56 protein-coding genes and 1 riboswitch are annotated in these 55,610 nt (G+C 63.7%); of the genes, 41 read left to right on the top strand and 15 right to left on the bottom strand.

The genetic code is table 11. The features are described 5' to 3' along the window. Positions 1-155: 155 nt before the first annotated feature. Positions 156-431 (bottom strand): accessory factor UbiK family protein, encoded by a 276-nt coding sequence (locus BM222_RS18730; RefSeq protein ID WP_092230120.1) that lies wholly within the window; start codon positions 429-431, stop codon positions 156-158. Positions 432-625: 194 nt separating this feature from the next. On the opposite strand from BM222_RS18730, the gene BM222_RS18725 reads away from it, so the two are divergent. The 8 genes from BM222_RS18725 to BM222_RS18690 all read left to right on the top strand — a co-directional run bounded on the left by BM222_RS18725 (position 626) and on the right by BM222_RS18690 (position 8,252). Then, positions 626-1,363, top strand: a complete 738-nt coding sequence (locus BM222_RS18725) for a dienelactone hydrolase family protein (protein WP_092230118.1) — start codon at positions 626-628, stop codon at positions 1,361-1,363. 8 nt (positions 1,364-1,371) lie between these two features. Beyond that, on the top strand, positions 1,372-2,214 hold the full coding sequence (lgt, locus tag BM222_RS18720) for a prolipoprotein diacylglyceryl transferase (protein WP_092230116.1): 843 nt from the start codon (positions 1,372-1,374) through the stop codon (positions 2,212-2,214). Positions 2,215-2,232: 18 nt separating this feature from the next. After that, positions 2,233-3,354, top strand: a complete 1,122-nt coding sequence (locus BM222_RS18715; protein WP_092230114.1) for a class I SAM-dependent methyltransferase — start codon at positions 2,233-2,235, stop codon at positions 3,352-3,354. Beyond that, positions 3,351-4,118, top strand: coding sequence for a peptidoglycan editing factor PgeF (gene pgeF, locus BM222_RS18710; protein ID WP_092230112.1), 768 nt, complete (start codon positions 3,351-3,353; stop codon positions 4,116-4,118). Before BM222_RS18715 ends, pgeF begins: the two co-directional genes overlap by 4 nt. A 118-nt stretch (positions 4,119-4,236) precedes the next feature. Beyond that, on the top strand, positions 4,237-4,857 hold the full coding sequence (locus BM222_RS18705; RefSeq protein ID WP_092230110.1) for a hypothetical protein: 621 nt from the start codon (positions 4,237-4,239) through the stop codon (positions 4,855-4,857). 194 nt (positions 4,858-5,051) lie between these two features. Further along, positions 5,052-6,005, top strand: coding sequence for a ribose-phosphate pyrophosphokinase (locus BM222_RS18700; protein ID WP_057741970.1), 954 nt, complete (start codon positions 5,052-5,054; stop codon positions 6,003-6,005). Positions 6,006-6,192: 187 nt separating this feature from the next. Further along, a complete protein-coding gene (locus BM222_RS18695) occupies positions 6,193-7,221 on the top strand; it encodes a putative zinc-binding metallopeptidase (RefSeq protein WP_092230108.1) in 1,029 nt (342 codons plus the stop codon). After that, complete coding sequence (locus BM222_RS18690; RefSeq protein WP_177243312.1) at positions 7,218-8,252, top strand: D-alanine--D-alanine ligase family protein; 1,035 nt, start codon at positions 7,218-7,220, stop codon at positions 8,250-8,252. The genes BM222_RS18695 and BM222_RS18690 overlap by 4 nt, the downstream gene beginning before the upstream one ends. 43 nt (positions 8,253-8,295) lie before the next feature. Here BM222_RS18690 and BM222_RS18685 read toward each other — a convergent pair whose 3' ends face one another. Next, positions 8,296-8,865 carry a 6,7-dimethyl-8-ribityllumazine synthase gene (locus tag BM222_RS18685; RefSeq protein WP_092230207.1) on the bottom strand — a complete coding sequence of 190 codons (570 nt, stop codon included), beginning with the start codon at positions 8,863-8,865 and terminating at the stop codon, positions 8,296-8,298. A 74-nt stretch (positions 8,866-8,939) separates the two neighbouring features. Next, positions 8,940-9,098, bottom strand: a riboswitch (FMN riboswitch). 414 nt (positions 9,099-9,512) lie between these two features. Between BM222_RS18685 and BM222_RS18680 the strand changes: the two genes are divergently transcribed. Together BM222_RS18680 and proC are read left to right on the top strand one after the other, a co-directional pair. Further along, a complete protein-coding gene (locus BM222_RS18680) occupies positions 9,513-10,013 on the top strand; it encodes a type III secretion system chaperone family protein (protein ID WP_092230105.1) in 501 nt (166 codons plus the stop codon). A 193-nt stretch (positions 10,014-10,206) separates the two neighbouring features. Then, positions 10,207-11,031, top strand: coding sequence for a pyrroline-5-carboxylate reductase (gene proC / locus BM222_RS18675; RefSeq protein WP_092230205.1), 825 nt, complete (start codon positions 10,207-10,209; stop codon positions 11,029-11,031). Between the two features lie 3 nt (positions 11,032-11,034). Here the strand turns inward: proC and BM222_RS18670 are convergent, their stop codons facing one another. The 4 genes from BM222_RS18670 to BM222_RS18655 form a co-directional block, all read right to left on the bottom strand. Continuing rightward, a complete protein-coding gene (locus BM222_RS18670; protein WP_092230104.1) occupies positions 11,035-11,427 on the bottom strand; it encodes a thioesterase family protein in 393 nt (130 codons plus the stop codon). A 110-nt stretch (positions 11,428-11,537) separates the two neighbouring features. Beyond that, a complete protein-coding gene (locus BM222_RS18665; RefSeq protein ID WP_008144861.1) occupies positions 11,538-11,741 on the bottom strand; it encodes a tautomerase family protein in 204 nt (67 codons plus the stop codon). A gap of 121 nt (positions 11,742-11,862) precedes the next feature. Next, positions 11,863-13,383 carry a histidine--tRNA ligase gene (gene hisS / locus BM222_RS18660; protein WP_092230103.1) on the bottom strand — a complete coding sequence of 507 codons (1,521 nt, stop codon included), beginning with the start codon at positions 13,381-13,383 and terminating at the stop codon, positions 11,863-11,865. Positions 13,384-13,504: 121 nt separating this feature from the next. Then, positions 13,505-14,587: a branched-chain amino acid aminotransferase gene (locus BM222_RS18655; RefSeq protein ID WP_092230203.1), complete on the bottom strand. Its 1,083-nt coding sequence runs from the start codon at positions 14,585-14,587 to the stop codon at positions 13,505-13,507. 339 nt (positions 14,588-14,926) lie between these two features. Between BM222_RS18655 and BM222_RS18650 the strand changes: the two genes are divergently transcribed. The 3 genes from BM222_RS18650 to BM222_RS18640 are packed head-to-tail and all read left to right on the top strand — an operon-like array spanning position 14,927 to position 17,604. After that, the gene (locus BM222_RS18650) at positions 14,927-15,466 is read left to right on the top strand and encodes a MarR family winged helix-turn-helix transcriptional regulator (RefSeq protein WP_177243311.1); all 540 of its coding nucleotides are present in this window, start codon (positions 14,927-14,929) and stop codon (positions 15,464-15,466) included. Then, positions 15,463-16,194, top strand: a complete 732-nt coding sequence (locus tag BM222_RS18645) for a response regulator (RefSeq protein ID WP_092230099.1) — start codon at positions 15,463-15,465, stop codon at positions 16,192-16,194. The genes BM222_RS18650 and BM222_RS18645 overlap by 4 nt, the downstream gene beginning before the upstream one ends. Positions 16,195-16,215: 21 nt before the next feature. Continuing rightward, a complete protein-coding gene (locus BM222_RS18640) occupies positions 16,216-17,604 on the top strand; it encodes an ATP-binding protein (protein ID WP_092230097.1) in 1,389 nt (462 codons plus the stop codon). 75 nt (positions 17,605-17,679) lie between these two features. Here the strand turns inward: BM222_RS18640 and BM222_RS18635 are convergent, their stop codons facing one another. Together BM222_RS18635 and BM222_RS18630 are read right to left on the bottom strand one after the other, a co-directional pair. Next, complete coding sequence (locus tag BM222_RS18635; protein WP_092230095.1) at positions 17,680-18,213, bottom strand: DUF3617 domain-containing protein; 534 nt, start codon at positions 18,211-18,213, stop codon at positions 17,680-17,682. 48 nt (positions 18,214-18,261) lie between these two features. Further along, positions 18,262-18,555, bottom strand: coding sequence for a hypothetical protein (locus BM222_RS18630; RefSeq protein ID WP_092230093.1), 294 nt, complete (start codon positions 18,553-18,555; stop codon positions 18,262-18,264). Positions 18,556-18,737: 182 nt separating this feature from the next. Here BM222_RS18630 and BM222_RS18625 point away from each other — a divergent pair, with 182 nt between their 5' ends. From BM222_RS18625 to BM222_RS18610, 4 genes are all read left to right on the top strand, one after another. Continuing rightward, a complete protein-coding gene (locus BM222_RS18625) occupies positions 18,738-19,202 on the top strand; it encodes a hypothetical protein (protein ID WP_092230091.1) in 465 nt (154 codons plus the stop codon). A gap of 121 nt (positions 19,203-19,323) precedes the next feature. Further along, the gene (locus tag BM222_RS18620) at positions 19,324-20,037 is read left to right on the top strand and encodes a ribonuclease T2 family protein (RefSeq protein ID WP_092230089.1); all 714 of its coding nucleotides are present in this window, start codon (positions 19,324-19,326) and stop codon (positions 20,035-20,037) included. 122 nt (positions 20,038-20,159) lie between these two features. After that, on the top strand, positions 20,160-21,020 hold the full coding sequence (locus tag BM222_RS18615; protein ID WP_092230087.1) for a 23S rRNA (adenine(2030)-N(6))-methyltransferase RlmJ: 861 nt from the start codon (positions 20,160-20,162) through the stop codon (positions 21,018-21,020). 275 nt (positions 21,021-21,295) lie between these two features. Further along, a complete protein-coding gene (locus BM222_RS18610) occupies positions 21,296-21,511 on the top strand; it encodes a cold-shock protein (RefSeq protein WP_027534220.1) in 216 nt (71 codons plus the stop codon). A gap of 87 nt (positions 21,512-21,598) precedes the next feature. Here the strand turns inward: BM222_RS18610 and BM222_RS18605 are convergent, their stop codons facing one another. Beyond that, entirely contained in the window at positions 21,599-22,222 is a 624-nt protein-coding gene (locus BM222_RS18605; RefSeq protein ID WP_177243310.1) for an outer membrane protein, read from the bottom strand. Positions 22,223-22,463: 241 nt separating this feature from the next. Here BM222_RS18605 and uvrC point away from each other — a divergent pair, with 241 nt between their 5' ends. The 13 genes from uvrC to BM222_RS18540 all read left to right on the top strand — a co-directional run bounded on the left by uvrC (position 22,464) and on the right by BM222_RS18540 (position 35,418). After that, positions 22,464-24,539, top strand: coding sequence for an excinuclease ABC subunit UvrC (gene uvrC, locus BM222_RS18600; protein WP_092230083.1), 2,076 nt, complete (start codon positions 22,464-22,466; stop codon positions 24,537-24,539). 94 nt (positions 24,540-24,633) lie between these two features. Further along, the gene (gene pgsA / locus BM222_RS18595; RefSeq protein ID WP_092230081.1) at positions 24,634-25,251 is read left to right on the top strand and encodes a CDP-diacylglycerol--glycerol-3-phosphate 3-phosphatidyltransferase; all 618 of its coding nucleotides are present in this window, start codon (positions 24,634-24,636) and stop codon (positions 25,249-25,251) included. Beyond that, positions 25,248-25,499, top strand: a complete 252-nt coding sequence (gene moaD, locus BM222_RS18590) for a molybdopterin converting factor subunit 1 (protein ID WP_092230079.1) — start codon at positions 25,248-25,250, stop codon at positions 25,497-25,499. The genes pgsA and moaD overlap by 4 nt, the downstream gene beginning before the upstream one ends. Positions 25,500-25,502: 3 nt before the next feature. Continuing rightward, a complete protein-coding gene (locus BM222_RS18585; RefSeq protein WP_092230077.1) occupies positions 25,503-25,985 on the top strand; it encodes a molybdenum cofactor biosynthesis protein MoaE in 483 nt (160 codons plus the stop codon). Beyond that, the gene (prmB, locus tag BM222_RS18580) at positions 25,985-26,944 is read left to right on the top strand and encodes a 50S ribosomal protein L3 N(5)-glutamine methyltransferase (RefSeq protein WP_092230075.1); all 960 of its coding nucleotides are present in this window, start codon (positions 25,985-25,987) and stop codon (positions 26,942-26,944) included. Before BM222_RS18585 ends, prmB begins: the two co-directional genes overlap by 1 nt. A gap of 78 nt (positions 26,945-27,022) precedes the next feature. Further along, positions 27,023-27,610: a hypothetical protein gene (locus BM222_RS18575; RefSeq protein WP_092230073.1), complete on the top strand. Its 588-nt coding sequence runs from the start codon at positions 27,023-27,025 to the stop codon at positions 27,608-27,610. Position 27,611: 1 nt separating this feature from the next. Further along, positions 27,612-28,742: a YihY/virulence factor BrkB family protein gene (locus tag BM222_RS18570; RefSeq protein ID WP_092230070.1), complete on the top strand. Its 1,131-nt coding sequence runs from the start codon at positions 27,612-27,614 to the stop codon at positions 28,740-28,742. A gap of 152 nt (positions 28,743-28,894) precedes the next feature. Then, on the top strand, positions 28,895-30,382 hold the full coding sequence (locus BM222_RS18565; protein ID WP_092230067.1) for an EAL domain-containing protein: 1,488 nt from the start codon (positions 28,895-28,897) through the stop codon (positions 30,380-30,382). 15 nt (positions 30,383-30,397) lie between these two features. Beyond that, entirely contained in the window at positions 30,398-31,252 is an 855-nt protein-coding gene (locus tag BM222_RS18560; RefSeq protein ID WP_092230064.1) for a TIGR01459 family HAD-type hydrolase, read from the top strand. Between the two features lie 579 nt (positions 31,253-31,831). Continuing rightward, on the top strand, positions 31,832-32,725 hold the full coding sequence (locus BM222_RS18555) for a fatty acid desaturase family protein (RefSeq protein ID WP_177243309.1): 894 nt from the start codon (positions 31,832-31,834) through the stop codon (positions 32,723-32,725). A 55-nt stretch (positions 32,726-32,780) separates the two neighbouring features. Continuing rightward, positions 32,781-33,527: a hypothetical protein gene (locus BM222_RS18550; protein WP_143105994.1), complete on the top strand. Its 747-nt coding sequence runs from the start codon at positions 32,781-32,783 to the stop codon at positions 33,525-33,527. Positions 33,528-33,590: 63 nt separating this feature from the next. Further along, a complete protein-coding gene (locus BM222_RS18545) occupies positions 33,591-34,634 on the top strand; it encodes a lysine-2,3-aminomutase-like protein (RefSeq protein ID WP_092230054.1) in 1,044 nt (347 codons plus the stop codon). 37 nt (positions 34,635-34,671) lie between these two features. Then, complete coding sequence (locus BM222_RS18540) at positions 34,672-35,418, top strand: GNAT family N-acetyltransferase (RefSeq protein ID WP_092230052.1); 747 nt, start codon at positions 34,672-34,674, stop codon at positions 35,416-35,418. Here BM222_RS18540 and BM222_RS18535 read toward each other — a convergent pair. Further along, a complete protein-coding gene (locus BM222_RS18535) occupies positions 35,400-36,659 on the bottom strand; it encodes an MFS transporter (protein WP_177243308.1) in 1,260 nt (419 codons plus the stop codon). The genes BM222_RS18540 and BM222_RS18535 overlap by 19 nt on opposite strands. Positions 36,660-36,918: 259 nt before the next feature. Between BM222_RS18535 and BM222_RS18530 the strand changes: the two genes are divergently transcribed. After that, on the top strand, positions 36,919-37,287 hold the full coding sequence (locus BM222_RS18530; RefSeq protein ID WP_092230047.1) for a hypothetical protein: 369 nt from the start codon (positions 36,919-36,921) through the stop codon (positions 37,285-37,287). A gap of 14 nt (positions 37,288-37,301) precedes the next feature. Here BM222_RS18530 and BM222_RS18525 read toward each other — a convergent pair whose 3' ends face one another. After that, positions 37,302-37,697 carry a response regulator gene (locus tag BM222_RS18525; RefSeq protein WP_007596883.1) on the bottom strand — a complete coding sequence of 132 codons (396 nt, stop codon included), beginning with the start codon at positions 37,695-37,697 and terminating at the stop codon, positions 37,302-37,304. 227 nt (positions 37,698-37,924) lie between these two features. On the opposite strand from BM222_RS18525, the gene BM222_RS18520 reads away from it, so the two are divergent. From BM222_RS18520 to mutL, 8 genes are all read left to right on the top strand, one after another. Continuing rightward, the gene (locus tag BM222_RS18520) at positions 37,925-38,896 is read left to right on the top strand and encodes a bifunctional riboflavin kinase/FAD synthetase (RefSeq protein ID WP_092230044.1); all 972 of its coding nucleotides are present in this window, start codon (positions 37,925-37,927) and stop codon (positions 38,894-38,896) included. A 207-nt stretch (positions 38,897-39,103) separates the two neighbouring features. Continuing rightward, positions 39,104-42,112 (top strand): isoleucine--tRNA ligase, encoded by a 3,009-nt coding sequence (gene ileS / locus BM222_RS18515; protein ID WP_092230042.1) that lies wholly within the window; start codon positions 39,104-39,106, stop codon positions 42,110-42,112. Positions 42,113-42,122: 10 nt separating this feature from the next. After that, complete coding sequence (lspA, locus tag BM222_RS18510) at positions 42,123-42,617, top strand: signal peptidase II (protein ID WP_092230040.1); 495 nt, start codon at positions 42,123-42,125, stop codon at positions 42,615-42,617. Between the two features lie 126 nt (positions 42,618-42,743). Beyond that, on the top strand, positions 42,744-43,475 hold the full coding sequence (locus BM222_RS18505) for a hypothetical protein (RefSeq protein ID WP_092230201.1): 732 nt from the start codon (positions 42,744-42,746) through the stop codon (positions 43,473-43,475). Between the two features lie 192 nt (positions 43,476-43,667). After that, positions 43,668-45,062, top strand: coding sequence for a M16 family metallopeptidase (locus BM222_RS18500; protein ID WP_092230038.1), 1,395 nt, complete (start codon positions 43,668-43,670; stop codon positions 45,060-45,062). Next, positions 45,059-46,432: a M16 family metallopeptidase gene (locus BM222_RS18495; RefSeq protein WP_177243307.1), complete on the top strand. Its 1,374-nt coding sequence runs from the start codon at positions 45,059-45,061 to the stop codon at positions 46,430-46,432. Before BM222_RS18500 ends, BM222_RS18495 begins: the two co-directional genes overlap by 4 nt. 115 nt (positions 46,433-46,547) lie before the next feature. Continuing rightward, positions 46,548-46,964 carry an alternative ribosome rescue aminoacyl-tRNA hydrolase ArfB gene (gene arfB, locus BM222_RS18490; RefSeq protein ID WP_092230199.1) on the top strand — a complete coding sequence of 139 codons (417 nt, stop codon included), beginning with the start codon at positions 46,548-46,550 and terminating at the stop codon, positions 46,962-46,964. A gap of 107 nt (positions 46,965-47,071) precedes the next feature. Further along, on the top strand, positions 47,072-48,886 hold the full coding sequence (gene mutL / locus BM222_RS18485; protein ID WP_092230036.1) for a DNA mismatch repair endonuclease MutL: 1,815 nt from the start codon (positions 47,072-47,074) through the stop codon (positions 48,884-48,886). Between the two features lie 82 nt (positions 48,887-48,968). On the opposite strand, the gene rsmD is transcribed toward mutL, so the two are convergent. Continuing rightward, the gene (gene rsmD / locus BM222_RS18480) at positions 48,969-49,526 is read right to left on the bottom strand and encodes a 16S rRNA (guanine(966)-N(2))-methyltransferase RsmD (protein ID WP_092230035.1); all 558 of its coding nucleotides are present in this window, start codon (positions 49,524-49,526) and stop codon (positions 48,969-48,971) included. A gap of 1 nt (position 49,527) precedes the next feature. Continuing rightward, positions 49,528-51,477 carry a pseudouridine synthase gene (locus tag BM222_RS18475; RefSeq protein ID WP_177243306.1) on the bottom strand — a complete coding sequence of 650 codons (1,950 nt, stop codon included), beginning with the start codon at positions 51,475-51,477 and terminating at the stop codon, positions 49,528-49,530. Between the two features lie 118 nt (positions 51,478-51,595). Here BM222_RS18475 and BM222_RS18470 point away from each other — a divergent pair, with 118 nt between their 5' ends. After that, the gene (locus BM222_RS18470; protein ID WP_092230031.1) at positions 51,596-52,054 is read left to right on the top strand and encodes a nucleoside deaminase; all 459 of its coding nucleotides are present in this window, start codon (positions 51,596-51,598) and stop codon (positions 52,052-52,054) included. On the opposite strand, the gene BM222_RS18465 is transcribed toward BM222_RS18470, so the two are convergent. Continuing rightward, positions 52,051-52,956, bottom strand: a complete 906-nt coding sequence (locus BM222_RS18465) for an alpha/beta fold hydrolase (protein ID WP_092230030.1) — start codon at positions 52,954-52,956, stop codon at positions 52,051-52,053. The genes BM222_RS18470 and BM222_RS18465 overlap by 4 nt on opposite strands. 175 nt (positions 52,957-53,131) lie before the next feature. Further along, entirely contained in the window at positions 53,132-54,415 is a 1,284-nt protein-coding gene (purD, locus tag BM222_RS18460; RefSeq protein WP_092230028.1) for a phosphoribosylamine--glycine ligase, read from the bottom strand. A 487-nt stretch (positions 54,416-54,902) separates the two neighbouring features. Here purD and BM222_RS18455 point away from each other — a divergent pair, with 487 nt between their 5' ends. Then, the gene (locus BM222_RS18455; protein ID WP_092230027.1) at positions 54,903-55,481 is read left to right on the top strand and encodes a DUF3800 domain-containing protein; all 579 of its coding nucleotides are present in this window, start codon (positions 54,903-54,905) and stop codon (positions 55,479-55,481) included. Positions 55,482-55,610: the final 129 nt, after the last annotated feature.

Raw genomic sequence — 55,610 nt, 5'->3', positions numbered from 1 at the left:
TCTAAGTCCTTGTTTTTGCAAAAGTTAATGGGCCGCAGCGCGGCCCATGGCATGGTCCACAGCAAGCCTCCAGGGGTGCGGGGGCCGTGAACGTGGCGGGCTTTTACCCGGAAGATGCGGAAATGACAAGGAGAATGGGCTGGCGGCCCGGGTTCCTACCCTCCCCTGGAGGGCGAGGGTGAACCGCCGAGCTTGGCCTCCAGCGCCGCGATGCGCGCCTTCAGGGTCTCGTTCTCCTCGCGCGCCAGGCGGGCCATGTCCTTGACTGCCTCGAACTCCTCGCGCTTGACCAGGTCCATGTCGCGCAGGAATTTTTCGGCCTGGTTGCGCATGACAGTATCGAACTCGCGCTTGACGCCCTGAGCCGCACCGGCGGCATCGTTCATCATGCGGCCGATCTCGTCGAAAAACCGGTTGGTGGTCTGGGTCATGTCGGTCTCCTGATCGGTCTCTTACCGGTGCTTTGGCGGCCCCGATAAACTTTGCGCGAACGCGTGGAAAGACAATGGCAATCCGCGGTGACGGGTTCAAGGGCCGCGCCGCGGTATCCTTGTCATGTCCCGGTTTCCTTGCAATCGTATTCAACGTCCCGGCATAACGGGAATCACAACGCGGAACGCAAGACATGATCGAGCAGCAGATCGCAATCCCCACCAGGGACGGCCACACCGCGACCTTCATCGTCCATCCCGAACGCGGCGGACCGTTCCCGGTCGTCCTGTTCTACATGGACGCGCCGGCGATCCGCGAAGAGCTGCGCGACATGGCCCGCCGGCTCGCGACCTCGGGCTATTACGTGATGCTGCCGAATCTCTATTACCGCTCCGGCGTGATGGAGCTTGGCGCGCTGCCGGCCGACCCGAACGCGCCGGAGCGCAAGCGCATGTTCGCGCTGATGGGCTCACTGACCATTCCCATGATCATGGACGACACGCGCGCGTTGCTCACCTATGCCGAGGGCCAAGTGAGCGCGAACACCAAGATGGTCGGCACCGTCGGTTACTGCATGAGCGGACGCTACGCCATCAACGCCGCCACGCATTTCCCTGAAAGCGTCAAGGCCGCCGCCTCGATCTACGGTGTGCAGCTCGCGACCGACCAGGACGACAGCCCGCATCTCGCGGCCGGCAAGACCAAGGCTGAGCTGTATTTCGCCTGCGCCGAGACCGATGTCTACGCGCCGCCGGAGATTGTCGAGAAGGTCAAAGAGGGCATGCAAGGCGCGAAGGCCGAGGTCGAGGTCTATCCCGGCACGCATCACGGCTTCGCCTTCCCCAAGCGCCCGGTCTATGACCGCGCCGCCGCCGAGCGGCATTGGGAGCGGCTGCTGGCGCTCTATCGCCGCAATCTCGTCCAGCAATAGCAGGCGCGATGCCCCCTCTGCTCATCGACTTCCCGTCCTTCAACCCGATCGCGGTCGCGATCGGGCCTTTCGCGATCCGCTGGTACGCGCTCGGCTATATCTGCGGGATCACGTTCGGCTGGCTGTATGCACGTTCACTGATCAAGAAGGACAGGCTATGGGCCGGCGCATCGCCGATCAGCCTGACGCAGATCGACGATTTCATCCTGTGGGTGACGCTCGGCATCATTCTCGGCGGCCGCACCGGTTACGTGCTGTTCTACAATCTGCCGTTCTTCACCGAGCATCCGGCGGCCATCTTCAAATTGTGGGAAGGCGGCATGTCGTTCCACGGCGGCTTTCTCGGCTGCGTCGTGGCGGTGATGTGGTTCGCCCGGAAGAATGGCATCTCGATCCTGTCGCTCGGCGACATCACCTGCGGCGTTGCGCCGATCGGAATTTTCCTGGTGCGACTGACCAACTTCATCAACGGGGAGCTGTGGGGCCGCGCAGCCGACCCGAGTCTGCCCTGGGCCATGGTCTTTCCGACCGGCGGTGATGTGCCGCGCCATCCGAGCCAGCTTTACGAAGCGGGCATGGAGGGCGTCCTGCTGTTCGTCGTGCTCGCGGTGATGATCCGAAGGGGGGCCTTGAAGCGTCCCGGCATGATCCTCGGTACCTTCATCCTGGTCTATGGCCTGACACGGATCATCGGCGAGCATTTCCGCGAGCCGGACGTCCAGCTCGGTTACCTCTGGGGCGGATTGACAATGGGTATGCTGTTGTCGATCCCGATGCTTATTGTCGGCAGCATACTTATTGTATTGGCTGTCAGGCGCGGCGCGCCGAAGGCCACTGAAGCCGTTCGTTAATTGATTTCGAGAAGACACGTGACCGAACAGCCCCTGCTCAACGAGATCAAGGCCTTGATCAAATCGTCAGGCCCCATGCCGGTCTGGCGCTACATGGAAGCGTGCCTGATGCATCCGCGCTACGGCTATTACGTCTCGCGCGATCCGCTCGGGCGCGAAGGCGACTTCACCACATCGCCCGAAGTCAGTCAGATGTTCGGCGAGCTGCTCGGGTTGTGGACGGCCTCGGTCTGGAAACAGATGGGCTCGCCGCAATCCCTGCGACTCATCGAGATCGGTCCCGGCCGCGGGACCATGATGGCCGACGCGTTGCGCGCACTGCGGGTGCTGCCACCGCTCTATCAGGGGCTCAGCATTCATCTGGTCGAGGTCAATCCGGTCCTGCGCGAGCGGCAGCAGGCGACTTTGTCGGGCGTGCGCAACAATGTCTCCTGGCACGACAGCATCGACGACGTGCCCGAGGGACCGGGCATCATCCTCGCCAACGAATATTTCGACGTGCTCCCGATCCACCAGATGGTGAGGCGCGAGGACGGCTGGCACGAGCGCGTGATCGAGATCGATCCCAACGGCAAGCTCCAGTTCGGCGCCGCATCCGAGCCGACGCCGCGCTTCGAGGTGCTGCTGCCGCCCCTTGTGCGGGCGGCGCCGGTCGGCGCAGTGTTCGAATGGCGGCCCGACACCGAGATCATGAAGCTCGCCACGCGCGTGCGCGAGCAGGACGGCGCGGCGCTGATCATCGACTACGGCCATCTGCGCAGCGATGCCGGCGACACTTTCCAGGCGATCGCACGTCACAGCTTCACCGATCCGCTGAAGGCTCCCGGCCAGGCCGACGTCACCGCCCATGTCGATTTTCAGGCGCTGGCGCGGGCGGCCGAGGACGTCGGCGCGCGCGTGCACGGGCCGGTGACGCAAGGTGATTTCCTCAAGCGCGTCGGCATCGACACCCGCGCGGCGGCGCTGATGCAGAAGGCGACGCCTGAAGTCGCCACCGACATTTCGGTGGCGCTGAAACGGCTGACCGACACCGGGCGCGGCGGCATGGGCGCGATGTTCAAGGTGCTCGGCGTCTCCGAGCCGCGGCTGACGGGCCTTGCCGGCCTCAGCGATCTGGAACAGGCCGGAGGCAATCGATGACCGTCACGTCGTCGCTGCTGTCGGCGGTGCCCGGCCTGCGCCATTCCTTCTTCACGCGTGAAGGGGGCGTCTCCAGGGGGATCTATGCCGCGCTGAACGGCGGGCTCGGCTCCAACGACGATCAGGCCCTGGTTGCAGAGAACCGCCGCCGTATGGCCGAGCATGTCGGCGTCGCAGCCGACCGCTTCGTCAGCCTGCACCAGATCCACTCCCCCGACGTGCTCGTTGCCGACGCGCCATGGCCGAGCGGACCGCGGCCGAAGGGTGATGCGCTGGTGACCCGAACGCCGGGCATCGCGCTCGGCGTCTCCACCGCCGATTGCGGCCCGGTGCTGTTCGTCGATCCCAATGCCCGCGTCATCGGCGGCGCCCATGCCGGCTGGAAGGGCGCGCTGACCGGCGTGCTGGAGTCCACGATTGCGGCGATGGAGAAGCTCGGCGCCTCGCGCAGCGGCATCATCGCCGCGATCGGCCCCTTGATCCGGCAGGACAGCTACGAGGTCGGCAACGAGTTCGTTGAACGCTTCATCGAGGCGGATGCGGAGAATGCCGTATTCTTCATTCCATCGCTGCGCGAGGGCCACGCGATGTTCGATCTCGCCGGCTTCATCCGCAAGCGGCTGGAAGCCGCCGGCATTCTGATGATCGACGACCTCGGTCTCGATACCTACGCGGACGAACGCTTCTTCAGCTATCGCCGTTCGGTGCATCGCAAAGAGCCGGATTACGGCCGCCACGTCCACGCGATCGCGCTGGAAGGGTGAACACAACAGAAACTCCGTGTCATTCCGGGGCGATGCAAAGCCTCGAACCTGGAATGACGGTGTGCTGTGTCGTCCCCGCCCTAGACCTTAATCGATTTTAACGATATCGCTGCCCTCAATGAGGGAAGCGTCATCTTTACTGCGCCGTGCGGGCTCGCGCGTGCTGGCGGTCGTGCTGCTGACGGCAGCGACTGTGCTGGCCGGCTGTGCCGGCGGCAACGCGCCCGCCAATTCCTACGCGATGGCGACGCCGAGCGCCGGCTCCGGCGCGACGGTGGCCTTCGAGTCCATTGACGGACCGCCGCCGCAGGTGTTCGACCGCATGGTCGGCGTGCTCGACAGCGAATCCAAGCTGCGCAGTCTCGCGATCGTTTCGCGCGAGGGGACGGCCGCCTACCGCGTGCGCAGCTACCTCTCCGCCCAGGTGGTGCGCGGCAGGACCGTGATCGCCTGGGTCTGGGACGTCTACGACGCCAACCAGCAGCGCGCGCTGCGGCTGTCCGGCGAGGAACCAACCACAGCAAAGGGCGGTCGCGACCCCTGGCAGGCTGCCGACGATCTGGTGCTGCGGAAGATCGCCCAGGCCGGATTCAGCGGACTTTCCAATATGATCAACGGTGCGCCCACGGATGCCCCAGGCTCGGTTCCCGGCCTGCGCGGACCTGCCGTGGCCAGCGTCACGCCGGAGGCCGCGGCGCCGGCCATGCCGGCCAGAGCGCTCAGTTATGCCCAGCAATAACCACCGCTAAACCACGGGCCCGGTTTACCGCCAAGCTGTTGGCCCGACTCAGGGTTTTCAGAGGGAAAACGTAGCATCCCGGGTTGCCATTGCGGCCTCTCGCCTGATATTTCCTCGCCCGTCGTAACCGTGCTGCCAGTGGGTATTTTCTGATGTTGAACGTCGTATCCAGCAAAGCGCGGGAGGAAGCGTCCATGTCGGCCAAGAACGGCTCCATCAAGCTTGTCGCCGGCAACTCCAATCCGGCTCTGGCGCAGGCCATCGCGCAGGGCCTCGATGTGCCGCTGACCAAAGCGGTGGTGCGGCGCTTCGCCGACATGGAGATCTTCGTCGAGGTCCAGGAGAACATCCGCGGTTCGGACGCCTTCATCATCCAGTCGACCTCGTTTCCGGCGAACGACAATCTGATGGAGCTGCTGATCATCACCGACGCGCTGCGCCGCTCGTCGGCGCGCCGCATCACCGCAGTGATCCCCTATTTCGGCTATGCCAGGCAGGACCGCCGCTCCGGCTCGCGCACGCCAATCTCGGCCAAGCTCGTTGCCAATCTGATCACCCATGCCGGCGTCGACCGCGTCATGACGCTCGACCTGCATGCCGGCCAGATCCAGGGCTTCTTCGATATCCCGACCGACAATCTGTTCGCTGCGCCCGTGATGGTGCGTGACATCCGCGAACGTTTCGACCTCGGCAAGGTGATGGTGGTCTCGCCCGACGTGGGCGGCGTGGCCCGCGCCCGCGGCCTCGCCAAGCGCATCAACACCCCGCTCGCGATCGTCGACAAACGCCGCGAACGTCCGGGCGAGTCCGAGGTCATGAACGTGATCGGCGACGTCTCCGGCTACAGTTGCATCCTGGTCGACGACATCGTCGATTCCGGAGGCACGCTGGTGAACGCAGCCGATGCACTGATCGCCAAGGGCGCCAAGGAGGTCTACGCCTACATCACCCACGGCGTGCTCTCCGGCGGCGCGGCCGCCCGCATCGCCGGTTCGAAGCTGAAAGAGCTCGTCATCACCGACTCGATCCTGGCCACGGAAGCGGTGACCAAGGCGCCGAACATCCGCACGCTTCCGATCGCCAGCCTGATCTCCGATGCCATCGCGCGCACTGCCGCAGAAGAGTCCGTGTCGAGCCTGTTCGACTGAACACGCTGAGTTCGTAGGGTGGGTTACCCACCGCTGTCTCTTTCCTCGGAAACGGAAGGGGTGGGTTACGCCTTCGGCTAACTCACCCCTACGGCATTGCCCCTGGCGCCCCGTCCGACGGGTTGTTGCCCGCTGCCGCCCATGACATCATCCGGATCCCGAGTCATCTCTGCCCTCTGGATACCTGATGCCGCGACGGAAACTCGCTTGGGAAAAGCTGTCGGATGACGAGCTGCTCAAGCAGCGCCTCTCCAGCCTGAAAGTTAAGGTCGAAGGCACCTGGCTCGCGGATTGCGTCGCCACGCTGCACGAGGAGATGGAAGAGCGCGGCCTCCGGCTGCGGCCGCACACATGGATCTCGAGCGAATGGTTCAGCCCGGGAGACGTGCCCGGAATCGCCATTCCGTTCTATCTCGCCCATCCGCGCCTGATGAAGCTCGAGAAGAAGATGATGTTCGACGTCGAGGGCGGCACCTGGCGCGAGTGCATGGCCATCCTTCGTCACGAGGCCGGCCATGCCGTGCAGCACGGCTTCCAGTTGCAGCGCCGCCGGCGCTGGCAGCAGCTGTTCGGACCGTCTTCGAAGCACTATCCCCGCTATTACCGGCCCAATCCGGCGAGCCGGCGTTACGTCCAGCACCTCAGGCTTTGGTACGCGCAGAGCCACCCGGACGAGGATTTCGCCGAAACCTTTGCGGTGTGGTTGCGACCGCGCTCGAACTGGCGGACGCGGTATGCCGGCTGGCCGGCGCTGAGGAAGCTCGAATATGTCGACGAGCTGATGGGCGAGATCGCGGGGAAGCGACCCGTCATCACGACGCGAGAACGCGTCGATCCGCTGAGCCGGCTCAGTGAGACGCTCGAAGACCACTACAAGAAGAAGCAGGCCTTCTACGCTTTCACGCCGCCGAAGACCTACGATCGCGACCTCTCCCGGCTGTTTTCCGCCGATCCACGGCATCATCGGTCCCGGCCCGCATCGAGCCTGATCCGGCGGCACCGTGGCCGGATCAGGCAATTGGTCGCGCGATGGACCGGCGAGAACCAGCTCACCCTGGATGCCGTGCTCGACGACATGATCTCCCGCTGCCGCGAGCTCGATTTGCGCGCGGTGGGCCCCGAACAGAAGCTCGTTCTCGATTTCACCGTCCTCGTGACCGCCAAGACGATGCACGCACTGTTCGGCCCGTCTCGGCGCAAATGGATCGCGCTATGAGACGACTCCGTATTCTCGTGCTGATGCATCCGGACTTCGTGCCCCCGGACTCCTCCGACGGCTACACGGCGCAGGAAATCAACAACTGGAAAACGGAATACGACGTCGTCAGCACCTTGCGCTTAGCCGGCCATGAGGTCCGCGCACTCGGCGCGCAGGAGGAAATCAGGCCGGTCCGCGAAGCGATCGAGGAGTTCAAGCCGCACGTGGTGTTCACGTTGCTGGAGGAATTCCACTACAACGTCGCCTACGATCAGCACATCGCCAGCTATCTCGAGCTGATGAAGGTTCCCTATACCGGGTGTAACCCGCGTGGCCTGATCCTGGCGCGCGGCAAGGACCTGTCCAAGACGCTGGTCCATCACCGCCGCATCGCGGTACCGGCCTTCGCCGTTTTCCCGATGCGGCGCAAGGTCAAGCGGCCAAAGCATCTTGCGTTGCCGCTGATCGTCAAGAGCCTCAACATGGATGGATCTGCCGGCATCTCGCAGGCCTCCATCGTCGATACCGACGACAAGCTCGCGGAGCGCGTCGCCTTCATCCACGACCGGAGCGAAACGGCCGCCATCGCCGAGCAGTTCATCGAAGGCCGCGAGCTCTATGTCGGCGTGCTCGGCAACAACCGGCTGCGCGTGCTGCCGGTGTGGGAATTGAAATTCGGCAGCATGGGCGGGCGCAGTTCACGCCATATCGCCACCGAAAAAGCCAAGCACGACACCGACTATCAGGAGCGCGTCGGCATCGTCGACGGACCGGCGAAGGATCTCGCGCCCGAAGTCACCGCGCGCATCCAGCGTGCCGCGAAACGCATCTACCGTGCGCTTGGCCTCGACGGCTACGCGCGCATCGATTTCCGCCTCGCCGCCGACGGCACGCCGTATTTCATCGAAGCCAACCCCAACCCCGAAATCGCCAAGAGCCAGGAGTTCGCCACGGCAGCCCAGCACGACGGGCTGAAGTACAAGGACTTGCTGCACCGGATCCTGACGCTCGGGATCAGCCGGGCCAAGGCCGGCGTGTCTCTGGGGTGAGCTACGCGCTCCTCAGGAAGAGGAGCGCGAGTCTTTGCGACCGCTATACAATCCCCGCAGCGACCTGGCCGCGCAGCCGCTCCAGGCCGTGCAACGTCTCCGCACAGGCGGCTGCGACCTCGATGCCCTTGATCGTGAAGTGCCTGCGGAAGAAATCGTAGTGCACCTCGGTCTCGTGGAATTGCTGCGGCGTCAGCACGGCGGAGAACACCGGCACCTCGGTGCGCAGCTGCACGTCCATCAGCGCCTTGATCACGGTGTCGGCGACGAACTCGTGACGATAGATGCCGCCGTCAACGACGAGACCCGCTGCGACGATGGCGGTGTAGCGCCGCGTCTTGGCGAGGACCTGCGCATGCAGCGGGATCTCGAAAGAGCCCGGCACCTCGAACACGTCGACGTGGGTGAGGTGGCGCGCCTCGGCCTCCTTGATGAAGGCGATACGAGCTTCCTCGACCACGTCGCGATGCCAGCAAGCCTGCACGAAGGCCACCCGCTGCGGCTTTGCGAAGCGTGGGTGCTCCTTCACCGGATCCTGTGGAACCGGCGCCTGGGCCTGGTACGTTTCGGCTTTGGAAGTTTGGACTTGGGTATCTTGCAACATCTGATTCATGGCTTTCCTCTCGAGGACCAGAATCAGGGCATACGGAACGACAAACAGCCGCATCTTGCGATGCGTCTGCCACCGACCGTTCTCTTTCATCCGGACTTTAACCGTCGGCTTCGGAGTTGCACCGAATCTGCTGACCCTTCCCCTCATCAAAGACCTTGGGGAAGGCGCTCGCGGGCTTGGTCCTTTCGGTCCTTACCGCCGGTGGGGACTTTCACCCCGCCCTGAGAACATCGGCCGTTCGGGATGAACGACCTGACCGGAAATATGACGCCGGTCCGCGGCCACAGCAAGCCTGTTCCGCCCCAAAAAGCCGCATGGTCCCATTCCGCTGGGGCGACACGGCCCTCGCAGGGCGGAATTAACGATTGAGCCGACCGCCGCTCGATCCGATTCCGGTTTGTTCTCAAATTAATAATTGTGTCCGAGATCAGCTGTGGACGAACGAGTCCTGGCTTGTGGACGGACTCGGGACCCAGTTGCGCAGATTCCGCAAATCACATCAGTTGATCCGCGACAAGCCCGCGCTGGTCCGAGGATCGCTGCAAGCGACTCCGAAGAGATTGCCCTTAACGACGTTAAGGAAGCGCGCGCCGGACCAAACCGCGTGCGTATCTAAGGACAACAAGAAGGCAAGAGGTCGAGACGGCATGTCCCTGCTCGAAGGCGCTATCGATTCCAAAAGCCATCCGCTCGCGGTGGTCGAGGACATCGCTGCCAGCAACAACTGGCCGTTCGAACGCTCCGGCGAAGACGAACTGACCATTGTCTCGAAGGGACAATGGACCGACTACCAGATCTCTTTCACGTGGATGGGCGAGATCGAAGCACTGCATCTGGCCTGCGCATTCGACATGAAGATTCCGGTCGCGCGGCGCGGCGAGGTGCAGCGACTGGTTGCGGCCGTCAACGAGCAATTGTGGATCGGCCATTTCGACCTCTGGACCAACACGGGGATGATCATGCACCGCCAGGCGCTGGTGCTGCCGGGCGGTCTCACGGCCTCGACCGCGCAATGCGAAGCCATGCTCGCCGGCGCCATCCACGCCTGCGAACGCTACTTTCCGGCGTTCCAGTTCGTGGTGTGGGCGGGCAAGACCACGGCCCAGGCCATGGACGCCGCGATGTTCGATACGGTGGGCGAGGCGTAGTCGCGCCTCACCCACAGCCGTCGTCCCGGACGAGCGCAGCGAAGGCCCGGGATCCATACGCGTGATGCCGCTCGTGGCACAACGCTTGTTGCTCTGCCCGCCGTCCATTAGAACCGCCTGTGGTTATGGGTCCCCGCCCCCCGTGCGCAATTGCGCACCAGGCGGGGACGACACCGGGTATTTGGCGGCAGCGATGGCAAACAACACTCTCCAAGACGTCACCGGCACCATCCTGCTCGCCGGCGCCGGCAAGATGGGCGGCGCGATGCTGACCGGGTGGCTGGCGGGCGGGCTCGATCCGCGCCGCGTTGCGGTGATCGATCCGCACGTTTCGCCCGAGATCGCCGCGCTGGCTGCCAAGGGCGTTGCGGTCAATCCCGATGTGAAGACAGCAGGCACCGTCGAGACGATGGTCGTCGCGGTGAAGCCGCAAATGTTCCGCGAGGCCGGCGCCAGGCTGAAATCGTTTGTTTCGGAAGAGACCTCCGTCGTCTCGATCATGGCGGGAACCACGATCGCTTCGCTCGAGGAGGTCTGCGGCGGCGCGGTCGTGCGCGCGATGCCGAACACGCCCGCCGCGATCGGGCGCGGCATCACGGTGGCCGTCGCCGCGAAGAATGTCAGCACCTCACAGCGCAGGGTGGCCGATGCGTTGCTGCGCGCCACCGGCTCGGTCGAATGGGTCGAGGATGAAGGCCTGATGGATGCGGTGACCGCCGTGTCCGGTTCGGGGCCGGCCTATGTATTCCTGCTCGCCGAAGAGCTCGCGCGTGCCGGCGTCGAGGCGGGATTGCCCGAAGCGCTCGCGACCAAGCTCGCGCGCGAAACGGTGGCGGGCTCCGGTGAGCTGCTGCATCAGTCGGACCTTCCCTCCAGCACCTTGCGCCAGAACGTCACGTCGCCCGGCGGCACCACCGCGGCGGCCCTCGGCGTCCTGATGGGCGAGCCGGGCCTGCGCGACCTCATGATCCGCGCGATTGCGGCAGCGACGAAGCGATCGAGGGAATTGGCGACGTAGAGATTACGCGCGAAGCCGCTTGTTGAACATCTCGACATTCACAAGCCCGCGCGCGTGGCGGCCTTCGCCGAGCTTGCGCGCCCCCTCGAACGCTTCAACGTCGAAGCGGATGACCCGGCGCTCGACCGCGATCACTTTCGCGGTGGTCCGTACCGTCGCGCCGACGAGGGCGGCGGCGAGATGGCGGATGTCGACTTCGGTGCCCACGGTGACCCAGCCCGCCTGAAGCGCAGGGCGGATCGCATCGCTCGCCGTCATCTCCATTTCCAGGATCATCATCGGGGTCGCATAGACCATCGGCATATCAGGCACGAAATGCCCGACCGTGCGTTCCACGGGTACCACCAGCGTGCGCTCGGCGCTCATGCCGACCTTGATGAAATCACGTGCGTCCATGGTGCTTGCTCGTCATTCGGGGCGCGCGAGGCGCGAACCCGGAATCCGGAGATTGCCGATCGAGATTCCGGGTTCAGCCCTCGCGGGCTGCCCCGGAATGACGCTAAGCGTCACTTCTTCGCGGCCGCCGCGCGTTCCACGAAGGTCTTGCCCCCCTTCATCTTGTGGCGGAGCGGGGCTTCGTTGATCTGGATGACGACGGCATCGGCGTCGACGCCGAGATTCTTCACCAGCGCCTGTGTGATGTCGCGCATCATGCCGGCCTTCTGCTCGTCGGTGCGGCCTTCGGCCATGCTGACGGTAATCTCAGGCATATCATTTCTCCCTCTCGCCTCTCCGTCATGGCCGGGCTTGTCCCGGCCATCCACGGACTTCGCTATCAAACAAGACGTGGGTGCCCGGGACAAGCCCGGGCACGACGATCGAAACGAATGGCTAGCCCCAGCTCACCTCATGGCGCGCCAGCACCTCGCGCACCTTCACGACGAGCTCGGCTTCGCTGCACGAAAACTGCGCGGGACGCGTCTCGCGCCATTCCTGGTTGGAGGCGATCGCGGCCGCGGCCTTCGCGCCCTCGACCAGATCCTTGATCTGCAGCTCGCCGCGCGCCTTTTCATCCGAGCCCTGGATGATCACGCAAGGTGAATTGCGGCGGTCGGCATATTTGAGCTGGTTGCCCATGTTCTTGGGATTGCCGAGATAGAGCTCGGCGCGAATGCCGGCCGCGCGCAAGCTCGCGACCATCTTCTGATAGTCGGCGACACGGTCGCGGTCGAACACGGTCACGACGACGGGACCGACTTCGGGGCGCGTGTCGAGCTTGCCGAGCAGCGTCAGCGCGGCCTGCAGGCGCGACACGCCAATCGAGAAGCCGGTCGCCGGCACCGGCTCGCCGCGGAAGCGCGAGACGAGGCCATCGTAACGACCGCCACCACCGACCGACCCGAAGCGCACAGGGCGGCCCTTCTCGTCCTTGGTCTCGAGCAGCAGTTCGACCTCGTAGACGGGGCCGGTGTAATATTCGAGGCCGCGCACGACGGACGGATCGATCTTGATGCGGTCGGCGCCGTAACCGGACGCTGTGACAAGCTTGGCAATCTCTTCCAGCTCGCTCACGCCGGCCTGGCCGATCTCGCTCCTGGCAAGGTAGGTTTCCGCCGCGGCGATGGCTTCTTTCCAATCCTCGCGAGGCCTGGTGATGGCGAGAACGACATCAGCCTCCGCCGCGCTGAGATTGGCACCCTTGGTGAAGTCGCCCTTGCCTTCCTCGCCACCGTCCCATCGTCCGGGGCCGAGCAGCTTGCGCACTTCATCAGCGGAAAATTTGTCGAGCTTGTCAATCGCGCGCAGCACGGTCAGGCGGCGTGCCGCATTCTCCTCACCAGCGAGCCCGATGGCCTCGAGAACGCCGTCGAGCACTTTTCGATTGTTGACCTTCACCACGTACTGGCCGCGCGCGATGCCGAGCGCTTCCATCGTGTCGGCCGCCATCATGCAGATCTCGGCATCGGCCGCCGGCGTCGCCGAGCCGACCGTGTCGGCATCGAACTGCATGAACTGGCGGAAGCGGCCGGGGCCGGGCTTCTCGTTGCGGAAGACGTAACCGACACGATAGCTGCGATAGGGCAAAACCAGGCCATCGGTGCCGTAGCGCTCGCCGACATAGCGCGCGAGCGGCGCGGTCAGGTCGTAGCGCAAGCTGATCCACTGCTCGTCGTCGTCCTGGAACGAGAACACGCCCTCGTTCGGACGGTCCTGATCGGGCAGGAACTTGCCGAGCGCATCGGTGTATTCCATCGCCGGCGTCTCCACCGGCTCGAACCCGTAGAGCTCGTAGACGGCGCGGATCTTCTCGACCATCTCGCGCGTCGCCCGGATCGCCGAGGGGTCGCGATCCTCGAGTCCGCGCGGCAAGCGCGCCTTCAGTTTCTGGGGTTTTTTGGGTTTTTCGGCCATGCGGGCGTTTACCAGCCGACGCGCGATGCGGCAACTGTTGCGGCCGTCATTCCGGGGCGATGCGAAGCATCGAGATTCCGGGTCTGGTCCTTCGGACCATCCCGGAATGACTGCCTCAGCCTCAAAACACCTTGCGGATCCAGTTGTGCGGATCGTTGGTGCGGCCGTACTGGATGTCGACGAGTTGCTTGCGCAGGCCCATGGCGACGGGGCCGGCGGCGCCGCCCGAGATCTCGAAGTCGCCGCTGACCGAGCGCACCCTGCCGATCGGCGAGATCACGGCGGCAGTGCCGCAGGCAAACGCTTCCTTGAGCCTGCCGCTCGCTGCATCCTTGCGCCACTGGTCGAGCGAATACGGCTCCTCGCGCACGGTCTTGCCGGCATCGCGGGCGAGCGCGATGATGGAGTCGCGGGTGATGCCGGGCAGGATGGTGCCGAGCGGCGGCGTCGACAGCGAGCCGTCGTCGAACACGAAGAACACGTTCATGCCGCCGAGCTCCTCGATGTAGCGGCGCTCGACCGCATCGAGGAACACGACCTGATCGCAGCCGTGCTGGATCGCTTCGGCCTGCGCGCGCAGGCTGGCCGCATAATTGCCGCCGCACTTGACGGCGCCGGTGCCGCCGACGGCGGCGCGCGTGTAATTCTCCGACACCCAGATCGAGACGGGCGCGGGGCCACCCTTGAAATAGGAGCCGACGGGTGAGGCGATCACCGCGAAGATGTATTCGGACGACGGCTTGACGCCGAGGAAGGTCTCGCTCGCGATCATGAAGGGACGCAGATAGAGGCTGCCCTCGCCGCCCGGCATCCAGGCGCGATCGATGCGCACGACCTGCTCGACGGCCTCGATGAAGACATCTTCCGGGAGCTGCGCCATGGCCATGCGATCGGCGGAGTCCTTGAAGCGGCGCGCGTTGGCGTCGGGACGGAACAGGTTCACGCCGCCGTCGTCGCGCTTGTAGGCCTTGAGGCCCTCAAAGATTTCCTGCGCATAGTGCAGGACCGCACCGGCCGGATCGATCTGGAAATTGGCACGCGCCTCGATCTTCGCCTCATACCAGCCGCCCTTGGACTGGTTGTAGCGGACCACCGCCATGTGATCGGTGAACACGCGCCCGAAGCCGGGGTCCACCAGCTTGGCGACCCGGTCCTTCTCGGGCGTCGGATTGGATGCGGGCTGGATGTCGAATTTCATGCTCATGTCCTTGCCTCCCGCTGCCGGTGGCGGCGCTGCTTTTCGCGCCCGCCTGCCCATTTTCGGGCCCGGCTGGCTCATTAGGTTTCTGGCCGAACCTCCGCCAGCCTTCTTACGGCCGGTTTCCGTGACCAGCATGTCTCCCGAGGACATGCTTTTGCGGAAGGCGGAAGTCCAGTATGTTTTGCCGAAATGCCGCTCGACAATCGCACGGTAGATCTGCTTCGGCCGTCACCGCCTGTCGGGCACACTCCGGCCGCTCCTGGAAATGCTACCCGACGCGAAACGATCTAAAATTTCGTGCGGGCCAATCGTTTTGTAACATTGAACCCAAGATACGTCAATATGCCTGACATAAATTTCGCGACTCCCTCTCAAAGCGCTGCCGAGCCCCGGCCGGCGGCAGGCGAAGGAGGCAATTTGCGCTGGGATATCATCGAGCTGCTGTTCTTCGCCTATCGCGATTTCGTCGGCGATCCCGACCAGGAGCTGGAGGCTTTTGGCTTCGGCCGGGCCCATCACCGGGTCATGCATTTCGTCTACCGCTACCCGGGGCTCAAGGTCGCCGACCTTCTCGACGTCCTGCGCATCACCAAACAGTCGCTCGGCCGCGTGCTCAAGCAGCTGCTGGACGAGGGCTATATCGTGCAGAAGACCGGCGACAATGACCGACGCCAGCGGCTGCTCTATGCGACACCGAAGGGCGAGGCGCTGGTGCAGAAGCTCGCCGGCCTCCAGACCACGCGGATCACCAGGGCGCTCGCCGAGATGGCGCCTGATGACGCCGAGACCGTCAAGCGCTTCCTGCGTGCCATGATCGACCGCGACGATCCGGACAAGGTGCTGGAGACGATCTTCGCCACCAATCAAGCCTCAAAGGAGTGACCGTGCCGCTCGCTGCCACGCTCGCCCGCCCGCCGGCGCAACCGGCCGACGACGCCCCCCATCTGCTGCTGGTCGACGACGATCGCCGCATCCGCGATCTCTTGTCGCGCTTTCTCGCGGCCGAAGGCTATCGCGTCACCACTGCCGCCAGTGCCGGCGATGCCCGCGCGAAGCTGCTGGGACTGCATTTCGACTTGTTGATCCTCGACGTCATGATGCCCGGCGAGACCGGCTTCGATCTCGCCCGGTTCATCCGCACCTCCTCCTCGGTGCCGATCGTGATGCTGACCGCGCGGCATGAGCCCGAGGCCCGTATCGAGGGCCTCCAGATCGGCGCCGACGATTACGTCGCAAAGCCGTTCGAGCCGCGCGAGCTGGCGCTGCGCATCAACAACATCCTCAAACGCGCCGCGCCGCCGGTCCAGGCCGCGGCGGTGGAGAAGATCGCGTTCGGTCCTTACGTCTATCATCTCGATCGCGGCGAATTGCGTCAGGGCGAGGAGGTCATCCATCTCACCGACCGCGAGCGCGAGATGCTGCGGATTCTCTCGGAGACGCCGGGCGAGACCGTGCCGCGCAGCGCGCTGACCGGCAACGGCAGCGTCAACGAGCGCGCCGTCGACGTCCAGATCAATCGCCTCAGGCGCAAGATCGAGACCGATCCTGCCAATCCCCTGTTCCTGCAGGCGGTGCGCGGCATCGGCTACCGGCTCGTGGCCTCGCCGTAGACGTTGAGTGAAGCAAGACCGATGAGCACGATCGATACCGGCCTGACGCTTCTGAAGAGCGCCGCCGGCCGTGTTTCGCGCGCCAACGGCTGGATGGGCAACGCATTCAAGGGCTGGATGCCGACCGGCCTCTATGCGCGCGCCCTGCTCATCATGATCGTGCCGATGGTGATCCTGCAATCGGTGGTCGCCTTCGTGTTCATGGAGCGGCACTGGAACACGGTGACGCGCCGCCTCTCGGCCGCGGTGGTGCAGGACATCGCCGCGCTGATCGACATCTACAAGGGCTATCCACAGGACAAGGACCGCGAACAGATTCGCCGCATCGCCCTGCAGCGCCTGCAACTCACCGTCGATTTCCTGCCGCCTGGCGACATGCCGCCGCCCGGGCCAAAACCGTTCTTCTCGCTGCTCGACCAGACGCTGTCGGTGCAGCTGGGCCGCCAGATCGGACGCTCGTTCTGGATCGACACGGTCGGCCGCTCCAACCTCGTCGAGATCCGCATCCAGCTCGACGATGCCGTGATGCGCGTGTTCGCGCAGCGCAGCGCCGCGTATGCCTCGAACTCGGAGATCTTCCTGTTCTGGATGGTCGGCACGTCCTCGATCCTGCTGATCGTGTCGGTGCTGTTCCTGCGCAACCAGATCAAGCCGATCCTGCGGCTTGCGGATGCCGCGGAAAGCTTCGGCAAGGGCCGCGAGGCGCCGAACTTCAGGCCCCGCGGTGCGCGCGAAGTGCGTCGCGCGGCGGGCGCCTTCCTCGAGATGAAGTCGCGCATCGAACGCGCGATGGAGCAGCGCACCGCGATGCTCGCCGGCGTCAGCCACGATCTGCGCACCATCCTCACCCGTTTCAAGCTCGAGCTGGCGCTGATCGGCGACAACCCCGAACTCGAGGGCATGCGCAAGGACGTCGACGAGATGTCGATGATGCTGGAGGATTACCTCGCCTTTGCCCGCGGCGATTCCGGCGAGCAGTCGCAGCCGACCGACATGGTGCAGGCGCTCGAGGAGTTGCGCAGCGACGCCGAACGCCATGGCCATGCCGCGACCGTGACATTCAGTGGCCTGCCCGTGGTGACGGTGAAGCCGGCCTCGTTCAAGCGCTGCCTCGCCAACCTCGTCACCAATGCCGCGCGCTATGGCAAGGCCATCGCCATCTCCGGTCAGCGCGATCACCGCTATCTGACTGTGACGGTCGACGACGACGGCCCGGGTATTCCGGTGCATTTGCGCGAGGAAGTGTTCAAGCCGTTCCTGCGGCTCGACAATGCCCGTAACCAGGACGAAGGCGGCACGGGCTTGGGCCTGGCGATCGCCCGCGACATCGCCCGCTTGCATGGCGGCGACATCACGCTGGGCGACAGCCCGATGGGTGGATTGAGGGCGAGCGTCCGGATACCGGTGTAGCTTTCTGACCTCGCTCGGCACGAGCGAGGCTCGTCGCGTCCCAGTGCGAACTGGGCGAGGGAGCGGTTTCCGGCACTACTGCTTCGGCAGCAGCGCCTTCAGCTTGTCGAGGTCGCGCACGTTCATCTTGAACCCGCCGGGCATCACGATGTCGCCGGGCTTCTGGTCGGTCTTGCATGCGCCAAGCCATTTGGCCTCCAGCGTCATGGTGGTGTCGCGCCCTGCGGTACCGGCGGCACCGCCTTGCGCATGTGACGAGGTCTTCACCGTGTAGGCCGAATTGAAATCGCCTGTTATCTCGGCGTGCGAGGTCGTGGACATGCCGGCGACGCTGCACTCGGAATCGCTGACATAACCGGTGGCCGTCTTCTTGACGTCTTGCTTGGAGCAGACCTGCTTGGCCATCGGCGAGATGTTGTTGCTCATCTCCTTGTCGACAGTCTCGTCGGTGCAATGCTGCATGGTCATCTCCGGCATCGCCGAGCCGGTCCTGACCATTTTCATTTCCCAGAGGCCCGCCTTGCGCACCGGCAGGTCGTCAGCGACGGCGCTGCCTGCCGACAGCACGAGACAAGCGACTGATCCGAGCAAAGCAAGCTTGCGCGTCATAGCAGAAACTCCCGGCTGAGATGTCGAGGCCGGCCGTTCCGAAACGCCTCAGTAGAGGGTGCGGATCGGCCGATCGGCGGCGCCGTAGGGCACCCAACGACAGGCGAACGAGATGTAACCGCCCTGATAGGCCTGCACCGCGAGGAATTTCACCACCTTGCCGTACTGCGCACAGTGATCGACCGCGATCTGGCGCGCATCGACCTGGGTCGCCATCGAATAAGCGATGATGCCGCCGGTGTCGTTGCCCTTGAAAGGAGGCACCGGGAGAATGTCGGCGCGCGCCGACTGGCTCGCCATCATACCCAAGGCAAGAAGGCCCGCGGCCGCAATGATTCGCATTCCCGTCACTCCGATTGATCGCCGGCAGTTTACGTTGCCGGCGCGGCGGTGGAAAGAACCGAAGGCCTGTCGAGTGCGACGTTATGATCAACTCCTGCCCGAGTGTTGCCGCGCTGCACTTGACCTCCCCCGCCCTTCGCGGCACCGTCTGACCTTCGCAGATCATGCTGTCTGGATTGCCCATGCGCGCCTCGACCTCCCTGAAATCACTTCGCTTTGCCGCCGTTCTCGGCCTCGTATTCGGAGCGCTGTCGCTCACCGAGGCCAAGGCCGCCAACCCGTTGGAGCTGAATTTCTGGCTGAGCGGCCCACGGTATGACGGCAATGTCGCCGAATGCGACAAGGCGCTGCCGACAATCTCGAGCCAGTTCTGGGAGAAGGAAAGCTCGTTCTGGAATTCGCCGTTGCAAATCACGGGCTTCGCCAATGTTCACGAGACGGCTTTCCGGCCCTGGGCGTCGGACAACATTCCGCGCCGCTACTGCACCGGCGAGGCCATGCTTACTGACGGCAAGGTGCGCAGGGTGCACTTCTCGATCATCGAGGATGGCGGCTTTGCCGGATATGGTCAGGGCGTCGAATGGTGCGTGGTCGGACTCGACCGCAACTGGGCGTACAATCCGTCCTGCCGCGCAGCCAAGCCCTGAGCCGAAGCCCCTGATTCGGGCTTATCGAGCGACCAGGTCGTCTGTCGCACCTGAATTTTGTTCTTGAAATGTTCACGTTGCCTGCTAGGCTTTCTGCACAGTCTAGTTGAGGGGCGTCACCATGTTTTACTTTAGATTGCCTTCGTTCTCCCGTCTCGTGATCTCGCTGACCCTCCCCCTGACCCTTGCCGTCGGGCTGATCTCGCTCGCCGACGGTGCAAAGGCGCAGGACAAGCGGCAGAACACACCCGGTGAATTCGATTTCTACGTGCTGTCGCTGTCGTGGTCGCCGTCCTTCTGCGAGGAAGCGGCCGAGCGCGGCCGCAGCGGCGGGCGCTCGAACGTCCAGTGCGAGGGACGGCCTTATTCCTTCGTCGTTCACGGGCTCTGGCCGCAATATGAGAGCGGCTTTCCGGAATATTGTCAGCGGCCGTCGCCGCGGCTGAACCGCAGCATCGTCTCTTCGATGCTCGATTTGATGCCGGCGCCAGGACTGATCTTCAATGAATGGGACAAGCACGGCACCTGCTCCGGGCTCACCGACCGCACTTATTTCGAGACCATTCGCAAGGCGCGCGCCGCGATCAAGATCCCGGCCGAATATCTCGAGCTGTCGGAGGCCAAGACGGTGGCGCCGGGCGAGGTGGAAGAAGCCTTCATCAAGGCCAATCCCGGTTTGAGCAATGCGGCCATCTCGATCACCTGCAACCGGACGCGGCTGTCCGAAGTCCGCATCTGCCTCAGCAAGGACCTGCAATTCCGCGCCTGCGACGAGCTCGAACGCCGCTCCTGCCGCCGCGACCAGGTGACGATGCCGCCGATCAGGGGTGGGTAGCTCCCGTCATTGCGAGCGCAGCGAAGCGATCCAGACTGCCCCCGCGGTTAGATTCTGGATTGCTTCGCTGCGCTCGCAATGACAAGGGGTTAGGATCACGCGAGACAACGCAGTCCTATCCCATGAACTATCGCCACGCCTTTCATGCCGGCAATTTTGCCGATGTCATCAAGCACATCGTGCTGGCACGCATCCTGACTTATCTGCAGGACAAGCCAGCCGCCTTCCGCGTCATCGACACCCATGCGGGTGCCGGCCTCTATGATCTCGACAGCGACGAGGCCCGCCGCAGCGGCGAGTGGCTGACCGGCATCGCGCGACTGATGCAGGCGCGCCTCTCGAACGAGAGCGTCGCGCTGACCAAGCCGTATATGGACATCGTCCGGGCCTTCAACCCGAAGGGCGAGCTCAAGGCTTACCCAGGCTCGCCGCTGATCGCGCGCGCCCTGATGCGGCCGCAGGACCGGCTGGTGGCCTGCGAGCTCGAGCCGAAGGCGCGCAAGGCGCTGATCGACGCGTTGCGGCGCGACGAACAGGCGCGCGTGGTCGATCTCGACGGCTGGATGGCGCTGCCGGCTTTCGTTCCGCCGAAGGAGCGACGCGGGCTCGTGCTGATCGATCCGCCCTTCGAGGCCAAAGACGAGTTCGAGCGGTTGGGCGAGGCGTTCTCCAGCGCCTTCGCGAAATGGCCGACCGGTATCTATGTAATCTGGTATCCCGCCAAGAGCCGGCGCGCCACCGACACGCTGGCGCAACTCGTGGCTCGCACCGCAGCTGCCGCAAAGACTCCGGGGAAATGTCTCCGCCTCGAATTCAGCGTCGCGCCGCAAGCCGACGGCGCCGCCCTCACCTCGACCGGGCTCCTGATCGTCAATCCGCCGTACACGCTGCAAAGCGAGCTCAAGACGATCCTGCCCGAGCTGGAGATGCCGCTCGGCCAAGGCGGAGCCGCCAGATTCCGATTAGAGGTACCCAAGCCGTAAATTAGGAGGTACCCACGACGTAAGGCACCGTGATCTTTGGGAAAAATATGCAGGAGCGGTAGTCAATCTGCAAAGAACCGTATTATGCTGTTTCCGTGACTGGCTTTACGTTCCGCTTCCGCGAATGGTTGCGGCGGAGTGAAGGCCTTAAGAAAGATCCGGACGGACCGATGGGTCTGCCCAAGGATGGCCAGCTCTCCCGGGCTTCGTAATGCCCGGTCATGTCGCGACGCGCGTCTGCTTGCGACGGAGGAGCAATGAGGGGGAGTTTCCCGATGGCCAATACGGGAACGGTCAAGTTCTTCAATGGCGAGCGCGGCTACGGCTTTATCAAGCCGGACGACGGCGGTCGCGACGTCTTCGTTCACATCACTGCTGTGGAGCGGGCGGGACTGAAGGACCTTGCCGAAGGACAGCGTATCACGTTCGAAGTTGAACCGGACAAGAAGGGGAAGGGCCCGAAAGCGGTCAATCTCGTGATCCTTTCGTAAGGCACCTGCTCCAACAAAGCTGGCGCGAAAAAAGTCCCGGCCGCAAGCGGCCGGGAGGTTGTGGTCCGGTATTTTCTTCTTTCGCTATCAGAAGTGATAGTTCACGCCTGCGCGCACGATGCTGGCGCTGTAGCCGTTCGACACGCCGGTAATCGCGAACTGGCTGGTCGACAGGTCGACGTAGAGATATTCGAGCTTCGCGCTCCAGTTCGGCGCGAGGCCGACTTCCGCGCCGACCCCCGCAGTCCAGCCAGCCGTTGTGTGCGACTCCGTCAAGCCGAAGGTCTGCGCGCGCAGCTCGCCGAAGGCGAGACCGGCAGTGCCGTAGAAGAGCACGTTGCTGAAGGCATAGCCCGCGCGACCCCGCAGCGTGCCGAACCAGGGATTGGAGAACTTCCACGGCGCGAAAGTATCATCGGCACCGGCGGCCTGGATGTCGCCCTCGACGCCAAACACCCATGGGCCGTTCTGGAAGTTGTAGCCGGCCTGCACCCCGCCGACGAATCCGGATGGCTTTGCGGGATTGTTGCCGACCGAGCCCCATTCATAGCCGAGATTGCCACCGAGATACGGGCCGGCCCAGCTATAGGAGTTGAGTGGCTGATTGACGGTATAGGGCGCTCGCTGGCCGTAACTGAGATCGGCGGCCTCGGCCGAAGCTGTCCAGCCGGCTGCAACCAATGCGGCTGCGCCCACAATGAGCCCCTTCATCACACACTCCAACGCAACTGCCGTAACCGGGTGCGAGGCCCGCGCCAGGCCCGGCTGCATGGTTACGGAACCACCACTTTTCGCGTAAGATTTATCGAGAGTTTTAAGTTAAAGGCCTGTTAAGACCGGTTACCGCGCTGTTAACAGACTTAAGGAAGCGTTACCGGGAACTGCGCGCCTTCCTGTGCGCGCAGCCCGGCCGTAACTTCAAATCGATCCCCCCAGCGCCTAAATTCGCTCCATGGTTCACGATTCCACCGACAAGCCGGACGACGCCCGCGCGCGCACCTCGCAGCAGGCCGCTCCGACCAAGGCCCCAGCCCAAGACGTGGCCCCGCCGGACCTCGATCCCGCCACCGCCGGCGGCGATGACGAGGACGATGCGCGGCTGCCTGACATCCTGGAAGAGAGCGGCGCGATCGGCGAAGAGCCGCTGGCGACGGGTCATGAGGCGATCGAGCGCGCGGTGCGGCTCGCGCCGACCTCGCCCGGCGTCTATCGCATGCTCAGTGCGAACGCCGACGTCCTCTATGTCGGCAAGGCCAAGAACGTCAAAAAGCGCTTGTCCAGCTACGCGCGCCAGAGCGCGCCGCTACCGGCGCGCATCCTGCGCATGATCGCGGCCACGGTGACCGTGGAGATCGTCTCGACCGCGACCGAAACCGAAGCGCTGCTGCTGGAAGCCAATCTCATCAAGCAGCTGCGGCCGCGCTTCAACGTGCAGCTGCGCGACGACAAGTCGTTTCCCTACATCCTGATCACCGGCGACCATTGGGCGCCGCAAATCTTGAAGCATCGCGGCGCGCAGACCAGGGCCGGGCGCTATTTCGGCCCGTTCGCCTCCGCCGGCGCCGTCAACCGCACCATCACGGCCTTGCAGCGCGCATTCCTGATCCGCTCCTGCACGGACTCGTTTTTCGAGAGCCGCACCCGGCCGTGCCTGCTCCACCAGATCCGCCGCTGCGCCGGCCCCTGCACGCGCGAGATCGACTTCGGTGGCTATACGACGCTGGTGCGCGAGGCGACCGACTTCCTGTCCGGCAAGAGCCATGCGGTGAAGCAGGAGCTTGCCGGCGAGATGGAGAAGGCCTCCGGCGAGCTCGAATTCGAGCGCGCGGCGCTCTATCGTGATCGCCTCGCAGCCCTGTCAGCGATCCAGTCACAGCAGGGCATCAATCCAAGGACGGTCGAGGAAGCCGACGTGTTCGCCATTCACCAGGAGGGCGGCTTCTCCTGCGTCGAGGTGTTCTTCTTCCGCACCGGACAGAACTGGGGCAATCGCGCCTATTTCCCCCGCGCCGAGAAGACCTATACGCCGGAAGAGGTGCTTGGCTCGTTCCTCGCCCAGTTCTACGACGACAAGCCGCCGCCGAAGACCATTCTGCTCTCGCACGAGATCGACGAGATGGAGCTTCTCGCCAATGCGCTGGCGATCAAGGCGGGCCACAAGGTCGAGCTCATCACGCCCAAGCGCGGCGAGAAGAAAGAGCTCGTCGCCCACGCCCTGACCAATGCGCGCGAAGCGCTTGGCCGCAAGCTCGCCGATACCGCAACCCAGAGCCGCCTGCTCGATGCCATAGCCACGACGCTGGGCCTGCCGCATGCGCCCAAGCGCATCGAGGTCTACGACAACAGCCACATCCAGGGCACCAATGCGGTGGGTGCCATGATCGTCGCCGGCCCCGATGGGTTCGTCAAAAACCAATACCGCAAGTTCAACATCAAGTCGGAAGGGATCACGCCGGGCGACGACTTCGCCATGATGCGCGAGGTGCTGGAGCGCCGCTTCAAGCGCCTGATCAAGCCGCCCGAAGAGGGCGCGGCCAAGGACAACAACAAGGCCAAGGACGACGATTTCCCGCAATGGCCCGACCTCGTGATCATCGACGGCGGCCGCGGCCAACTGAATGCCGTCAGGGAGATCTTTGCCAATCTCGGGCTGACCCAGGTGTCGCTGATGTCGGTCGCCAAGGGTCCCGACCGGGATGCCGGCCGCGAAACCCTGTTCATGCCGGAGCGCGAGGCGATCAAGCTGGAGCCGCGCGATCCTGTGCTCTATTTCATCCAGCGCCTGCGGGACGAGGCCCACCGCTTCGTCATCGGCTCGCACCGCAAGTTGCGCAAGAAGGACATCCGCGAGGCCGGCTTGCAGGAGATTGCGGGCATCGGCCCGTCACGCAAACGTGCCTTGCTGCATCATTTCGGAACCCTGAAGGAGATCGAACGGGCCTCGATCGCCGATCTCGGCAAGGTTCCTGGGGTAAGCGCCGAAAGCGCCCGCAGGATATTCGACTATTTCCATCCCCAGCCGGGGTGAACTAAAGGGACTGTCGTCATATGGTCGTCGCATGCCCGGCCCCATTTGGGCGCGGACGGTTGACCTTCGGGCTTGAGCGGTATTGGTAGGACGGATGAACATCGCCACGACACGAGGGACGACCAGCCGCGCGATGTCCCTCCCGAACATCCTGACCTATGGCCGGATCGCCGCGATCCCGGTCGTGGTCGGATGCATCTATGCGCAGTCGATCATGGACTACCCGCTGTGGCTGCGCTGGGTTGCGGTCGCCATCTTCATCGGCGCCGGGGTGACGGATTATCTCGACGGCTATTACGCGCGGATCTGGAATCAGCAATCGGCGTTCGGCCGGATGCTCGACCCCATCGCCGACAAGCTGCTGGTCGCCTCCTGCCTGCTGATGCTGGCGGCCGATGGCATCATCCATGGCTGGTCGCTATGGGCCGCCATCGTGATCCTTTGCCGTGAGATCCTGGTCTCGGGCCTGCGCGAATACCTCGCGGCGCTCCGTGTCAGCGTGCCCGTCACCAAGCTCGCCAAGTGGAAGACCACGGTGCAGCTCGTCGCCATCGGCTTCCTGCTCGCAGGTCCAGCCGGTGACGAGGTGCTCCCCATCGTCTCGCTGATCGGCCTCGTCCTGCTGTGGGCCTCGGCAATCCTGACCATGTACACCGGCTACGATTATTTCCGCGCCGGCATCCATCACCTCATCAAGGAGGATGAAGGATGAAGGTGAAGTATTTCGCCTGGGTGCGCGAGCGTGTCGGCAAGGCCGAAGAGACCATCGAGCCGCCCGCGACGGTGCGCACCGTCGCGGAGCTGATCACCTGGCTGTCGGGCCAGAGTGAAGCCTACGCCTATGCCTTCGAGAAGCCGAAGGTGATCCGCACCGCGATCGACCACGCCCACGTCAAGGCGGACGCCGCGATATCAGGCGCCCGCGAGATCGCATTCTTCCCGCCGATGACCGGCGGTTAGGTCATGACCTCCTCCCTCGCCAGCTGCCCCGTCGCCATCCGCATTCAGGAAGACGATTTCGACATCGCACGCGAGATCGCGGTCCTGACCCATGGCCGCACCGATATCGGCGCGGTCGTCAGCTTCTCGGGCATCTGCCGCGCCGACGAGGATAGCTCTGATATCGCCGCGCTCACGCTCGAGCATTATCCCGGCATGGCGGAAGAAGAGATCAAGCGCCATGTCGATGAAGCCTTGTCGCGCTGGCCGCTCAACGGCGTCACCGTCATCCATCGCGTGGGGCGGTTCGTGCCCGGCCAGAACATCGTGCTGGTGCTCACCGCCTCGCAACACCGCCGGGCGGCATTCGAGGCGGCCGAGTTCCTGATGGATTATCTCAAGACCAGCGCCCCGTTCTGGAAAAAGGAAGAGAGCGCCACCGGCACCGGCTGGGTCGAGGCCCATGCCCGTGACGACGAGGCCGCCGCACGCTGGACCAAATCCTGATGGCAAGAGCATCCAAGAAGCCCGTGGGCGGCCGCGGGGCGCCCAAACTCGCCAAGCCCGGCCCCGGCGAGCTCGTCTCGCTGCTCGATTTCGTCCGCTATGCGGTGAGCCGCTTCGTGGAGGCGAAACTCGCCTTTGCCCACGGCACGACCGATCCGGTCGCCGAGGCGATCTTCCTGGTGTGCGAGGCCCTGCATCTGCATCCCGACCAATTCGAGAGCTTTGCTCAAGCGCGTGTCACCGTAGCGGAGAGCAAGGCCCTCCTCGATCTGGTTCATCAGCGCATCACAACGCGCAAACCGACGGCCTATCTCGTCAACAAGATCTACATGCGCGGCCTGCCTTTCTATGTCGACGAGCGCGTCATCGTTCCGCGTTCCTTCATCGGCGAGCTGCTCGACTCGCATTTCGGCGGCGACGGCGAGGTCGGCTCGCTCATCGACGACCCCAGCTCCGTCGCGCGCGTGCTCGATCTCTGCACCGGTTCGGGGTGCCTCGCGATCCTCGCCGCGTATCATTTCCCCAATGCCGAGGTCGACGCTGTCGACGTCTCCAAGGGGGCGCTCGAGGTCGCCATGCGCAATGTCGGGGAACATGGGCTGGATCAACGGATCACGCTCCACCGCGGTGATCTGTTCGCGCCGCTTGGCGGCAACAAATACGATCTGATCATCACCAACCCGCCTTACGTCGACGCCGAAGGCATGGCGGCATTGCCGCCGGAATGCCGGGCCGAGCCCAAACTTGCCTTCGACGGTGGCCCCGACGGTCTCGACGTCATCAGGCGCATCCTGCGCGATGCGCCCGATCACCTGACGCCGGACGGCGGCCTGCTTTGCGAGATCGGCCGCGGCCGCGAGCGGGTCGACGAGGCCTTTCCGGAACTGCCCCTGCTCTGGCTCGATACGGAAGATTCCGAGGGCGAGGTATTCTGGATCGCGGCCGCCGATCTCGGCTGATCGAGCGAGCGCTCCGGAACAAGTCAAATTCCGCCACGTTCACCCCCGACGAATGTTTCGCTGTCGGAGGATGTCCACATGCTCGCGCCATCGGGCGAATTGCTGCGCGCCGGCATGGCGCTGAAACTCAACCATCTCAAGCGCGCGGCGCGATCTTACCTGCGTGACCGCACCAGTCAGACCACTGGACGGATCACGTCCTATGCGGTCGCGGCCGGACTGTTCGCGGTGGCCGGGTTGTTCCTGGTCGCAACCTTCTTTGTCGGCCTGATCGCGCTGTATCGCTGGATCGCCATCAATTACGGACAGTTCTGGGGCTTTGGTGCCGTGGCGGCGGTGCTCCTGGTGCTCGCCGCAGCCTGTGCCGGAGTAGCCATGGCGCAAATCCGTCGCCGGACCAAGCCGATCGTGCCGCTTGCAAGCCGGATGCGTGTGGCCATCGCCACGCCGCGGATCCCGCGTGGAACGGTCAAGCAGGCCGTGAAAGAGGTCGCGACGACGATCCCTCTGGTACCGGTCGCGCCGGGAGAACGCAGCCAGGATGGCAGAACTTCGGCAGTTCTTGCCAACCGCCCCGTGCAACTGGGCTTGATGCTCGCAGCCATCGGGCTGCTGGGCGTCACGGCAGCGCGCCGAAGGCGCTCCCGCCACGGATTGGACGCCTGACATGCGTGCGCGGCACAACGAGCAGCTCGACAGCTGGCTCCTGGTCGCCGCCACAGCCGTGTTCGTGCTGAGCGCCGAACGCTACTTTCAGGATTCCGGCTTGATCCGGCCGCGGCCTCCTCAAGACCATCGCAACAGCGAAGGACATTCGCCGGAGACGAGCCCGGCGGGCGCAGCGACGCAGCCCGGGCACGGGCGCCGGTCGAAAAGTCCGTTCGCTATTCCCTGGGCGGGCTGGAAGGATATTTTCTGGCGCACCTATCAGCGCATCGGCGACGATCGCCTGCTGGCGACCGCTGGTGGGGTGGTATTCTTCGGGCTGCTCGCGATCTTTCCCGCCGTGACTGCACTGGTTTCTTCCTACGGCCTGTTCGCCAATCCCGCGACCATCACTGACAATCTCCAGAAGCTCGCGATGATGCTGCCCGAAGGCACCTTCCAGATTGTCCAGGAGCAGGTCGGACGCGTCGTATCGAAAGGCAACACGGCGCTTGGCGCCACTTTCCTGTTCGGTCTTGCGCTCGCAATCTGGAGCGCCAATGCCGGGGTTAAAGCGATCTTCGACGCCCTCAACGTCGCTTATGAGGAGCGCGAGAAGCGCGGCTTCATCAAGCTCAACCTGATTACACTCTGCTTCACGGTCGGTGGCATCGTCGCGCTGCTGCTGATGGTGGCCGCCGTCGTCGCCTTCCCGCTTGCGCTCGATCATCTCGGCATTGCGCCCGAGAGCAAGCTGATCGTCGCGCTCGCCCGCTGGCCCCTGCTGTTCGTCATCCTGTTGGTGGCGCTTGCCATCCTCTACCGCTTCGCACCGAGCCGCGACGAACCGCGCTGGCAATGGCTGAGTATCGGCGCCGTGACCGCCGCCCTGCTCTGGATCGCCGGCTCGGCGTTGCTATCCTGGTATCTCTCGGCCTTCGCCAATTACAGCGCCACCTACGGCTCGCTGGGCGCCGCGATCGGCTTGATGACGTGGATGTGGATGTCGGCGATCGTGATCATGTTCGGTGCCGAGCTGAACTCGGAGATCGAACGGCAGACCCTGCGCGACACGACCACAGGACGCCCCAAGCCTCTCGGCAGCCGCGAGGCGGTTTCGGCCGACACGGTCGGCGCCGCCGCTCCCTCCTGATGATCTCCACGCGAGCCTGTCGGCCGCTATCCCCTCGAATCAACAATGATGTTAAGGTCATGCGTGCTTGGGGAGCATGAGGCGCGACGGGTGCGAATTGCGCCCCGTGTTTTCCGGGTGAGGCAATCAGCTCTTGAGGCGTAACGCGCGGCATGATTCGCATTTCGACGATCTTCATCGCCTTCTGCATGGTTCTGGTCGCGGCCTCGCTCGGGCTCGTGCTCTACTCGGTCGCCGGCATCAGCGGAACCGAATCCGCGATCGTGGCGCTGACTGCCCTGACCTTCCTGATCCTCTACAATGCAGTCTCGATGCGGCTCCGCGACCGCAGCGACGTCGGCGGGCAGATCGCTGACCTGTCGCGGGGCACCGCCGACCTTGCCCGCCAGGTGGCCGAGTTCGGGCGCCGGCTCGCCGCGATCGAAGGTCGCATCGCCTCGTCCAATTCGACCAACTCCGATCGTGTCCAGTCGGTGGTCGGCGAGATCAACGAGCTCGGTGGGCTGGTCAGGCAGCTTGCCGCCACGGTATCGACCCATGAGGACATGCTGGCCGGTCATGCGCCGGCGCCCGTCCCCGCTCCGGTCGCCCGGCTGGAGGCGGAAGCGCCCGTCGGCCGGATCGCGCCCTTCGAGGAGCGGCCGGCCGCTGCTCCGCCGGCTCCGGCACCGCCACCCCGGCCGACGCCGCCGCCGGTCCAGACCAGGTCAGCCAATGCCGTTCAGACCGTCAACGCCCGCAACCAGACCCAGATGCTGGCGACGCTGCGCAACGCCATCGACGAGAACCGCATCGACATCTTTCTCCAGCCGATGGTGACGCTGCCGCAGCGCAAGGTCCGCTTCTACGAAGCGGTGACCAGGCTCCGCGACGAGCGCGACCAGCTGATTGCCGCGGAAGAGTTCATCAGCATCGCCGAAGCCTCCGGACTGATCGGGCGCATCGACAACATGGTGTTGCTGCGCTGTGTCCAGGTGTTGCGCCGGCTGATGGTGCGCAACAAGGATGTCGGCGTGTTCTGCAACGTCGCCGCCTCGACGCTCGGCAATTCCACCACCTTCGCGCAATGCCTGGATTTCCTCGAGGCCAACCGGGCGCTGGCGCCGTCGCTGGTGCTGGAGTTCAAGCAGGCGACCTTCCGCGGCCTCGGCGCCGCCGAGACCGAAAGTCTCGCGGCCCTCGCGCAGCGCGGCTTCCGCTTCTCGATCGACCATGTCACGGACCTCAGGATCGAGCCGCGCGAGCTCGCCGACCGCGGCGTGCGCTTCATCAAGGTCCCGGCATCGCTCCTGCTGGACCCCAGGCAAGCCTCGACCTCGGACATCCATCCCTCCGACCTGTCCGACCTGCTCGGCCGTTTCGGCATCGATTTGATCGCGGAGCGGATCGAGGGAGAGCGCGCAGTGGTCGATCTGCTCGATTATGATGTGCGGTTCGGCCAGGGCTTTCTGTTCGCGCCACCCCGGCCATTGCGGCCCGAGGGGGCATCTGCTACCGGCGGAGCGGCGCCGAACCAGGCGCAGGACATTCAGGTATCCAATGGTTCCGGTACTTCAACCCCAAGCGCAACTTCGGCTGCCACGCCCGCCGCTCCGCCATCGCGCGTCACCGGCAACGCGGCACTCGCGCGCCGCATTTGATCGGCCGCGCGCATCATGACCACGCTGCATTTCGCACAGAGCCTGCGCGAGCTCGTGGCCGGGGTCGATGTCGTGCTCAGCGACATCTGGGGCGTCGTCCATAACGGTCTGGAATCCTTCCCGGAGGCCTGCGAGGCGCTGCACACCTATCGCAGCCGTGGCGGCACGGTGATCATGATCACCAATGCGCCGCGTCCGGCTGACTCCGTGCAGCGGCAATTGCGCAAGCTGGGCGTCGCCGACGAGACCTACGACGCGATCGTCTCCTCCGGCGATTTGACGCGGCTCTATGTCGCCCAGCATCCCGGCCGCAAGATGTTCTGGCTCGGCCCCGAGCGCGACAACTCGATCTATCGCGGCCTCGAGGCGACGACTGCGCCACTGGAACAAGCCGACTACATCGTCTGCACCGGCCTCTATGACGACGAGACCGAGACTGCGGAAGACTATCGCGGCATGATGCTGAAGGCACGCGAGCGCCGGCTGACATTGGTCTGCGCCAACCCGGACATCGTTGTCGAGCGCGGCGACCGGCTGATCTATTGCGCCGGCGCGATCGCCGAGCTGTACCGCGAGCTCGGCGGCGAGGTGATCTTCTACGGCAAACCCCACCGGCCGATTTATGAGCGCGCGATGGCGCTCGCCGCCGAACGCCGGGGCCACCCGATCGACCGCAAGAAAGTGCTGGCGATCGGCGATTCCGTCCGCACCGACCTGACCGGCGCGCGCGAATTCGGCATCGACTGCCTGTTCGTCACGCGCGGCATTCATGCCGAGGAGTTCGAGGGCCTCGACCAGCTCGATCCGAAGTCGGTGACGGAATTGTTCGGCCACCCGCCGAAGGCGCTGATGCGCGAATTGAAGTGGTGAGCTCGGTCGTTCTGCTTCGATGGACCAGCCGTGCCGACTGAGCCAACCATCGGCGCGAGCTCAACTTCAATTCGAAATCAGAATTCGATCTGCCCAAGCATTCAGCAAGAAATTTCCTTCTGCTTCAACGCTTCGCTCCGAGCAATTGTTGCCGAGATAGCCGACATCATCTTCTTTATATAAAGCACGATTTTGCTGGACTCTCTCCACACTCCATATGCTAAGCAACTTGGCGTTGTTGTCGCACGTGAATGCTACGATCCGGCCAACGCTGCCATATCGGGAGATTGAGAGAATCGTCGACGCAAACGGCAAAATATTCGCCACAAGCAGCCGATGTCGACGCAGCGATTCCAAAGGCGAGGTTGACTGAAGATCGGCTCGGGGTGAGCGAACCGGGCAACGCATGTCGAGCAGAAAGACCGGCTTCAGAGCGCCACGCGCCTCGCATGGAAGCAACCTTTCGTTGATCGCAGCTTGCGAAAATCAAGAACATCTTGCAGTTGTCTTGACTCAACAACGCGATCCTGAGATGTCCACATGGCGCTAACCTCGTATGTGGGAAGGAATGACGTCACCATGCAGCAAACTTTGGCCGCCGCAGCAGACTTGGGGCTCAGGCACAAACTTCGGTCGAGCGATATTGTGTTCTCGCTGAAGCTGGCAATTCTGACCATCGGGTCTGTTGTTGGCGGCTATCTCGCCAGCAGGCACAATACAGCTTTCATCGTCCTGGGCATCCTCCTTCTCGGCCTTTGGCAAGCTCATGCTGTCGAGCTTCAGCACCAAGTTCTGCATGGGTTGGGTTATCGAAACGCGCGCCTGAATCATATGGTCGGCGTCGTGCTCGGGTTGCCGATGCTGGTTTCGTATTCGGGATATAGGGCTAGTCACCTCCGCCACCACCGGCTGTTGGGCACTCCGGAGAACAAGGAATTTTTCGACTATGGGGATCAGTACGGCGGAAAGCCGCTGACGATATATCAAGTCGCCCTGCGGCTTCTAATGTTGCAGCACTATGTCAACTTCGCCAGCAGCTTGCTGACGGCCCTACGCAACAAGCCATTCGAAGGTGAGAGCAGAACGACCTCCGATCGGATGCGAAATGAGTACCTTCTGATGCTCGCTGCGATCTGTGCGCTCATACTTGTTGGTGTTTTTCTCCACGAATGGCGCCCGTTTCTAATTTGGGCGGCCTCATTCGTACTGGTTGCGACCCCAGTTCATGCGCTCATCGAGATGCCCGAGCACTACCTCTGCGACATGACCACAACCGATGTTTTCGCCAATACGCGCTCAATCAAGTCGAACCTGTTTCTGACGTGGTTCACCAATGGCAACAACTACCATGTGGAGCATCACCTCGCTCCCGGACTCCCGATGGAAGCGTTACCGGATCTATTCGAGCAAAATGAGGGAAAGCATCTTTACGTCGAAACGACCTATCGCGAGTTCTTCCACGCGTGTGGATGAAAAACCGCTAGACGGCATCCGGAAACACTTGTCGACACTCGACGGGGTGAGATCTATGGAACTGACGATGACGAAGAGCAAATTATCCAGTTATGCACCACTGCAACCACCGTGCGGGACGGCACGCGTCCTGACCAAGGCTGACTTCATGGCGATCATGGGTCTCCGCGAAGTGGTCTTTGCCGCCCTGCCAAACCGCCAGTTTCTTTACCCGGAGGACGACGACGAGGGCTTTGTTCGAGCCCACCTTGGTTTACACGGAATGAGCGTCGGTGTTTTCGAACACGAGCAACTGATCGGCTTTACGAATTTGACGCTTCCGGATGGGGACAGCCTCGGCGAGCCATGGCTCGGAATTCCCAGCCGACGGATTCGGCGCCACCACGCCCTGCTGATGAACGGCATTGTGCGACCGGGATTTGAGGGAAATGGGCTCCACAAGTACCTCATAGCCGAACGCCTGCGCATTGCCGAGGCCGACGACCGACCTCTAGCCAGAGTTCTGGCATCTCCCTACAACTATCGCAGCTGGGGCAACTTCATCTGGCATGGCTTTGTCGTGAAGGGATTTATCCGCCCCTATGAACCAAAATTCGGGACTCTGCTTCGCTACGTCATGGATATGGACGCGCGCCAAAAGCTCGTCGGCAGAAAAGAAACATCTACTCTTGTCGACAGCAATGACATCGAGAAGCAAGAAGCCTGTTTCGAGCAGGGAATGCTTGGCTTCAATCGCGTCATGGACGGCCCAACCGCGTTCATTGAACTGATGCATCCGACCGAGTCGCCGATCGAGTATTGAGGCGCGATTCGGAGTCGGCGCAGATTCTGCTGCGCCGACTCACCACCGTGGTAGAGCTTTGGTATGACATCGAACATCAGAACCCTTCATGATCTCTCTGCCGCCAAGCTAGTCCCCCCGGATCAAGTCGGGTCGCTCGTTGACGTTGTCGATCGTTATCCGGTCGCCCTGACGGAGGCCATGGCCAGCCTGGTCGATCGCGATCGGCCTGAAGATCCGATCGCGCGCCAGTTCGTACCGACCACGCATGAACTTGACGCGCGCTCGCACGAGGAGCCCGATCCAATCGGCGACGACGCGCATAGCCCCGTCCGTGGCGTCGTGCACCGTCACCCAGACCGAATTCTATTGAAGGCAACCGCAGTTTGTCCGGTCTACTGCCGGTTTTGCTTTCGGAAGGAGATGATCGGGCCGCAGGCAAAACGCGAGATGACTGCGGCCGACCTCAAGCGTGCTGCCGAATATGTCGCAGGCCAGCCTGCTATTCGTGAAGTCATCGTGACGGGCGGAGATCCGTTCGTTCTTTCTTCCGAACGAATCAGCTCGATTACCCAGACCTTTTCGGCCATTCCTCATGTTCGCATCTTGCGATGGCACACCCGGGTGCCGCTCGTCGCACCTTCGAATGTGACCGATGCATTTGTTGATTCGCTCGCATCGGACAGGTGCGCGATCTTCATCGCGATTCACGCAAATCATGCTCGCGAGTTTACCGCTGAAGGCCGCGCAGCCATCCGACGCTTGCAAAAAACGGGGGCCAGCCTTCTTGGCCAAACGGTCTTGCTTCAAAGTGTAAACGACAATGTTCGCTCGCTGAGTGAACTCATGATGACCTTCGTCGAAGCTGGCGTGAAACCCTATTACCTGCATCATCCAGATCTCGCGAAGGGAACAGGTCACTTTCGAGTGCCCCTTCAAAAAGGGATCGCCTTGATGGAGGAGCTGCGCCGTTCGGTGACCGGCCTGGCACTACCTACCTATGTCCTGGATCTTCCGGGAGGCATCTTCAAGGTGCCGCTGCCTGCAGCGTGCTCGTTCGGAGAAGATGGCATTATCGAACTCAAAGATCCCTTTGGAAAGATTCACCTGTACCGAGACGCGATATGAATCCTATTTCTGAGAGAACGCGCTGAGGTCCTTCGTCATGCAATACGACAAGTTCAACATCCAGGAGCTGGAGGAGCGCGGCTTCAATGCATGGCCTGCTCGTCATACGACCCATGTAAACGGCTGGCTGATCAGAGTTGGAGGCGGCCTGACAAAACGAACGAATTCCGCAAATTGTCTCGCCCCGTTCGGGTCTTTTGCCAACGTGAAGAGCGCAGCCGAGTTGATTTTTAAGCGGCAAGCCCTTCCTACGATATTTCGGATTACGCCTCTCGTTCCGCAGGGCATCGATCGTTTGCTCGAGCAGGATGGATACACGATCGAAGACGCCTGTGTCGTGTTGGCGGCTACGCAGGACGCTTTCCGCACGGGTTCCAGCAGCAACATCAAGCTGCGAGCAACGCCCGGAGAGGAATGGCGGGACGGTGTTGCCAGCGCGAGCGCGATACCTGCGCACCTGCGGGCCGTCCATGACAAACTCGTGGACTCAATCCAACTGCCTGCCGTATTTGCGACAGCGTATGTGGAGGACGCAGCGGCCGGATATGCAATGGCGGTATTCGACCGCGACATGATCGGCATATTCGACGCGGTCGTCAACCAATCACACCGCGGAAAGGGAATCTGGCAAGCGCTGATGGCCAAGTTGCTCCAGTGGGGTAAACAACAGGGAGCGACGGCCGCTTACTTTCAAGCCACCGAGACCAACGAGATCATTCGCAAGCTCGGGCTCAAGCTCGGCTTTCGTGAAATCTACCATTATCACTATCGCTGTCGGCTTTGAGCTTCAGCTTTCATTCCGTTGGCGGCATAGATGGCGACGCCATAGCTGGCAGCACCAATTAGGGCCAGCACAAACAATATCCAAACAATGGGCTCGTAGCCTCCGAATTTGTCCCACCCGATCGCCACGGCAATCGGTGCCGCGGCCGCTCCCATGCGCGCGACAAGGGTGATCGTTCCATTGATGGAGCCGTAGCCTTCGGACCCTATCAGGTCGGGGATCGCGGTTCCCCGGAGGATGGTAATGAGCCCATTGGCCGTTCCGTACAGAACAAGCACAAGAGCGGGCGCTATAGCGATCTGCGGTATGACGAGCAGGAGCAACAGCGAGACCGGCAGGGCCGATACCGTAACGATCCCGATTGTTTCCATCGAGAAGTATCGACCGGTTGCTAGCAGAGCAATACGGCTGCCCACCTGCGCGGGTCCAATCAATGAGTAGGCAAAGGTGATCGTTAGCTCGGAGAAGCCCCGCTCCTGCAGGAGCGGCATGATGTGAAACACGACCACGGAAGCGATTGTGGAATGAATCGAAAACGTCACCAGCAGAGCCCAGAACGACGGATGAAGCAACGCGCGTTTTAAGGCGGCTGTACTCGTCGCCGCACCATGGGATTGCGTCTTTCCCTCCAGATCTTTTGATTGCTCGCGAAGGCCGAGTGCGTGAACCGGCAAACAGACGGCGAGCAGGAAAATTGCAAGCATCAGCAGGGTTGCCCGCCATCCTTGCCAAGCAACGAACCAAGCTGAAATTGGGACGAATACGGTCGGAGCCAGTCCTCCGACCAAGGTCATTCGGCTGATCTGATCTCTATAGCTCATAGGAAAGCGCCGCGTCAGCACGGTGAACCCGGCTTCGTAAAGAGACCCTGACATTGCGATGCCGAGTCCGATGCACACGACGTAGAGCATGGAGAGGCGCTCCATACTCGACCATAGAAGGAGGCACCCCGCTCCAACCAACGTACCTCCGGTCATGATGATGCGCCCGCCCAATCGGTCGAGGAGCATTCCGACCGGAAAGGCCGCCAAGCCCGTGATGAGGAGTCCAGTCGACCAAGCGCCGTTAACGGTCGCCTTGTCCCAGCCCAGGTCGCGCTCGATTGGCACGGACACGACCGCGAAGGTATAGTAGAGAGCTCCCCAGGAAATAAGTTGAGCTAGAGAGAGTAAGCCGACAAAGGAAAGTTCGGAACCAGCTCCCGACTGGATAGCCTGCAATCGGCGAAGCGCGGTCGACACGAGCATCTCCTCATCGTCCGAGATTGAATCCACGAAAACAGCGAGCACTTGCTGCTGCGCATGACTGATCCATTTGTCGAGGGGTGGCGCTGAAACGCCAGGATCACCAGGACCGACCTGCCTCACGGGGGAGGCAACGCCTTCGAATTTTTTTGATCTTGGTCCCGAATTGAACGAGAACCTGGGGTACCCGCCAAGCCAATTGCGATGATTCCACTATCACAAGTTGCGGACGGGTTGTCGAGCTGATTTTGGTTTGATGCACCGTGTCCCCAATCTGGTCCGCGGCCTGGTGCCGTCCGCGCCTGACCAGATCTGGGTCGCCGACATAACCTATGTCCACCTCGCCAAGACCTTCGCCTGTCTCGCCGTCACGATGCCTTCCCGCGCAAGGCTGTCGACCGGCTTGTCGCCAGCGACTAGCCGATCGCGACATCATAGGAGCAGGCCCGGCAATCCCTTTGACAACGCCAAGGCCGAAAGCTTCATGATCGCAGAGGTCTACAACCAAGCCCGCCTGCAGTCGGCGCCGCTCGGATATCAGTCGCCCGAAGTGGTAACGGCCGGGCCGTCATCGCCCCAACGCAGAAAAGCCCGGGACGAGCCCGGGCTCTTCAAATTCAGCTGAGGACGTCAACGCGCTTACGCGCTCGCCATGTCCGGGAAGACCGCCTCGATCTTGGTCTTCAGCGTCGCCGCGTTGAACGGCTTGACGATGTAGTTGTTCACGCCGGCCTTCTTGGCCGCGATCACGTTCTCGGTCTTCGATTCCGCCGTGATCATGATGAAGGGCGTGGTGGCGAGGTTGGGATCTGCCCGCACTTCGCGCAGCAGGTCGTAACCCGTCATCGGCTCCATGTTCCAATCGGAGATCACGAGCCCGTACTTCTTGCCCCGCATCTTGTTCAGCGCCGCCGAACCGTCGCTGGCATCGTCGATATTCTCGAAGCCAAGCTGCTTCAGGAGATTCCTGATGATACGGATCATGGTGCTGTAGTCGTCGACCACCAGAACAGACATCGACAAATCAACCGCCATCTCGACTCCCCCAACGCATACCCAGGAATATTCAAAATCGGACCTGACAGGCCGGGCCCTCAGTTCCACCTCCCAAGCACTAGCACCAAGGCGTTAAACAGCGCGTTAACTGCGGCGACCCGCGACGGATCGAAATCATGTTCCAGGCGACGGCCCCTGCGGCTTGACTTCATCGGCCGGCTCAAGCCACGGTCCCGGCCGGTCCCGCCGGCTCGAGAATTCCCCTGATGGCCCCGCAATTTACCGTTATCCGCGATACCACACCGGAATCTGCGATCCCCAAGGGGGCTGTGGTGGCCATGGGCAATTTCGACGGGGTCCATCTCGGCCACCGGGCCGTGATTGCAGCCGCCATGGAAATGGGCCGGGCGCATGGCCGCCCTGCGCTGGCACTGACCTTCGAGCCGCATCCACGCCGGTTTTTCAGCCCCAACACCCCGCAATTTCGCCTGACCGACGAGCGGGCCAAGCTGCGGCTGCTGGCCGGGGCCGGACTGGCCGGCGCCGTGGTCATGACCTTCGACAAGGCCCGCGCCGGGACCAGCGCGCAAGATTTCATTCACCATGACCTGATCGAACGTCTCGGCGTCAGCGGGATTGCGGTCGGATACGACTTCCATTTCGGCAAGGGACGGGTCGGTTCACCGAGCCTTTTGGTCAACGAGGCGCCCCGGCTCGGCATCGAGGTCGACGTGCAGCCGCACGTCGACATCGACGAGCGCCCGGTCTCCTCCAGCGCCATCCGGATTGCGCTCGCCGAGGGGCAGGTCGACGAGGCCACCACCATGCTGGGCGCGCCCTGGTTCATCACCGGCGAGGTCATCCACGGCGAGAAACGCGGGCGCGACCTCGGCTACCCCACCGCCAACATCCGGCTCGATGCCAATTGTGGCCTGAAGCACGGCATCTACGCCGTGCGGGTCGGCCGCGGGCCTGAGCGCCTGAACGGGGTGGCGAGCTTCGGTCGCCGCCCGACCTTCGATAACGGCGCGCCGCTGCTGGAAATCTTCCTGTTCGACTTCAGGGGTGACCTGTACGGGCAGGCGCTGGACTGCGCCTTTATCGGCTTCATCCGCGAGGAGCTGAAGTTCGACGGTATCGACACCCTGATCCGCCAGATGGACGACGATTCCGCCCGGGCCCGCGCCCTGCTGGCGGCCGCCCCGGACGCGTTTCCGCGGCTCGGGACCGTCGATTAAGGAAGGCCCGAAGCGCGCCCGCCGGACCTTTGCGCTTCCACCGCTCGGCTGCTATGGAGAGCCCATGTTTGCGCGGCGCATCATAGGGATTAGCAGCCCGGCTTCCGCCTGAGCCTCAAGGCTCGGCGCAAGACCGGGATTTTGTCGTTTCACCCCGCGATTCCGCATCGCCATCCGTTTCCGCGCCATTCCGAGCCAGTCAGCCTCATGTCCGAAAAGTCGCAAAAGTCCCCAAAGTCCGAAGCCAAAGACTATTCGAAGACCCTGTTCCTGCCGCAGACCGAATTCCCGATGCGTGCCGGCCTGCCCCAGCGCGAACCGGAGATCCTCGAGCGCTGGTACGAGATCGGCCTCTACGAGAAGCTGCGGGACGGCGCGAAAGGCCGGGCCAAGTTCGTGCTGCACGACGGGCCGCCCTACGCCAACGGCAACATCCATATCGGCACGGCGCTGAACAAGATCCTCAAGGATCTCGTTACCAAGAGCCAGCAGATGCTCGGCTTCGATTCCAACTATGTGCCCGGCTGGGACTGCCACGGCCTGCCCATCGAATGGAAGGTCGAGGAGGAAAACTATCGCAAGAAGGGCAAGCAGAAGCCCGACTTCCGCGACAGCGCCGCGATGATCGATTTCCGGAAGGAGTGCCGCGCCTACGCCACGCACTGGCTCAACGTGCAGCGCGAGGAGTTCAAACGGCTCGGCGTGATCGGCGACTGGGCTCATCCCTACGCCACCATGAATTATCCGGCGGAAGCGCAGATCGCCCGCGAACTGATGAAGTTCGCCGCCAACGGCACGCTCTATCGCGGCTCCAAGCCGGTGATGTGGAGCGTCGTCGAAAAGACTGCGCTCGCCGAGGCCGAAGTCGAGTACGAGGACTACACGTCCGACATGGTCTGGGTGAAATTCCCGGTTATCTCGCCCGCCCATGGCGCGCTCGCTACCGCAAGCGTCGTGATCTGGACCACGACACCCTGGACCCTGCCCGGCAACCGCGCCATCTCGTTCTCGCCGAAGATCGGCTACGGCCTCTACAAGGTGACCGACGCGCCCGCGGACAATTGGGCCAGGACCGGCGATCTCCTGATCCTGGCTGACGCGCTCGCTGAGGAGGTGTTCAAGCAGGCGCGCGTGGCCGCTTTCGAGAAGGTTCGCGACATCCCAGGCGACACCATGGATGCAATCGAATGCGCGCATCCGCTCAAGGGGCTCGCCGGTGGCTACGAGTTCATCGTGCCGCTGCTGTCCGGCGACCATGTCACCGACGACACCGGCACCGGCTTCGTGCACACCGCGCCCAGTCACGGCCGTGAGGACTTCGACGTCTGGATGGCGAATACGCGGGAGCTCGACGCCCGCGGCATCAACAGCGCGATCCCCTATACCGTCGACGAGAACGGCGCCTATACCGACCAGGCACCCGGCTTCACGGGCAAGCGCGTCATCACCGACAAGGGCGAGAAGGGCGACGCCAACGAGGCCGTGATCAAGGCGCTCGTCGAGAACGGCAAGCTGCTCGCGCGCGGCCGGCTCAAGCACCAATATCCGCACTCATGGCGTTCGAAGAAGCCGGTGATCTTCCGCAACACGCCACAATGGTTCATCGCGATGGACAAGGATATTGCCGCAAACGGCACGACCAAGTCCGGCGACACGCTGCGCGCCCGCGCACTGCACGCGATCTCGGTGACGCAGTGGGTGCCACCGTCAGGAGAGAACCGCATCAACGGCATGATCGAGGCCCGGCCCGACTGGGTGATCTCACGCCAGCGCGCCTGGGGCGTGCCGATCGCCGTGTTCGTCCGCGAAAAGGGCGACGGCTCGGCCGAGATCCTGCAGGATGAGGCCGTCAACACCCGCATCGGCGACGCCTTCGCGAAGGAAGGCGCGGACGCCTGGTATGCGACAGGTGCGCGGGAACGCTTCCTTGGATCGCGTGCTGGCGAGGATTGGCAGAAGGTCGACGACATTCTCGACGTCTGGTTCGATTCCGGCTCGACCCACGCCTTCGTGCTCGAAGACCCCGTGCAATTCCCCGGCCTGGCCGGCATCAAACGCAAGGTCGACGGCGGCACCGATACCGTGATGTATCTCGAAGGCTCGGACCAGCATCGCGGCTGGTTCCACTCTTCGCTGCTGGAGAGCTGCGGCACGCGCGGCCGCGCGCCCTACGACATCGTGCTGACCCACGGCTTCACCCAGGCCGAGGACGGCCGCAAGATGTCGAAGTCGCTCGGCAACACCATTGAACCGCAGGCCGTCATCAAGGAATCCGGCGCCGACATCCTGCGGCTTTGGGTTGCGTCCTGCGACTACACCGACGACCAGCGCATCGGCCCCGAAATCCTGAAAAACACCGTCGAGACCTACCGCAAGCTGCGCAACACCGTGCGCTGGATGCTCGGCACGCTTCATCACTATAAGCCGACCGAGGCCGTCGCGCCTGCCGCGATGCCCGAGCTTGAGCGGCTGATGCTGCACGAACTCGCGGTTCGCGCCGAGCTGGTCGGCAAGGCCTACGAGACGTTCGACTTCAAGAGCGTGGTCGCGACGCTGTCCGCTTTCATGAACACCGAACTCTCGGCGTTCTACTTCGATATCCGCAAGGACACCCTCTATTGCGATCCGCCGTCCTCGGCGACACGCAAAGCGGCGCTGACCACGATCGACCTGCTGTGCAATTCAATCCTGAAATGGCTGGCGCCGGTTCTGAGCTTCACTGCGGAAGAAGCCTGGCGGATGTACAGGCCGGATGCGGAACCGTCGGTGCATTTGACGCTGTTCCCGGAAGGTCTCGAAAAGCTACGCGACGAGAAGCTCGCCGCGAAATGGGAAACCATCCGCAATGTCCGCCGCGTCGTCACCGGCGCGCTGGAGCTTGAACGCGCCGCCAAGAACATCGGCTCCTCGCTCGAGGCCGCGCCGGTGATCTATGTCGCCGACCGCGACATGCTGGCGACGCTGTTCGACACAGATCTCGCCGAGATCTGCATCACCTCGAATTACGAGGTGCGCGAGGGCGAGGCGCCGGCCAGTGCGTTCCGTCTCGACGCGGTACCGGGGGTTGCGATCGTGGTGGAGAAGGCCGTCGGCACCAAATGCGCCCGCTCCTGGAAGATATCGCCTGCCGTCGGCGAGGACGCTGAATATCCCGACGTCACCCCGCGCGACGCCAAGGCGCTGCGCGAATGGAAGGCGTTGGGCTCGAGCATCTGATCGACCGGCCATGACCCCGCTCCGCGCCGGCATCATCGCGGCCGTGCTGACCCTCGTGGCCGATCAGGCCTCGAAGCTCTGGCTGCTGAACGGCTTCGACCTCGCCCGCAAGGGCGTGGTGAAGGTGACGCCCTTCTTCGACCTCGTGCTGGCCTGGAATATCGGGATCAGCTTCGGCTGGCTGCAGAACGACAGCCATTCGGCGCAGATCGCACTGATGGCGGTGAAGGTCGTCGCGGTGATCGCACTGGCGATCTGGATGGCGCGGTCGCAGACCCGGCTCGCGACGGTCGCGCTGGGCCTGATCATCGGTGGCGCCATCGGCAACGGCATCGACCGCCTGGCCTACGGCGCGGTGGTCGACTTCGCCCTGTTCCACATCGAAATCGCCGGAAATACCTATGATTGGTACGTCTTCAACCTCGCGGACGTGGCTATCGTTGCTGGTGTGGCGGCCCTATTGTATGATTCCTTCTTGGGGGTACCCGCCGCAAAAGCGCCCTGATCCCGGTCGATACGGAACGGAGGCGGAACCTCGCTTGGCGAGGGGTGGTCGCGCGAGACGCGACAAGGCTTGCTCTCCAAGATTTGCACAGTTCAAGACTGCCACAATATGGAACAGGTTACAGGAATGCGCAGCTCCGAGACCAGCGGTTCGATGGGTCGAGACTCCCGGCGGGGACTTTGGCTGGCGCTGAAATTGTCAGCCGTCGCACTTGGCATTGGTCTCGTCATGTCCGCGGGCCCGGTCCGCGCCGGCGACGATGACGATGACGACGACATGACCTTCGAAGAGAAGCTCATCGACAATTTGATGTCCGGCCTCGGCGCCAAGGGCATGGAGAAGAAGGGCATCGAGTACCGCGAACGATCACCGCTGGTGGTGCCGCCCAAGCTCGACCTGCCGCCGCCCAGCTCTGAAGCCAAGAACGCGCCGAACTGGCCGAAGGATCCCGACGAGAAGCGTCGTCAGGAGGCTATCGCCCTGCGGAAGAAGGCGGGCACCAGGTCACCTCAGCAGCAGTATTTGAAGGATATCCAGCCGCTGTCGCCCGCTGAGTTGAACGCCCACAAGACCGCCGCCGCCGAAAAGTCCAGCGCCGATCCGCTCCAGCCGGGGACCAACGGCACCAACCCGACGCTCAGCCCGGCCCAGCTCGGTTATACCGGCGGTCTGTGGGGTATGTTCAAGGGCAACAAACCGGAGTCGAAGCCATTCACGAGCGAGCCGCCGCGCGAATCGCTGGTCGAGCCGCCGCCCGGATATCAGACGCCTTCGCCGAACTACGTCTATGGCTCCGGAGAGGACACGACGCGGAAGACCTATTACGACATCCAGTCGGGTAAGGAAAAGGTGCAGTAAGCTCCTTGTCTGTCGCACGAAGGCGCGCGCACGCCGCAACATCCGGTGTCGGCCGGATGCGGCAGATGACTTATTTTTAAGTACAACTCGACCGCGTTCTCTGCTTCGTGACCCGAAGCTCAAAGCCGCGCGGCGTAGCATGCCGTGCTTTCACGCCCGGACTTGAGGGTTCGGGCTTTCATAGGGATCGTGATGTCCTCACACCGATCGATTGCCTGCCTCTTCGCCGCGCTGCTCTCGACATCTGCCCTCGAGGTCGGCAGCGCATTCGCCCAGACGACGGTCACGTCCGCCCCGCCCGCCAGCTTCACGCTCAGCAACGGCCTCCAGGTCGTGGTGATCCCGGACCACCGCACGCCCGTTGTCACGGAGATGATCTGGTACAAGGTCGGATCGGCCGACGAGACGCCGGGCAAATCCGGTCTCGCCCACTTCCTCGAACATCTCATGTTCAAGGGTACCGAGAAACATCCGGTCGGCGAATTCTCCAAGACCGTGCTCCGCGTCGGCGGCAACGAAAATGCCTCGACGTCGGTCGATTACACCGACTACTACCAGCGCGTGCCGAAAGAGCAGCTCCCGACCATGATGGAGTTTGAGGCCGATCGCATGACTGGCCTGATCCTCAAGGACGAGAACGTGCTGCCCGAACGCGATGTCGTGCTCGAAGAGTACAACATGCGCGTCGCAAACAGTCCCGACGCGCGCCTCAACGAACAGATCATGGCCGCGCTCTATCTCAATCATCCCTACGGCCGGCCGGTGATCGGCTGGCATCAGGAGATCGAAAAGCTCAATCGCGAGGACGCGCTCGCCTTCTACCGCCGCTTCTACGCACCGAACAACGCGATCCTGGTGATCGCCGGCGATGTCGAGGCTGCCGACGTACGGCCGCTGGTCGAGCGCAATTTCGGCCCGATCCCGTCGCAGCCCGCGATCCCTGCACGTCGCATCCGCCCGCAGGAGCCGGAACCGGTCGCACCGCGCACCGTCACGCTGTCCGACCCGCGCGTCGAGCAGCCGAGCCTGCGCCGCTATTATCTGGTGCCCTCGGCGACCACCGCCGCGGCCGGAGAAAGTGCCGCGCTCGACGTGCTGGCGCAGTTGATGGGGAGCGGCAGCAACTCCTATCTCTACCGCGCGCTCGTCGTCGACAAGCCGCTCGCTGTCTCCGCCAGCGCGAGCTATTCCAGCATCTCGCTCGACCCGACGCAGTTCGCGATCTCGGCTTCGCCGAAGTCGGGTGTCAGCTTTGCCGAGGTCGAGCAAGTGATCGACGGCGTCATCGCGGACGTTGCGCAGAATCCGATCCGTGCCGAGGATCTCGAGCGCGTCAAGACCCAGCTGATCGCGGAAGCGATCTACGCCCAGGACAACCAGGCCGTGCTGGCGCGCTGGTATGGCGGCGCACTCACCACGGGCCTGTCGATCGAGGACATCAGAAGCTGGCCCGACCGCATCCGCGCCGTCACCGCCGAGCAGGTCCGCGAAGCTGCGCAAAAATGGCTGCAGAAGAAGCGCTCGGTGACCGGCTATCTGATCAAGGACACCAGCACCGCTGCCAAGCGGGAGGAGAAGCGTTCGTGACCCATTCTTTTCTTCGCGCACGCCATTTCGTGTTGTCGTTCGTCACCGGTGCGGCACTCGCTATGACCGCGATCTCGCCGTCGCAGGCCGCTGCGAAGATCCAGCATCTGGTCTCGCCCGGCGGCATCGAGGCGTGGTTCGTCCAGGACGCGACCGTGCCGCTGATCGCCATGGAATATTCCTTTGCGGGTGGCTCCGCACAGGATCCCAAGGAGAAGCCCGGCGTCGCCAATCTTGTCGGCGACCTTCTCGACGAGGGCTCCGGCGACCTCGATTCCAAGACGTTCCATGAGCGGCTCGACCGCCGTGCCATCGAGCTCTCCTTCAGCGCCACCCGCGACACCTTCCGCGGCAGCTTGCGCATGCTGCGCGACAACAAGGACGAAGCCTTCGACCTGTTGCGATCCTCACTGACCTCGCCGCATTTCGACCCTGTTGACGTCGAGCGCATCCGCTCACAGGTCATCTCGGGCCTGCGCCGCGACACCACCAACCCGACCTCGCTTGCGAGCAAAAAATTCCTGGAGATGGCGTTCGGCGATCACCCCTATGGACGGCAGACCAACGGCACGCTCGAGAGCGTGCCGACGATCACGGTCGCCGACATGAAGGATTATGTCGGGCGCGTCCTCGCCAAGGACACGCTGAAGTTCGCGGTGGTGGGTGACGTCGATCCGGCCACGCTGGGCAAGCTGCTCGATCACACGTTTGGGGCCTTGCCTGCCAAGGCCAATCTCGTGCCGGTCCCCGACGTCGAGGCCGCAAAGCCCCCGCAGCGCGCCTTCGTGCCGCTCGACGTGCCGCAGACCGTCATCACCTTCGGTGGACCCGGCGTGATGCGCGATGATCCGAATTTCATGGCGGCCTATGTCGTCAACCACATCCTCGGTGGCGGCGGCCTGTCCTCGCGGCTCTATCGCGAGGTCCGCGAGAAGCGCGGGCTTGCTTACTCCGTGTTCGAATCGCTGCTCTGGATGGAGCATTCGGCAGTCTTCATCGGCAACACCGGTACCCGCGCGGACCGTGCCGGCGACACCATCGACGCGATCGAGAAGGAAGTGCGTCGCATCGCCGACGAGGGCCCGACCCAGCAAGAGCTCGACGAGGCCAAGTCCTATCTCAAGGGCTCGCAGATGCTTGCGCTGGACACCTCCTCCAAGCTCGCGCAGGCGCTGCTGCAATATCAACAGGACAAGCTGCCGATCGACTACATCGAGAAGCGCAACGCCATCGTCGACGCGGTGACGCTCGATGACGCCAAAGCCGCCGCCAAGCGGCTCTGGAGCCAGGGCCTCCTGACCGTCGTCGTCGGCCGCGCGCCCCAGGCTGCGGCGCAGCCGGCCGCGGCACCGGCCACCAAGTCGAACTGACGTCACCTCACGTTTCCTGAAATGGCCGGGTTCGCCCGGCCATTTGCGCTTCCAGAGTACCATTGCCGAACATGGACGTTCCGCGATATGTCCTGAGATCATCAATGGTGCCATCATGCTGCGGATATCCCGCGATCTCGTCATCGACGAGGACGACATCGAGATCGGCTTTGTCCGCGCCTCCGGCCCGGGCGGGCAGAACGTCAACAAGGTCTCCACCTCTGCCCAGTTGCGCTTCGACACGCGCAAGCTGATCATCCCTGAAGATGCAGCGATCCGGCTCGCCCGTGTCGCCGGCCAGCGCATGACCAAGGACGGCGTCATTGTGATCCACGCCCAGCGCTTCCGCACCCAGGAGCGCAATCGGCAGGACGCCGTCGACCGGCTCGTTGAGATCCTGACCGAGGCGATGATCCGGCCGACACCGCGTCGCGCGACGCGACCGACTTACGCGTCCAAACAGCGCCGGCTCGACGGCAAGAAGCGTCGCAGCGACGTCAAGGCCGGACGCGGCGGTCGCCTGAACGATTGAGGGGCCTGTTCCGGATCAACCGGGATGTGGGCATCCGGGACTTGCCCCATGCAATTGCGCGCAAGCGGGACTAAATTGAGCGCCCGAACGCTCCCTCGAGTCGCTCCATGCCCGTCCGTCAGCTTCCAGAGCAGGTCGTCAACCGCATCGCCGCCGGCGAGGTGGTCGAACGTCCGGCCAGCGTGGTCAAGGAACTCGTCGAGAACGCCATCGATGCCGGGGCTAGCCGGATCGACGTGTTCACCGATGGCGGTGGACGGCGGCGGATTGGCATCACCGACGATGGCAGCGGGATGACGCAGAGGGACCTGGCGCTCGCTGTCGAGCGACATGCCACCTCCAAGCTCGACGATGAGGACCTGCTGCAGATCCGTACCCTCGGCTTCCGCGGCGAGGCGTTGCCCTCGATCGGCTCCGTGGCGCGCCTCTCGATCACCACGCGGCATGCGAACGAGCCGCATGCCTGGGCGCTTGCCGTCGAGGGCGGTGAGAAGTCCGAGATCATGCCGGCCGCGCTCGCGCATGGCACCCGCGTGGAGGTCAACGATCTCTTCTATGCCACGCCGGCGCGGCTGAAATTCCTGAAAACCGACCGCACCGAGGCGGAGGCGATCCGCGAGGTGGTACGGCGGCTCGCGATGGCGCGGCCCGATGTCGCCTTCACGCTGGCTGGCGAAGAGCGCGCACCAGTGACCTGGGCCGCGGCGCTGCCCGGCGCGGCCGGGCGCCTGACGCGACTCGGCGACATCCTCGGCGCGGAGTTCCGCAGCCACGCCTTCGAAGTCCATGCCGAGCGCGAGGGAGTCGTCGTCGCGGGATACGCCGCGGCACCTGCGCTCACCAAAGCCAACGCGCTCGGGCAATATCTCTTCGTCAACGGCCGTCCCGTCCGCGACAAGCTGATCCTGGGGGCGGTGCGCGGCGCCTATGCCGATTATCTGCCGCGCGACCGGCATCCGGTGCTGGCGCTGTTCGTCACGCTCGATCCGCGCGAGGTCGATGCCAATGTGCATCCGGCCAAGACCGAGGTCCGCTTCCGCAACGCCGGCCTTGTGCGCGCGCTGATCGTACACGGGCTGAAGGAAGGCCTCGCGCGCGAGGGACGCCGCACCGCCGCCAACAGCGGCGAGAGTGCATTGTCGTCGTTCCGGCCCGCCTTTACGCCGCAACGACCGGCAAGCTGGGACTGGCGGGCTTCGCCATCCGCGCCGGTTGCGCCGATGCCGTCATTCGAAGGCTCCGCCGCGCCCGCCTTCGCCGAACGCCCGCAGGCTGCCTTCGACGTTGGCGCACCAAGCGCGGACGTGCGGTTCGAAGCGCGGCCGGTGACCGATCTCGTTGATCGTCCGCTTGGCGCGGCGCGTACGCAGCTCCACGAGACCTATATCGTGTCGCAGACCCGCGACGGCCTGATCATCGTCGACCAGCACGCCGCGCATGAGCGCATCGTCTACGAGCGGCTGAAGGCGTCGATGGCGGAAAACGGCGTGCAGCGACAGATCCTCTTGATCCCCGAGATCGTCGAGATGGACGAGGCCACGGTGGAGCGCCTGCTTGAGCGGAGCGACGAGCTCGTTTCATTCGGCCTTGCGATCGAATCCTTCGGCCCCGGCGCGGTCGCGGTGCGCGAGACGCCGTCGCTGCTCGGCAAGACCAACGCCGGCGGGCTGCTGCGCGATCTCTCCGAACACATGGCCGAATGGGATGAGGCTCTGCCGCTGGAGCGCCGCCTGATGCACGTCGCCGCGACCATGGCCTGCCACGGCTCGGTGCGCGCCGGCCGCCGCTTGCGGCCCGAGGAGATGAACGCCCTGCTCCGCGAGATGGAGGAAACACCGAACTCCGGCCAGTGCAATCACGGCCGGCCGACTTATGTCGAGCTGAAGCTCGCCGATGTGGAAAAGCTGTTCGGGCGGCGATGACGGTGCCGTAGGGTGGATTAGCCGAAGGCGTAATCCACCTCTTCTGCCTCCGAGGACGGAGACAGTGGCGGATTACGCTGCGCTAATCCGCCCTACGCAAAAACACAAATTCCGTGTCGTCATACGCCCGTCGCTCCAGCTCCTCGTACCCCTCCGGCGTGACGAACTGCGCTGCCTTCGCCTCTTCCACGACGAGCAGCGCATCTGGCGTCAACCAGCCGCCGTCACGCAAGGACGCCAACGCTTTCTCCGCAAAACCCTTGCCATAGGGTGGATCGAGAAACACCAGCGAGAACGGCTCGACGGGATGCGCGGGACCGAGATCGGTCGCGTCGCGGCGATAAACCTTGGTGACGCCGCCCAGCCCGAGCGACTCGACATTGTTACGCAGCAGCGCGCGCGCCTCAGCCCCGTTGTCCACGAACAGCGTGAACTTCGCGCCGCGTGAGGACGCTTCGATGCCGAGCGCGCCGGTGCCGGCGAAGAGATCGAGCACGCGTGCGTCCGGAATCGGGTTGTCATAGGCGTGCACGAGGATGTTGAACACGGACTCGCGCAGGCGATCCGCCGTGGGACGGATGTCGCGCGACGACGGTGAGGCGAGATTGCGCCCCTTTAAACGGCCGCCGACCACGCGCATGCTATTCGTCCCGCGGCGTCAGATCGCGCTTGCCGTGATAGCCGCGCTTGGGACGACGCGGCGGGCCGTAGCCATTGGCCTCTTCCTCGTTGCGCTCACGCGCTTCGTCGCTGCCGGTGCGCTGCACCAGCACACGGCGTCCCTTGCGGTCGGCGATCACGGCGCGCTTGGAGGTCTTCTCGCCCTCGCCTGACGACTTCTTCGGCACGTCGAATTGCGCGCCCGACTTCTCGATCACCTTGTCGCCGAGTTGCTCACGCAGCACGCGCGCGCGGATCTCCTCGACCTGGCCCTCGGGCACTTCGCCGAGCTGGAACGGACCGTAGGAGACGCGGATCAGCCGGTTCACCTCGAGCCCGAGATGGGCGCAGACGTTGCGCACCTCGCGGTTCTTGCCTTCGCGGATCGCGAACACCAGCCAGACATTGGCGCCCTGGTCACGCTCCAGCGTCGCTTCGATCGGACCGTATTTCACGCCCTCGACCTCGATGCCGTCCTTGAGCTGATCGAGCTGCGCCTGGGTAACGTCGCCATGGGCGCGGACGCGGTAGCGGCGCAACCAGCCGGTATCAGGCAGCTCGAGCGTGCGAGCGAGGCCACCGTCATTGGTGAGCAGCAAGAGGCCTTCAGTGTTGAAGTCGAGCCGGCCGACGCTGATCAGGCGCGGCAGGCCTTCGGGCAGATTGTCGAACACGGTCGGACGACCCTCGGGGTCGTCATGCGTGGTCATCAGCCCGCGCGGCTTGTGATAGAGGAACAGCCGCGTGCGCTCGCGCTCCGGCAACGGCTTGCCATCGACCAGGACGACGTCGTTCTTGGTGATGTCCAGCGCCGGCGAATTGATCACGCGGCCGTTGACGGTGACGCGTCCCTGCGTGACCATCTCCTCGGCATCCCTGCGCGAGGCGAGGCCTGCGCGCGCCAACGCCTTGGCGATGCGCTCCCCGGCCTTCTTCGGCTTCGGCGGCTCTTCGCGGCGCGGCCTTCCCTCGAAATCACGCTCGCGCGCGCGATAGGCGCCACGGCCGCCGAAGGCGGGACGCTTCTCGAAAATCCTGCTGTCGTCCTCGTTGTCGCGACGCGGACGATCGCCAAAGCGGCCTTCGCTACGCGGATGCTCCTGCCAGTCCATGCGGCCCTCGGGCCGCTCGCGCGGACGATCGAACTTCGGACGGTCATCGCGCGAACGGTCAAACTTTGGACGATCGCGGAACGGACGATCGCCGGAGGCGCGATCATCGCGTGAGCGCGAGAAGCGCGGACGGTCATCACCACGGCCGCCGTCGCGACGGTCGTCGCGCTGCCGCCAGGGCTTTTCCTCGCTGCGATCGCGGCCGCGGAAATCCTTGTCGAACGACTTGCGCGGACGGTCGCCATGCGGACGATCATCGCGCTTCTGCCAGGGCCTCGAATCGCTGCGCTCGCCACGGTCGCGCGAAAATTTCCGCTCGCCGTCGAATTTGCGCTCGCCACGATCGCCGCGCGGCGCATAGGGCCGCTTGTCGCCGAACTTCTTGTCGCCGAAGCGACCCGCGGGACGGGCATCGTCGCGGTCCCGGCTGCGCGACGGGCGGTCGTCGCGGCCATGGGACGGACGGTCACCGCGCGGCTTGAAGGAACGCTTCTCGCCATCGCGCGCTCCGCGGTCGGAGAAGGGACGATCGCCGCGCGGCTTGAAGCTGCGCTCGCCGTCACGGTCGTCGCGCCTGAAGCGGGGACGGTCGGAAAAATCGCGGCGCGGCGCATCGCCCTCCTCGCGGCGGCGGAAGGGACGGCTGTCGCGGTCGCCGCGGGGCGGGCGGCTGTCACGATCACCCCGTCCCCCGCTCTTGACCTCGAACCCGCGCTTGGCGAATTTCTTGTCGGGACCGCGCGGCTTGCCGCTGCGGCCGCCTTTGGGGGGGCCTCGCCGGCCGCGGGAATCGTTGTCTTTGTCGCTGTCGCGAGGCATGAATAATCTCACTCAGGGGGTGGCCAGACGCATTATGCGCGCTCGTTCCGAGCCGCATGCTCAGGCAAAAATCGTAAGCACTTCTGCTGAAGGCGCAGCTACTAGCAGGTTTCTTCGGATGATACGAGGCTTGAAAGCCCCCTCTTTCATGGATTTGGCGCTCAAAACGGCCGAAAATGCCGGAAAGGCGGGCGAAGTTCCGATCGGCTGCGTGGTGGTCCGCAATTACGAGGTGATCGCCACCGCCGCCAACCGGACCCTGACCGACTACGACCCCACGGGACACGCCGAGATCATTGCGCTGCGCGAGGCGGCAAAGAAGATCGGCAGCGAACGCCTGGTCGACTGCGACCTCTACGTGACCTTGGAGCCGTGCACCATGTGTGCGGGCGCGATCTCCTTTGCAAGGGTCCGCCGGCTCTATTACGGCGCGGCCGACCCCAAGGGCGGCGCGGTCGAATCGGGCGTGCGGTTCTTTGCATCCCCGACCTGCCACCACGCGCCGGACGTCTATTCCGGCGTCGGCGAGAGCGAGGCGGCGCGGCTGCTCAAGGAGTTCTTTCGCGAGCGGCGTTAACCGCCTGCGAAAAACGAAAGCAGCGCCCTCGCGGTGACGTCAGGGTTCTCCTCGGTGAGGAAATGGCCGGAATCGACAGGCTGGCCCTCGACGTTGGTCGCCCATTGCTTCCAGACATCGAGCGGGGTCGCGGCGGCCTGGGCGATGCCGGCGCCGCCCCACAGCGCCAGCATCGGCACGGTGATCTTCTTGCCCGCCTCGAAATCGGCCTTGTCGAGGTCGTAGTCGATATAGGCCCCGGCGCGGTAGTCCTCGCACATCGCGTGGATGCGGGCGGGATCGCGGAACGGGGCGAGATAGTGTTCGAGCGCGCGCGGGTCGATCGCGTCCAGCGTCTTCGACTTGGTCTGGCTCGCCATCTTGAAGCGCAGGAAGAATTCGCCCTGGCCCGAGATCAACGTCTCCGGCAGCGGTGCGGGCTGCGCCAGAAACGTCCAGTGATAGATCTTCAGCGCATAGGCGCGGTTCATGCGCTGCCAGTAATTATAGGTCGGCAGGATATCGAGCACCGCGAGCTTCGACAGCCGGCCGGGATGATCGAGCGCGAGCCGGTACGACACGCGGCCGCCGCGGTCATGGCCGGCGAGCGCGAAGTGGACATGGCCGAGCCGCTCCATCATCTCGACCATGACCTTGGCCATCGCGCGCTTGCTGTAGGGCATGTGCAGCGCATCGCTCTCGGGCATGTCGGACCAGCCATAGCCAGGCAGGTCGGCGATGATCAGCGTGAACGCGTCGGCGAGATCAGGCGCGACGCGGTGCCACATCACATGCGTCTCGGAGAAGCCGTGCAGCAACAGCAGTGGCGGCCCCTTGCCGCCAACGCGGGCGAAGATGCGGCCGAACGAGGTGTTGATCCATTCGGAGGCGAAGCCGGGATAGAGGTCGGCGAGATCGGACATCAGTTCCACCCACTCAAAAGTCGAAAACAACCCCATGCACAGTAGCGGTATCATCGGCGGGGTGGCTAACCCTATCCGCTGATTGCGCATTTCTGGGATGTCGAGATGGCGCCGTGATGGCGCCCGCGCACCGGGGCTCCGGAGCGGCGCGCTGTCCGCGCCGGCGGGGACGGCGCTAGCCCCTCGCCTTCTCGGCTTCCACCGCCTGCCAGCCGATGTCGCGGCGGCAAAAGCCTTGCGGCCAGCGTATCAGGTCGACGGCCTGATAGGCGCGCGCCTGCGCTTCGGCCACGGTCGCCCCCAGCGCGCAGACGTTGAGCACGCGGCCGCCATTGGCGAGGATGGCGCCGTCCTTCGCGACCGTGCCGGCGTGGAAGATCTCGACGGTGTCGACCTTGGCCGCATCGTCGAGCCCCTCGATCTCAGTGCCCTTCTGGTAGTCGCCGGGATAGCCCTTCGCCGCCATCACCACCGTGAGTGCAGACTCCGGGTACCAGCGCAGGTCAAAATTCTTCAGCTGCCCGTCGCAGGCGGCGAGGAACGCCGGCACGATGTCAGACATCATGCGCAGCATCAGCACCTGGCATTCGGGGTCGCCGAAGCGGACGTTGAACTCGAACAGTTTCGGGCCCTGCGTCGTCAGCATGATCCCCGCATATAGGATACCGCGGAACGGCGTGCCGCGCTGCTTCATGCCTGCGACCGTCGGCAGGATGATCTTGGCCATGATCGCGTCGTGGACCTGAGGCGTCACCAAAGGCGTCGGCGAATAGGCGCCCATGCCGCCGGTGTTCGGGCCGACATCGTGGTCGAACACGCGCTTGTGGTCCTGCGCGGAAGCGAGCGGAATGGCGGTCTCGCCGTCGCACAGCGCAAAGAAGCTGATCTCGCGGCCCGGCAGGAACTCCTCGATCACGACCTCAGCGCCGGCCTCGCCAAACGCGCCCTCGAACATCATGGCGATGGCGTCCTCGGCCTCGCGCACTGACTTCGCGACGACGACACCCTTGCCGGCGGCAAGGCCATCGGCCTTCACCACGATCGGCGCGCCCTGGCTCTGCACGTAGGCCCTCGCATCCTTGGCGTTGGTGAAGCGCTTGTAGGCGCCCGTGGGAATGCCGAATTCGGTGCAGAGCGCCTTGGTAAAGCCCTTGGAGCTTTCGAGTTGCGCCGGGATCTTGTTCGGCCCGAACGCCTTGATGCCTGCGGCGGTGAGATCATCGACGATGCCGGCCGCCAGCGGCGTCTCCGGGCCGACCACGACCAGTTCGACCGCGTTCTTTTTGCAGAAGTCGATCACGGCGCCATGGTCGGCGACATCGAGCGCCACGCACTCCGCCTCGCGCGCGATGCCGGCATTGCCGGGCGCGCACCAGAGTTTGGTCACCAGGGGGCTGCCTGCGATCTTCCACGCCAGAGCATGTTCGCGGCCGCCGGAACCAAGCAGGAGAATGTGCATCGAAGGCTCAAAAAATGAGGGGTTTTGCTGGGGCCGGAGGTCGCACGAATCGGGGTGAGGCTCAAGGGGAATGGGGGCGGGCTGCGAACTCAACAGCGGCGCGCTTTGGGGCTTCGACTGCCTCAAGCTATCTCGCCGCTGCTCCTATCCGCTTAATGTTCGCGCTGAGGAAGTCCTCACTACGCGAAAGTCTTTATAGATTTGATGGATAGCACCAAGACTTATCCATTTGATACGTATTGCATTTTTTAGAGCTGACTCGTTTCAGGAGCACAGCGATTCCATTTTTGCGTGTCGAACGAGAGGTGACTTCAAAAGACACCCTTCGAACGGAGCCGCAAACGCGCAAGTCAGCGGCAAGCTTGGCACGTCGCTCTCCGGTGGTTGTCATCCTCCGATCGTTCGTGATCTCCGGTGCAACCTATGACAATCTTAGTAGGCGCTGGTGGCGCTTGGGATTGGCTTTGAACCAGGAAGGGGACCGCCGATGAAATTTGCCTACGTTGATGAATCGGGAGAGCGGGATCACAGCTCGGTGTTCGTGATGGCTGGTGTCCTTGTAGATGCCTACCGCCTTAGAAAATATACGGGCGAATTTGACGAGAGGCTTTCAGTAATTCTTGCGCAGCATCCCGGTCTTCGAACTGAACTCAAGACTCAGCGAATGATCAACGGAGAGGGCGGGTGGAGTAAAGTCGGTCCCGATGAGCGAAAACAATTCCTCGAAAACATTTGTGCGCTCGCAGACGAATGCGCTCGAATTTTCGCCGTCGCGTTTTCATTTCAGAACTTTGACGCTGCGCTCAATGGCTCCCATGGACAGCCATTTGGCAAGAGCCACTGGAACGGCGCCGCGCTATATATTTCTTGCCTGATCCAGCAAAAGATGCAGAAAGTGCACAAAAATAAGGGGCTCACTGTATTGATATTCGACGACAACAAGAAGGAAATGCCAAGTCTCTCCGATTCCCTGCACGATGCGTCGCCTTGGTTTGATCCATTTTACCAAACCAGCAGAACCGTCCGCGGGAGCACAGCGTGGGAAAACCTTACGCCGAGCCCGTAGGATGGGTTGAGCCCTTGCGAAACCCATCACACGTGTTTCTCGAAGCATCCGTAGAGCTAGCCAACCAGACGGCATCCGCGATTCATCGTCACTTGCAGTTGGAAGATAGCTGCGAAGACGGAGAGCGGG

The sequence above is a fragment of the Bradyrhizobium sp. Gha genome (genome assembly GCF_900113735.1).
GTDB lineage: Bacteria > Pseudomonadota > Alphaproteobacteria > Rhizobiales > Xanthobacteraceae > Bradyrhizobium.
Note: the sequence above shows the minus strand (reverse complement) of the source record. Positions and strands in the feature narration are given on the sequence as shown.

Excerpts from the sequence above, each read along its gene's own strand:
- BM222_RS18525 (WP_007596883.1), bottom strand. The coding sequence starts at position 37,697 with ATGGCGGTTGATTTGTCGATGTCTGTTCTGGTGGTCGACGACTACAGC.
- pgeF (WP_092230112.1), top strand. The coding sequence starts at position 3,351 with ATGACCGTCACGTCGTCGCTGCTGTCGGCGGTGCCCGGCCTGCGCCAT.
- BM222_RS18640 (WP_092230097.1), top strand. The coding sequence starts at position 16,216 with ATGAGCACGATCGATACCGGCCTGACGCTTCTGAAGAGCGCCGCCGGC.
- BM222_RS18620 (WP_092230089.1), top strand. The coding sequence starts at position 19,324 with ATGTTTTACTTTAGATTGCCTTCGTTCTCCCGTCTCGTGATCTCGCTG.
- lgt (WP_092230116.1), top strand. The coding sequence starts at position 1,372 with ATGCCCCCTCTGCTCATCGACTTCCCGTCCTTCAACCCGATCGCGGTC.
- BM222_RS18500 (WP_092230038.1), top strand. The coding sequence starts at position 43,668 with ATGTCCTCACACCGATCGATTGCCTGCCTCTTCGCCGCGCTGCTCTCG.
- BM222_RS18705 (WP_092230110.1), top strand. The coding sequence starts at position 4,237 with ATGAGGGAAGCGTCATCTTTACTGCGCCGTGCGGGCTCGCGCGTGCTG.
- BM222_RS18575 (WP_092230073.1), top strand. The coding sequence starts at position 27,023 with ATGCTCGCGCCATCGGGCGAATTGCTGCGCGCCGGCATGGCGCTGAAA.
- moaD (WP_092230079.1), top strand. The coding sequence starts at position 25,248 with ATGAAGGTGAAGTATTTCGCCTGGGTGCGCGAGCGTGTCGGCAAGGCC.
- hisS (WP_092230103.1), bottom strand. The coding sequence starts at position 13,383 with ATGGCCGAAAAACCCAAAAAACCCCAGAAACTGAAGGCGCGCTTGCCG.
- BM222_RS18615 (WP_092230087.1), top strand. The coding sequence starts at position 20,160 with ATGAACTATCGCCACGCCTTTCATGCCGGCAATTTTGCCGATGTCATC.
- BM222_RS18520 (WP_092230044.1), top strand. The coding sequence starts at position 37,925 with ATGGCCCCGCAATTTACCGTTATCCGCGATACCACACCGGAATCTGCG.
- ileS (WP_092230042.1), top strand. The coding sequence starts at position 39,104 with ATGTCCGAAAAGTCGCAAAAGTCCCCAAAGTCCGAAGCCAAAGACTAT.
- BM222_RS18550 (WP_143105994.1), top strand. The coding sequence starts at position 32,781 with ATGGAACTGACGATGACGAAGAGCAAATTATCCAGTTATGCACCACTG.
- BM222_RS18690 (WP_177243312.1), top strand. The coding sequence starts at position 7,218 with ATGAGACGACTCCGTATTCTCGTGCTGATGCATCCGGACTTCGTGCCC.
- BM222_RS18730 (WP_092230120.1), bottom strand. The coding sequence starts at position 431 with ATGACCCAGACCACCAACCGGTTTTTCGACGAGATCGGCCGCATGATG.
- BM222_RS18680 (WP_092230105.1), top strand. The coding sequence starts at position 9,513 with ATGTCCCTGCTCGAAGGCGCTATCGATTCCAAAAGCCATCCGCTCGCG.
- BM222_RS18505 (WP_092230201.1), top strand. The coding sequence starts at position 42,744 with ATGCGCAGCTCCGAGACCAGCGGTTCGATGGGTCGAGACTCCCGGCGG.
- uvrC (WP_092230083.1), top strand. The coding sequence starts at position 22,464 with ATGGTTCACGATTCCACCGACAAGCCGGACGACGCCCGCGCGCGCACC.
- BM222_RS18665 (WP_008144861.1), bottom strand. The coding sequence starts at position 11,741 with ATGCCTGAGATTACCGTCAGCATGGCCGAAGGCCGCACCGACGAGCAG.
- BM222_RS18555 (WP_177243309.1), top strand. The coding sequence starts at position 31,832 with ATGCAGCAAACTTTGGCCGCCGCAGCAGACTTGGGGCTCAGGCACAAA.
- lspA (WP_092230040.1), top strand. The coding sequence starts at position 42,123 with ATGACCCCGCTCCGCGCCGGCATCATCGCGGCCGTGCTGACCCTCGTG.
- purD (WP_092230028.1), bottom strand. The coding sequence starts at position 54,415 with ATGCACATTCTCCTGCTTGGTTCCGGCGGCCGCGAACATGCTCTGGCG.
- BM222_RS18670 (WP_092230104.1), bottom strand. The coding sequence starts at position 11,427 with ATGGACGCACGTGATTTCATCAAGGTCGGCATGAGCGCCGAGCGCACG.
- BM222_RS18685 (WP_092230207.1), bottom strand. The coding sequence starts at position 8,865 with ATGAATCAGATGTTGCAAGATACCCAAGTCCAAACTTCCAAAGCCGAA.
- arfB (WP_092230199.1), top strand. The coding sequence starts at position 46,548 with ATGCTGCGGATATCCCGCGATCTCGTCATCGACGAGGACGACATCGAG.
- BM222_RS18605 (WP_177243310.1), bottom strand. The coding sequence starts at position 22,222 with ATGAAGGGGCTCATTGTGGGCGCAGCCGCATTGGTTGCAGCCGGCTGG.
- BM222_RS18570 (WP_092230070.1), top strand. The coding sequence starts at position 27,612 with ATGCGTGCGCGGCACAACGAGCAGCTCGACAGCTGGCTCCTGGTCGCC.
- BM222_RS18475 (WP_177243306.1), bottom strand. The coding sequence starts at position 51,477 with ATGCCTCGCGACAGCGACAAAGACAACGATTCCCGCGGCCGGCGAGGC.
- pgsA (WP_092230081.1), top strand. The coding sequence starts at position 24,634 with ATGAACATCGCCACGACACGAGGGACGACCAGCCGCGCGATGTCCCTC.
- rsmD (WP_092230035.1), bottom strand. The coding sequence starts at position 49,526 with ATGCGCGTGGTCGGCGGCCGTTTAAAGGGGCGCAATCTCGCCTCACCG.
- BM222_RS18635 (WP_092230095.1), bottom strand. The coding sequence starts at position 18,213 with ATGACGCGCAAGCTTGCTTTGCTCGGATCAGTCGCTTGTCTCGTGCTG.
- BM222_RS18545 (WP_092230054.1), top strand. The coding sequence starts at position 33,591 with ATGACATCGAACATCAGAACCCTTCATGATCTCTCTGCCGCCAAGCTA.
- BM222_RS18560 (WP_092230064.1), top strand. The coding sequence starts at position 30,398 with ATGACCACGCTGCATTTCGCACAGAGCCTGCGCGAGCTCGTGGCCGGG.
- proC (WP_092230205.1), top strand. The coding sequence starts at position 10,207 with ATGGCAAACAACACTCTCCAAGACGTCACCGGCACCATCCTGCTCGCC.
- BM222_RS18585 (WP_092230077.1), top strand. The coding sequence starts at position 25,503 with ATGACCTCCTCCCTCGCCAGCTGCCCCGTCGCCATCCGCATTCAGGAA.
- BM222_RS18610 (WP_027534220.1), top strand. The coding sequence starts at position 21,296 with ATGGCCAATACGGGAACGGTCAAGTTCTTCAATGGCGAGCGCGGCTAC.
- BM222_RS18565 (WP_092230067.1), top strand. The coding sequence starts at position 28,895 with ATGATTCGCATTTCGACGATCTTCATCGCCTTCTGCATGGTTCTGGTC.
- BM222_RS18625 (WP_092230091.1), top strand. The coding sequence starts at position 18,738 with ATGCGCGCCTCGACCTCCCTGAAATCACTTCGCTTTGCCGCCGTTCTC.
- BM222_RS18540 (WP_092230052.1), top strand. The coding sequence starts at position 34,672 with ATGCAATACGACAAGTTCAACATCCAGGAGCTGGAGGAGCGCGGCTTC.
- prmB (WP_092230075.1), top strand. The coding sequence starts at position 25,985 with ATGGCAAGAGCATCCAAGAAGCCCGTGGGCGGCCGCGGGGCGCCCAAA.
- BM222_RS18630 (WP_092230093.1), bottom strand. The coding sequence starts at position 18,555 with ATGCGAATCATTGCGGCCGCGGGCCTTCTTGCCTTGGGTATGATGGCG.
- BM222_RS18655 (WP_092230203.1), bottom strand. The coding sequence starts at position 14,587 with ATGAGCATGAAATTCGACATCCAGCCCGCATCCAATCCGACGCCCGAG.
- BM222_RS18650 (WP_177243311.1), top strand. The coding sequence starts at position 14,927 with ATGCCTGACATAAATTTCGCGACTCCCTCTCAAAGCGCTGCCGAGCCC.
- BM222_RS18530 (WP_092230047.1), top strand. The coding sequence starts at position 36,919 with ATGCACCGTGTCCCCAATCTGGTCCGCGGCCTGGTGCCGTCCGCGCCT.
- BM222_RS18700 (WP_057741970.1), top strand. The coding sequence starts at position 5,052 with ATGTCGGCCAAGAACGGCTCCATCAAGCTTGTCGCCGGCAACTCCAAT.
- BM222_RS18725 (WP_092230118.1), top strand. The coding sequence starts at position 626 with ATGATCGAGCAGCAGATCGCAATCCCCACCAGGGACGGCCACACCGCG.
- BM222_RS18455 (WP_092230027.1), top strand. The coding sequence starts at position 54,903 with ATGAAATTTGCCTACGTTGATGAATCGGGAGAGCGGGATCACAGCTCG.
- BM222_RS18465 (WP_092230030.1), bottom strand. The coding sequence starts at position 52,956 with ATGTCCGATCTCGCCGACCTCTATCCCGGCTTCGCCTCCGAATGGATC.
- BM222_RS18470 (WP_092230031.1), top strand. The coding sequence starts at position 51,596 with ATGATACGAGGCTTGAAAGCCCCCTCTTTCATGGATTTGGCGCTCAAA.
- BM222_RS18695 (WP_092230108.1), top strand. The coding sequence starts at position 6,193 with ATGCCGCGACGGAAACTCGCTTGGGAAAAGCTGTCGGATGACGAGCTG.
- mutL (WP_092230036.1), top strand. The coding sequence starts at position 47,072 with ATGCCCGTCCGTCAGCTTCCAGAGCAGGTCGTCAACCGCATCGCCGCC.